The 51,900-nt window shown below is 68.6% G+C and carries 57 protein-coding genes and 1 pseudogene (2 of these 58 only partly in view); 35 read left to right on the forward strand and 23 right to left on the reverse strand.

Annotated elements, in window-relative coordinates; genetic code table 11:
* Positions 1-195: the 5' portion of a hypothetical protein gene (locus ASC70_RS03080; RefSeq protein ID WP_052196579.1), read on the reverse strand. It extends 45 nt beyond the left edge of the window; 195 of the gene's 240 nt are visible here — the first part of the coding sequence; its start codon is at positions 193-195; its stop codon lies beyond the left edge, outside the window.
* Between the two features lie 241 nt (positions 196-436).
* On the opposite strand from ASC70_RS03080, the gene ASC70_RS03085 reads away from it, so the two are divergent.
* The 3 genes from ASC70_RS03085 to ASC70_RS03095 all read left to right on the forward strand — a co-directional run bounded on the left by ASC70_RS03085 (position 437) and on the right by ASC70_RS03095 (position 1,283).
* Positions 437-679, forward strand: a complete 243-nt coding sequence (locus ASC70_RS03085; protein ID WP_056046392.1) for a hypothetical protein — start codon at positions 437-439, stop codon at positions 677-679.
* 137 nt (positions 680-816) lie between these two features.
* Positions 817-1,026 carry a hypothetical protein gene (locus tag ASC70_RS03090; RefSeq protein WP_047403516.1) on the forward strand — a complete coding sequence of 70 codons (210 nt, stop codon included), beginning with the start codon at positions 817-819 and terminating at the stop codon, positions 1,024-1,026.
* The gene (locus ASC70_RS03095; RefSeq protein WP_047403517.1) at positions 1,023-1,283 is read left to right on the forward strand and encodes a hypothetical protein; all 261 of its coding nucleotides are present in this window, start codon (positions 1,023-1,025) and stop codon (positions 1,281-1,283) included. Before ASC70_RS03090 ends, ASC70_RS03095 begins: the two co-directional genes overlap by 4 nt.
* A 692-nt stretch (positions 1,284-1,975) precedes the next feature.
* Here ASC70_RS03095 and ASC70_RS03100 read toward each other — a convergent pair.
* Together ASC70_RS03100 and ASC70_RS03105 are read right to left on the reverse strand one after the other, a co-directional pair.
* Positions 1,976-4,405 (reverse strand): M20/M25/M40 family metallo-hydrolase, encoded by a 2,430-nt coding sequence (locus tag ASC70_RS03100; RefSeq protein WP_056046394.1) that lies wholly within the window; start codon positions 4,403-4,405, stop codon positions 1,976-1,978.
* Positions 4,406-4,607: 202 nt separating this feature from the next.
* Positions 4,608-7,124, reverse strand: coding sequence for a TonB-dependent receptor (locus ASC70_RS03105; RefSeq protein ID WP_056046396.1), 2,517 nt, complete (start codon positions 7,122-7,124; stop codon positions 4,608-4,610).
* 244 nt (positions 7,125-7,368) lie between these two features.
* Between ASC70_RS03105 and ASC70_RS03110 the strand changes: the two genes are divergently transcribed.
* Positions 7,369-8,817 carry a protein adenylyltransferase SelO gene (locus tag ASC70_RS03110; protein WP_056046398.1) on the forward strand — a complete coding sequence of 483 codons (1,449 nt, stop codon included), beginning with the start codon at positions 7,369-7,371 and terminating at the stop codon, positions 8,815-8,817.
* 90 nt (positions 8,818-8,907) lie between these two features.
* A complete protein-coding gene (locus ASC70_RS24300; protein WP_082009038.1) occupies positions 8,908-9,033 on the forward strand; it encodes a hypothetical protein in 126 nt (41 codons plus the stop codon).
* 15 nt (positions 9,034-9,048) lie between these two features.
* Here the strand turns inward: ASC70_RS24300 and ASC70_RS03115 are convergent, their stop codons facing one another.
* The 5 genes from ASC70_RS03115 to ASC70_RS03135 all read right to left on the reverse strand — a co-directional run bounded on the left by ASC70_RS03115 (position 9,049) and on the right by ASC70_RS03135 (position 14,815).
* A complete protein-coding gene (locus ASC70_RS03115) occupies positions 9,049-9,825 on the reverse strand; it encodes a polysaccharide deacetylase family protein (protein WP_056046399.1) in 777 nt (258 codons plus the stop codon).
* A 7-nt stretch (positions 9,826-9,832) separates the two neighbouring features.
* A complete protein-coding gene (locus ASC70_RS03120; protein ID WP_056046401.1) occupies positions 9,833-10,672 on the reverse strand; it encodes a glycosyltransferase family 2 protein in 840 nt (279 codons plus the stop codon).
* A 131-nt stretch (positions 10,673-10,803) separates the two neighbouring features.
* Positions 10,804-13,227 (reverse strand): TonB-dependent receptor, encoded by a 2,424-nt coding sequence (locus tag ASC70_RS03125; protein WP_235519222.1) that lies wholly within the window; start codon positions 13,225-13,227, stop codon positions 10,804-10,806.
* A gap of 3 nt (positions 13,228-13,230) precedes the next feature.
* On the reverse strand, positions 13,231-14,208 hold the full coding sequence (locus ASC70_RS03130; RefSeq protein ID WP_056046403.1) for a FecR domain-containing protein: 978 nt from the start codon (positions 14,206-14,208) through the stop codon (positions 13,231-13,233).
* An 85-nt stretch (positions 14,209-14,293) separates the two neighbouring features.
* Positions 14,294-14,815, reverse strand: a complete 522-nt coding sequence (locus ASC70_RS03135; RefSeq protein ID WP_369815059.1) for an RNA polymerase sigma factor — start codon at positions 14,813-14,815, stop codon at positions 14,294-14,296.
* 451 nt (positions 14,816-15,266) lie between these two features.
* Between ASC70_RS03135 and ASC70_RS03140 the strand changes: the two genes are divergently transcribed.
* The 3 genes from ASC70_RS03140 to ASC70_RS03145 are packed head-to-tail and all read left to right on the forward strand — an operon-like array spanning position 15,267 to position 16,340.
* Positions 15,267-15,614, forward strand: coding sequence for a hypothetical protein (locus ASC70_RS03140; RefSeq protein WP_156396109.1), 348 nt, complete (start codon positions 15,267-15,269; stop codon positions 15,612-15,614).
* A complete protein-coding gene (locus ASC70_RS24770; RefSeq protein WP_156396110.1) occupies positions 15,611-15,763 on the forward strand; it encodes a hypothetical protein in 153 nt (50 codons plus the stop codon). The genes ASC70_RS03140 and ASC70_RS24770 overlap by 4 nt, the downstream gene beginning before the upstream one ends.
* A 58-nt stretch (positions 15,764-15,821) precedes the next feature.
* Positions 15,822-16,340 carry a hypothetical protein gene (locus ASC70_RS03145; protein WP_056046639.1) on the forward strand — a complete coding sequence of 173 codons (519 nt, stop codon included), beginning with the start codon at positions 15,822-15,824 and terminating at the stop codon, positions 16,338-16,340.
* 7 nt (positions 16,341-16,347) lie between these two features.
* Here the strand turns inward: ASC70_RS03145 and ASC70_RS03150 are convergent, their stop codons facing one another.
* The 4 genes from ASC70_RS03150 to ASC70_RS03165 form a co-directional block, all read right to left on the reverse strand.
* Positions 16,348-18,633, reverse strand: a complete 2,286-nt coding sequence (locus ASC70_RS03150; RefSeq protein WP_056046407.1) for a CHASE2 domain-containing protein — start codon at positions 18,631-18,633, stop codon at positions 16,348-16,350.
* Positions 18,630-19,982: a FecR domain-containing protein gene (locus ASC70_RS03155; protein WP_056046409.1), complete on the reverse strand. Its 1,353-nt coding sequence runs from the start codon at positions 19,980-19,982 to the stop codon at positions 18,630-18,632. The genes ASC70_RS03150 and ASC70_RS03155 overlap by 4 nt, the downstream gene beginning before the upstream one ends.
* 4 nt (positions 19,983-19,986) lie before the next feature.
* Entirely contained in the window at positions 19,987-20,811 is an 825-nt protein-coding gene (locus tag ASC70_RS03160) for a response regulator transcription factor (RefSeq protein ID WP_162247178.1), read from the reverse strand.
* A gap of 78 nt (positions 20,812-20,889) precedes the next feature.
* The gene (locus tag ASC70_RS03165; protein WP_056046411.1) at positions 20,890-22,098 is read right to left on the reverse strand and encodes a winged helix-turn-helix domain-containing protein; all 1,209 of its coding nucleotides are present in this window, start codon (positions 22,096-22,098) and stop codon (positions 20,890-20,892) included.
* Between the two features lie 123 nt (positions 22,099-22,221).
* Between ASC70_RS03165 and ASC70_RS03170 the strand changes: the two genes are divergently transcribed.
* On the forward strand, positions 22,222-23,067 hold the full coding sequence (locus ASC70_RS03170; protein WP_056046413.1) for an aldose 1-epimerase: 846 nt from the start codon (positions 22,222-22,224) through the stop codon (positions 23,065-23,067).
* Here the strand turns inward: ASC70_RS03170 and ASC70_RS03175 are convergent.
* Positions 23,057-24,355, reverse strand: a complete 1,299-nt coding sequence (locus ASC70_RS03175; RefSeq protein WP_056046414.1) for a lytic murein transglycosylase — start codon at positions 24,353-24,355, stop codon at positions 23,057-23,059. The two genes, ASC70_RS03170 and ASC70_RS03175, sit on opposite strands and share 11 nt — an antisense overlap.
* Before the next feature lie 210 nt (positions 24,356-24,565).
* Here ASC70_RS03175 and ykgO point away from each other — a divergent pair, with 210 nt between their 5' ends.
* The 7 genes from ykgO (at position 24,566) to ASC70_RS03210 (ending at position 28,223) form a co-directional block, all read left to right on the forward strand.
* Positions 24,566-24,691, forward strand: a complete 126-nt coding sequence (gene ykgO / locus ASC70_RS03180) for a type B 50S ribosomal protein L36 (protein ID WP_004616427.1) — start codon at positions 24,566-24,568, stop codon at positions 24,689-24,691.
* Entirely contained in the window at positions 24,691-25,308 is a 618-nt protein-coding gene (locus tag ASC70_RS03185; RefSeq protein WP_056046416.1) for an HAD family phosphatase, read from the forward strand. The genes ykgO and ASC70_RS03185 overlap by 1 nt, the downstream gene beginning before the upstream one ends.
* Before the next feature lie 23 nt (positions 25,309-25,331).
* Positions 25,332-26,207, forward strand: a complete 876-nt coding sequence (locus tag ASC70_RS03190) for an NAD(P)-dependent oxidoreductase (RefSeq protein ID WP_056046418.1) — start codon at positions 25,332-25,334, stop codon at positions 26,205-26,207.
* 75 nt (positions 26,208-26,282) lie between these two features.
* Positions 26,283-26,552: a DUF2312 domain-containing protein gene (locus ASC70_RS03195; protein WP_047403559.1), complete on the forward strand. Its 270-nt coding sequence runs from the start codon at positions 26,283-26,285 to the stop codon at positions 26,550-26,552.
* A 53-nt stretch (positions 26,553-26,605) separates the two neighbouring features.
* On the forward strand, positions 26,606-26,941 hold the full coding sequence (locus tag ASC70_RS03200; protein ID WP_047403561.1) for a hypothetical protein: 336 nt from the start codon (positions 26,606-26,608) through the stop codon (positions 26,939-26,941).
* Positions 26,942-27,016: 75 nt separating this feature from the next.
* Positions 27,017-27,505, forward strand: coding sequence for a hypothetical protein (locus ASC70_RS03205; RefSeq protein ID WP_056046420.1), 489 nt, complete (start codon positions 27,017-27,019; stop codon positions 27,503-27,505).
* Between the two features lie 223 nt (positions 27,506-27,728).
* Positions 27,729-28,223, forward strand: a complete 495-nt coding sequence (locus ASC70_RS03210) for a hypothetical protein (protein WP_056046422.1) — start codon at positions 27,729-27,731, stop codon at positions 28,221-28,223.
* 30 nt (positions 28,224-28,253) lie between these two features.
* Here the strand turns inward: ASC70_RS03210 and ASC70_RS25415 are convergent, their stop codons facing one another.
* Both ASC70_RS25415 and ASC70_RS03215 read right to left on the reverse strand, forming a co-directional pair.
* Positions 28,254-28,355: a hypothetical protein gene (locus ASC70_RS25415; protein WP_082009039.1), complete on the reverse strand. Its 102-nt coding sequence runs from the start codon at positions 28,353-28,355 to the stop codon at positions 28,254-28,256.
* The gene (locus tag ASC70_RS03215) at positions 28,355-29,821 is read right to left on the reverse strand and encodes a sigma-54 dependent transcriptional regulator (RefSeq protein WP_056046424.1); all 1,467 of its coding nucleotides are present in this window, start codon (positions 29,819-29,821) and stop codon (positions 28,355-28,357) included. Before ASC70_RS03215 ends, ASC70_RS25415 begins: the two co-directional genes overlap by 1 nt.
* Before the next feature lie 149 nt (positions 29,822-29,970).
* Here ASC70_RS03215 and ASC70_RS03220 point away from each other — a divergent pair, with 149 nt between their 5' ends.
* The 4 genes from ASC70_RS03220 to ASC70_RS03235 are packed head-to-tail and all read left to right on the forward strand — an operon-like array spanning position 29,971 to position 33,921.
* Complete coding sequence (locus ASC70_RS03220; RefSeq protein WP_056046427.1) at positions 29,971-30,345, forward strand: MmcQ/YjbR family DNA-binding protein; 375 nt, start codon at positions 29,971-29,973, stop codon at positions 30,343-30,345.
* A 41-nt stretch (positions 30,346-30,386) separates the two neighbouring features.
* Entirely contained in the window at positions 30,387-32,189 is a 1,803-nt protein-coding gene (locus ASC70_RS03225; RefSeq protein ID WP_056046428.1) for a M3 family oligoendopeptidase, read from the forward strand.
* 14 nt (positions 32,190-32,203) lie between these two features.
* Entirely contained in the window at positions 32,204-32,566 is a 363-nt protein-coding gene (locus ASC70_RS03230; RefSeq protein WP_056046432.1) for a nuclear transport factor 2 family protein, read from the forward strand.
* Entirely contained in the window at positions 32,566-33,921 is a 1,356-nt protein-coding gene (locus ASC70_RS03235) for an AarF/ABC1/UbiB kinase family protein (protein WP_056046436.1), read from the forward strand. The genes ASC70_RS03230 and ASC70_RS03235 overlap by 1 nt, the downstream gene beginning before the upstream one ends.
* Positions 33,922-34,062: 141 nt before the next feature.
* Here ASC70_RS03235 and ASC70_RS03240 read toward each other — a convergent pair whose 3' ends face one another.
* Together ASC70_RS03240 and ASC70_RS03245 are read right to left on the reverse strand one after the other, a co-directional pair.
* Positions 34,063-34,659: a hypothetical protein gene (locus ASC70_RS03240; protein WP_056046438.1), complete on the reverse strand. Its 597-nt coding sequence runs from the start codon at positions 34,657-34,659 to the stop codon at positions 34,063-34,065.
* Positions 34,649-35,179, reverse strand: coding sequence for an RNA polymerase sigma factor (locus ASC70_RS03245; protein WP_056046440.1), 531 nt, complete (start codon positions 35,177-35,179; stop codon positions 34,649-34,651). Before ASC70_RS03245 ends, ASC70_RS03240 begins: the two co-directional genes overlap by 11 nt.
* 93 nt (positions 35,180-35,272) lie before the next feature.
* Between ASC70_RS03245 and ASC70_RS03250 the strand changes: the two genes are divergently transcribed.
* The 7 genes from ASC70_RS03250 to ASC70_RS03280 all read left to right on the forward strand — a co-directional run bounded on the left by ASC70_RS03250 (position 35,273) and on the right by ASC70_RS03280 (position 41,032).
* Entirely contained in the window at positions 35,273-35,746 is a 474-nt protein-coding gene (locus ASC70_RS03250) for a PaaI family thioesterase (RefSeq protein ID WP_047403579.1), read from the forward strand.
* 3 nt (positions 35,747-35,749) lie between these two features.
* Positions 35,750-36,673 carry an alpha/beta fold hydrolase gene (locus ASC70_RS03255; protein ID WP_056046442.1) on the forward strand — a complete coding sequence of 308 codons (924 nt, stop codon included), beginning with the start codon at positions 35,750-35,752 and terminating at the stop codon, positions 36,671-36,673.
* Between the two features lie 55 nt (positions 36,674-36,728).
* Positions 36,729-37,664, forward strand: coding sequence for a glycosyltransferase family 9 protein (locus tag ASC70_RS03260; RefSeq protein WP_082539577.1), 936 nt, complete (start codon positions 36,729-36,731; stop codon positions 37,662-37,664).
* Between the two features lie 64 nt (positions 37,665-37,728).
* Positions 37,729-37,959 carry an aa3-type cytochrome c oxidase subunit IV gene (locus ASC70_RS03265; protein WP_056046445.1) on the forward strand — a complete coding sequence of 77 codons (231 nt, stop codon included), beginning with the start codon at positions 37,729-37,731 and terminating at the stop codon, positions 37,957-37,959.
* A 118-nt stretch (positions 37,960-38,077) separates the two neighbouring features.
* Entirely contained in the window at positions 38,078-39,220 is a 1,143-nt protein-coding gene (locus tag ASC70_RS03270) for a Re/Si-specific NAD(P)(+) transhydrogenase subunit alpha (RefSeq protein ID WP_162247179.1), read from the forward strand.
* A gap of 26 nt (positions 39,221-39,246) precedes the next feature.
* Positions 39,247-39,582 carry a proton-translocating transhydrogenase family protein gene (locus ASC70_RS03275; protein WP_047403586.1) on the forward strand — a complete coding sequence of 112 codons (336 nt, stop codon included), beginning with the start codon at positions 39,247-39,249 and terminating at the stop codon, positions 39,580-39,582.
* Between the two features lie 28 nt (positions 39,583-39,610).
* A complete protein-coding gene (locus ASC70_RS03280) occupies positions 39,611-41,032 on the forward strand; it encodes an NAD(P)(+) transhydrogenase (Re/Si-specific) subunit beta (RefSeq protein ID WP_056046447.1) in 1,422 nt (473 codons plus the stop codon).
* Positions 41,033-41,188: 156 nt separating this feature from the next.
* On the opposite strand, the gene ASC70_RS03285 is transcribed toward ASC70_RS03280, so the two are convergent.
* Positions 41,189-41,545 carry a UrcA family protein gene (locus ASC70_RS03285; RefSeq protein ID WP_056046449.1) on the reverse strand — a complete coding sequence of 119 codons (357 nt, stop codon included), beginning with the start codon at positions 41,543-41,545 and terminating at the stop codon, positions 41,189-41,191.
* Positions 41,546-41,880: 335 nt separating this feature from the next.
* Between ASC70_RS03285 and ASC70_RS03290 the strand changes: the two genes are divergently transcribed.
* Genes ASC70_RS03290 through ASC70_RS03305 form a run of 4 tightly spaced genes read left to right on the forward strand, consistent with a single transcriptional unit; the run spans position 41,881 to position 46,124 of the window.
* Positions 41,881-42,723 (forward strand): M23 family metallopeptidase, encoded by an 843-nt coding sequence (locus tag ASC70_RS03290; RefSeq protein ID WP_235519224.1) that lies wholly within the window; start codon positions 41,881-41,883, stop codon positions 42,721-42,723.
* Positions 42,724-42,783: 60 nt separating this feature from the next.
* Positions 42,784-43,740, forward strand: coding sequence for an alpha/beta fold hydrolase (locus ASC70_RS03295; protein ID WP_082539556.1), 957 nt, complete (start codon positions 42,784-42,786; stop codon positions 43,738-43,740).
* Between the two features lie 39 nt (positions 43,741-43,779).
* On the forward strand, positions 43,780-44,697 hold the full coding sequence (locus ASC70_RS03300) for an ABC transporter ATP-binding protein (RefSeq protein ID WP_056046453.1): 918 nt from the start codon (positions 43,780-43,782) through the stop codon (positions 44,695-44,697).
* Positions 44,694-46,124 (forward strand): ABC transporter permease, encoded by a 1,431-nt coding sequence (locus tag ASC70_RS03305; RefSeq protein WP_056046456.1) that lies wholly within the window; start codon positions 44,694-44,696, stop codon positions 46,122-46,124. The genes ASC70_RS03300 and ASC70_RS03305 overlap by 4 nt, the downstream gene beginning before the upstream one ends.
* A gap of 94 nt (positions 46,125-46,218) precedes the next feature.
* Here ASC70_RS03305 and rpsU read toward each other — a convergent pair whose 3' ends face one another.
* On the reverse strand, positions 46,219-46,452 hold the full coding sequence (rpsU, locus tag ASC70_RS03310) for a 30S ribosomal protein S21 (RefSeq protein ID WP_082009052.1): 234 nt from the start codon (positions 46,450-46,452) through the stop codon (positions 46,219-46,221).
* A 182-nt stretch (positions 46,453-46,634) separates the two neighbouring features.
* On the opposite strand from rpsU, the gene ASC70_RS03315 reads away from it, so the two are divergent.
* Positions 46,635-47,312 (forward strand): COQ9 family protein, encoded by a 678-nt coding sequence (locus tag ASC70_RS03315; RefSeq protein ID WP_056046457.1) that lies wholly within the window; start codon positions 46,635-46,637, stop codon positions 47,310-47,312.
* A 125-nt stretch (positions 47,313-47,437) separates the two neighbouring features.
* Here ASC70_RS03315 and ASC70_RS03320 read toward each other — a convergent pair whose 3' ends face one another.
* Positions 47,438-47,947, reverse strand: coding sequence for a DUF1465 family protein (locus ASC70_RS03320; protein ID WP_056046460.1), 510 nt, complete (start codon positions 47,945-47,947; stop codon positions 47,438-47,440).
* Positions 47,948-48,131: 184 nt separating this feature from the next.
* A complete protein-coding gene (locus ASC70_RS03325) occupies positions 48,132-48,338 on the reverse strand; it encodes a DUF1192 domain-containing protein (protein ID WP_047403599.1) in 207 nt (68 codons plus the stop codon).
* Between the two features lie 75 nt (positions 48,339-48,413).
* Here ASC70_RS03325 and ASC70_RS03330 point away from each other — a divergent pair, with 75 nt between their 5' ends.
* The gene (locus tag ASC70_RS03330; protein ID WP_056046462.1) at positions 48,414-49,388 is read left to right on the forward strand and encodes an NAD(P)H-quinone oxidoreductase; all 975 of its coding nucleotides are present in this window, start codon (positions 48,414-48,416) and stop codon (positions 49,386-49,388) included.
* Here the strand turns inward: ASC70_RS03330 and ASC70_RS03335 are convergent.
* Complete coding sequence (locus ASC70_RS03335) at positions 49,385-49,882, reverse strand: hypothetical protein (protein WP_235519226.1); 498 nt, start codon at positions 49,880-49,882, stop codon at positions 49,385-49,387. The genes ASC70_RS03330 and ASC70_RS03335 overlap by 4 nt on opposite strands.
* A gap of 246 nt (positions 49,883-50,128) precedes the next feature.
* Here ASC70_RS03335 and ASC70_RS03340 point away from each other — a divergent pair.
* Together ASC70_RS03340 and ASC70_RS03345 are read left to right on the forward strand one after the other, a co-directional pair.
* A pseudogene (locus ASC70_RS03340) lies at positions 50,129-50,854 on the forward strand (DUF72 domain-containing protein).
* 114 nt (positions 50,855-50,968) lie between these two features.
* Complete coding sequence (locus ASC70_RS03345) at positions 50,969-51,679, forward strand: DUF1013 domain-containing protein (protein ID WP_047403603.1); 711 nt, start codon at positions 50,969-50,971, stop codon at positions 51,677-51,679.
* A 181-nt stretch (positions 51,680-51,860) separates the two neighbouring features.
* Here ASC70_RS03345 and ASC70_RS03350 read toward each other — a convergent pair whose 3' ends face one another.
* Positions 51,861-51,900, reverse strand: partial view of a YdcH family protein gene (locus ASC70_RS03350; RefSeq protein WP_047403605.1) — the 3' end only. The gene runs 134 nt beyond the window's last position; the window shows 40 of its 174 coding nt (coding positions 135-174); its start codon lies beyond the right edge, outside the window — the gene reads right to left on this strand; its stop codon occupies positions 51,861-51,863.

Consider the following 51,900-nt stretch of genomic DNA (forward strand, 5'->3'; position numbering starts at 1 on the left):
GCGCAGCAGGTGGTTGCGGCCCAGGGGGGTGATCTCCCAGCCGCCGCCGCTGTGGCGCGCCAGGCCCAGCGAGGTCAGGGCTTGTGCGGCGGCGATGTTGACGAAGTTGGAATCCTGGCCCGGTTGGCGCTCGGCCAGGCTTTGCAGCGCGCGCAGGTGGCTTTCGGGCAGCGTCTCGGTAGGGGCCTGGGTCATGTCGCTCCGGTGAGTTTCGATCGAAGCCGCCGATCGGCGAGGGCGGACCCTCGGTAACGCCTGGGAAAGCCGCCAGGTCGACATGAACGCCGGCAAGGTAGCACATCGAGCCTCGGTTGGCGCGCCCTTGATCGAACGCCGCTCGCTTTGTCGGGGGGGAAGGCGCATGGTTCGCCGTCGCCGGCCCTCTCGACAAAGCGGGCGCCGAGAACGAGGCCGTCGCGTCCATGACCACCGCCTTATGACCACGTCCGAGAACAAGCTGTTCGGGCCGTACGACTACGAGATCGTCTATGGCTGGTCGGCGCGGGCGCTGGAGGTGACGATCTCGGCGCGGTCGGCCCACCCGCTGATCCGGGGCGACATCTGCACGATCGGCGGCGAGGCCGGGACGACCTGCAAGGACTTCGTCGTCATCGAGGTCAAGTGGCGCGGCGACCTGTGGTCCGCCCGCTGCGTCGGGGCCGGCGAAGAGTTCTTCTGAGCCGCGCGCCAAGTTCCGGGCGTGTTTTCGCTCTGAATTCAGCGGACGGCTTATTGGCTCTGATCAAGAAAAACGTGGGATCTCGGGCGGTCCGCTTTAATCGAGCGGCGCTTTTAATTTCGTGTTAATGGTGCGAAATGCGTGAAATCACCAATCGTACCGTTCTCACCGTTCTACGCCACGATGGTGGATGGAGCGTCGAGCAGGATGGCGACTTTTTCGGCCAGTCGGCCGACAAGGAAGTCGCCAAGGCCGCCGCCCACCGGCGGGCGCTCAGCCTGCACGAGTCGGGACAAGCCTGTCAGATCCGGATCTCCGGCGAGCACGGCTTCTGGGGGCGGTCATGATCAAGGCCCCCGCCAAGCCCAAGCCGCCCCAGTCTCCGGCCGTCACGTTCCGGAGCCAGATCGAGGCCGCGATCGCCGGCGGCGCGCCGGTCGCCGCGATGACCCTGCGCCTGACCCTCAATGACGGCCGCCGCCTGCGCCGCGACGAGACCGTGCCGCTGGACCAGATCAGCTATCTGGGCGGCGAGATGCACTATTTGGGCGTCAAGGTCGTCGAAGGCGGCGTCGACGCCAGCGTCCTGGACCAGGGCGCTTAAGCCGCCACCGCCGCAGGCCCCCACCTGACCACGCTCCGCGTGGTCGTCCGCCCCCGGAGGGGGCGGAAGGTTGGCGCGGCGTCCTTCTTCCCCCTCCGGGGGAGGAGCGCCGCAGGCGCGGAGGGGGCAAGTACGGGGATTGAGCGCGCTGTATCCCCGGCGTTCGCGAGATCGAAACCCCACGAAATCAACCGCTTCTCACTTTTACGCGCCTCTGAATGATCCGCGTTGAATCCCGCTGCACAATCATCGCTGTCCCCGTCGCAAGGGGAGGGCGCTTGGATCCGGCCCGAAGCGGCGATGGGGATAGGCTGAGCGGGGCCGCTGGCGGTTCCCGGCGGGCTCGCCAGGTCGCGCGGCTTACTCTTTAGGAGCGCGTGCGAGTGGCGGACTTGTCGGGACAAGGCCGAGCGGCGAAACGACAGGGCGGTGATCGTACAAGCCGCCTATCGTGGATCGCCGAGCTGGAGACGGAATAGCCGATCCAGTTGGTCCACGCCCGTCCGGGGGTAGCGGAGGCCCGAGCAGACAACGCTCACGCCCGCCGTCCTCACGGCAAAGAACAGCCTGGCGGAGCGGACGACGAACCGAAACACACAAACACTCACGGTCATCCGGGTTCGCCCGGCCGCTCCGTCGCCTCCCCACACACCTTCAGCGGTGAGCCGCGTGAAGCGGCGGAGCCGCGCCCCTCACCAGCTCAGCCCGCCGCGCACCAGCACCGCGGTCTTGTCCGACATGCCATAGGCCATCAGCTCGGCCGGCTTGGCGGGCGGGGCCTTGGCCAGGGCCGGCCAGCCGTCGTGATATTCCAGGGCCGCGACCTCGACCTTGCCCGTTCCGGCGGTCGTGAAGCTCAGGGTCACGCCGTTCGGGTCGGGGGCGTGATAGGTCAGGCTGGACCACTTGCCGGCCACGGTGTTCAGGGTGACGGGCCGGCCGTTCAGGCGCGGCTGGCTGAGCGCGGCGCTGGGGCGCAGGCGGATCGTCACCATCTCGGCGCCCGGCGCGGGGATCAGGCGGACCAGCAGCCGGTCGTCGGCGCGGTCGAGCGTCAGCTGCGGCGGCGCCACCGGCGCGGGGCGGGTTTCGGACATCCACACCGGCTCGCGCCAGAACGGGGCCAGGGTCTGCTTCTTCGGTTCGGAGCCGCCGTCGTCGGGCAGCACGGCCCGGGTCCAGGCGTCCAGGCGCGGCTGGTCGGCGATCCGCCAGGCCTTGCCGGTCGACAGGTCGGCCACCTGCAGGGCCTGGGTGATGGCCGGCCGGCCGGGCTCGCCGCCCAGCCGCGCGGCGCTGGCGATCAGGGCGATCCCGGCGACGGCCAGGATCCCGGCGGCGCGCCAGGCCCAGCGGGTGGCGGCGAAGTCGTGGGCCAGCGGCGACAGGGCCGGGGCGGCCAGCATGGCGAAGGCGGCCAGGATCGCCGGCTCCATCATGCCGACGCCGGCGAAGGTCCAGGCCCCCCAGGCCGCCAGCTGGGCGGTCGACAGCACGGCCAAGAGGCCGACAGCGAAGGTCAAGGCCAGCGCCACCCGCTTGTCCCGCGTGCCGCCGACGCCGATCACCAGGGCCGCGCCGACGGCGGCGACCAGCAGCGGCCAGGTCAGCATCACGGTCAGGCCCGGCGCCAGGGCCTGGGCGGCGGTGGCCAGGATCAGCACCACGACCATCCCGCCGATCCAGGCCCCCAGGGCGCCGGTCCGGAAGCCGAGCGCGGCGGCGGCGAACACGCAGGTGGCGACGCCGAGGCCAAGGCCGATCGGATCGAAGCCGCCGGCCAGGCTGCACGCCCCGCCCAGGGCCAGGGCGACGACGCAGGGAATGATCCGGCTGGCCCCTCGCGCCTGGGCCGTGGCCACGCCCAGGCCGGCGGCGACCGCGATGATCCCCGCGCCCCACAGCAGATGGTCGAAGCGGATCAGCAGGCCGTAGAAGCGCTGGATGTCCTGGATCATCAGCGCCCGGCCGGCCAGGTGCAGCACCAGGCCGGCGCTGGAGGCAATCAGCAGCAGGCCGGCCGCGCCGCGGGCGATCTCCCAGCCGCTGGCGCCCTGTCCGGCCAGGGTGCGCCAGGCGGTGAACAGGATCAGCGCGGCGGCCAGCCCCAGCAGGATCCAGCCGACGACCGGCGGATAGCTGACCAGGACGAGGCCCAGCACGTCGGAATAGATGGCGTTCTCGGTTCGAGCCGGCAGCTGGGCCGCGTCGGCCAGGGCGCGCACGGTCGGCAGGACCTGGTCGCCGATGTGCTGCAGGCTGCCGCGCTCCAGGTGATCGGGCCGGGCCAGCGGCGTGTGATAGGCCAGCTGGTCGTCGATGAAGGCCAGGTTCAGCCCGGGCAGGCCGCGCTTCACCGCGTGGGTGAAATCGGTGTCGTTCGGCATCTTCTCGTAGACGGTCGCGGCGACCGAATTGGCCGAGGGGGTCTTGGCGGCGCGAGCGAAGACGCCGATCAGCGCGCCGTTGCCGGAGCCGGTCTGGAACATGGCCGCCCGCCCAGCGTCGCCGCGCGCCTCCAGGTTCACGACCAGGCCGACGTGCTTCAGCATCGGGTCGCGGGCGAAGAAGGCGTCGGCGCCCAGCAGGCCCGGCTCCTCGGCGTCGGTGAACAGGAAGATCACGTCGCGGGCGTGGAGCCCATGGGCGCTCTCGTCCGCCTTCAGGGCGCGGGCCACCTCCAGGGCGGCGGCCACGCCGGCGGCGTCGTCGGCCGCGCCGGGCGAATTGTGGACCGAGTCATAATGGCTCATCACCAGGATCGCCGGCAGGTCGCGGTCCTGGCCCGGCAGCACGCCGACCAGGTTCTGCACCGCCGCGGCGCCCAGGGCGCGGCCGTCCTTCGAATAGGGCAGGAAGCCCTCGCCCGGATGGACCGAGACCTCGAGGCCCAGCGCGCTGATCCGGGCCAGCAGGTGGTCGCGGACCCTGGCGATCTCGGCCGAGCCGGTCGGGTGGGGCTTGCGGGCGATGGCGGCGACGTCGGCCATGGCCCGGTCGGCCGAGAAGGCGCTGGCCGGGGCGCTGGCCGGAACGGCGGCGGGCGGCCGCTGGCTCCAGGCGCCGAGGGCCAGGCCCAGGACCAGGCAGATCCAGAATCCGAGGAAGCGGATCGTCTTCATCGGCGTGCCTCCGGGTTCGAATCGATCCCCCACCCCGGGGCCATGCTGAGGTGATGCGCCGTGATCCGGAACCCCCGAAATGACCCAAGCCCTCGAAATGAAAAGGGCGACCCGGTGGCCCGGATCGCCCTTCCCCTTCCGAAAGCCGGCGACGCGCCTGGCGCCGCCGGTTCCCCCTCCCGGTTAGACTTTTTTGGGTCGGTTAGAACTTCGACCGCAGCGTCACGCCGTAGGTGCGCGGGGCGCCCAGGAACGCGTCGTAGGTGATCGTGTCCAGCGCCGGGCTGTAGGTCGCCTGGGTGGCGCTGAGGCCCGAGGAGCCCTGCAGGGTGCCGTTGAAGGCGACCTGCATGTACTTCTCGTTGAACAGGTTCTGGCCCCACAGCTCCATGGTCCAGCGATCGTCGGCCGAGCCCAGGCTCACGCGACCGTTCACGACCGTGAAAGCCTTCTGCATCTTCGGCGGGAACAGGTCCGAGCCCGTATTGTACGAGGACGAGTACTTGGCGCCGAGGTTGAAGCGGACCTTCAGATTGTCGCCGACCGGGGTCTCGTAGGTCATCGAGCCCGAGGCCGAGTACTTCGGAGCCAGCGACATGCGGCTGCCCGGCAGCAGGGCCAGGGCGTTGCCCGGGTCGTTCGGGATCGGCTGGCTGCCATACTCGGTCAGGGCGTAGGTGAAGCCGCTCTGGACCATCAGGCCGTGGACCGGGGTGAACCACAGGAAGTCTGCGTCGAAGCCCTTGGACTTCACCTCGGGGATCGAACGGACGACGAACGAGGTGCCCAGGAAGGTGTTCAGCTGGAAGTCGGTGAACTTCTGGTGGAAGGCGCTGACGTTGAAGAGCACCGTGCGGTTGAACAGGGTGTTCTTGACGCCGAGCTCGTAGCTGTCGACGAATTCCGCCGGGAACGAGGTGTCGTAGATCGGCGCCACGCCGCTGCCGCCCGAGGGCAGGCCGTTCGACGACTGGGTGCGGTCCAGGTTGAAGCCGCCGCCCTTGTAGCCGCGCGCGAACGAGGCGTAGGTGAAGACCTGCGGCGAGAAGCGGTACGAGGCCTTGAGCGTGCCGCTCCACTCCTTGTCCGACCGAGACTGCTTGGTGCCGCGGCCGTTGAACAGCGGGTTGGCCCAGGGCAGGCAGAGGTTGCCGATGACGGTCGGGGTGGCGGCCGCGCCGACGATGCCGGCGATGCGGGCCTGACCGGCGGGCGACAGGGCCGTACCGCAGCCGACGCCGCCGTCGCTGTTGGTCTGGAAGGTGTCGAGCTTCTTCTCTTCCGACGTATAGCGCAGGCCGCCGGTGATCTCGAACGCGTCGGTCACGTGCCAGGTGTCATTGGTGAACAGGGCGACCGTGGTGGCGCGCTGGTCGTAGCGGTCATAGAGGCCCTGGCCGCCGGCGAACGAGGTGTTCGGGGCGCGATTCAGCAGCAGGGCGATGAAATTGGCCACGCCCGCCGGATTGGCGGCCGAGCGCGACAGCAGCCGGCCCAGATACTGCTCGTAATCGTTGCCGTACAGGAAGTTGGTGCGGGTCTCCAGGCGCTCGTCCGCCAGGAAGGCGCCGAACAGCCAGTCGAACTTGTCGCTCTTGCCGGCCAGGCGCAGTTCCTGGGTGTAGGTCGTGAACTGCGAATGGTTGGTGCCGTCCTTGTTGCGATAGGCGAGGTCGGCGGTGCTGAAGTCGGCGTCCTGGCCGTTGTCGGTGCGCCATTGGCGGATGGCCGAGATGCTGGTCAGGCTGCCGAACGGCAGGTCGATGTCGCCCTGCAGCGACACGCCCTTGTCCTCGATGGTCGACGGAGCGCCGCGGTTCGAATAGGCCACGCGCTTGTATGGGTCGGCGGTCGTGGCCACCGGGGTCGCCTGGCCCGAGACCAGGGCCAGGATGCCGGCGGTCGGGCCGGTGCGGATCTGCACGGCGCCGCAGCAGTTCTCGTTACGCTTCGAATAGTCGGCGATGACGCGGAAAGTGGCCTGGTCGTCGGGCACGAACAGCAGCTGGCCGCGCACGGTGTAGAAGCCCTGGTCGGCGTCCTGCTTGCGCTTGGACGGGCCGTTGCCGACGATCACGTCGTTGTAGCCGTCGCGCTCGCGAGCCGCGACGTAGAGGCGGCCGGCCAGCTTGTCGCCGACCAGCGGGCCGGTGACCGAGGCCGAGACGCCACGGGCGTCGTAATTGCCCAGAGTGACCTCGGCGTTGGCGCCGAAGCCGAACTCGGGCTCCTTGGTCACCACGTTGATGACGCCGGCCGAGGTGTTCTTGCCGAACAGGGTGCCTTGCGGGCCCTTCAGCACCTCGATGCGCTCCATTTCGCCCAGGTCGCCGAAGCCGACGCCGTTGCGGGGACGATAGACGCCGTCGATGACCACGCCGACCGAGCTCTCCAGGCCCGGATTGTCGCCGACGGTGCCGATGCCGCGCACGCGAGCGGTGGTCGAGGCTTCCGACGAGGTCGAGGTGACGGTCAGGCCGGGGGTCAGGATCGTCAGATCCTTGATGTCCCTGACGCCGGTGTCCTGCAGCAGCTTGGCGCCGACGGCGGTGACCACCACGGGGACGTCCTGCAGGTTCTGTTCCCGCTTCTGGGCGGTGACGATAATGCTGTCGACAGTTTGGGTGTCGCTCGTTTGAGCCTGCGCGGCGCTCGAGGCGCCAAGACCGGCGAGGACAACAGCGGACGCAGTGCCGCAAAGCACCTGGGTGAAGCGCATTTCCTACCTCGGTTTGTTGGCCGAAAGCGCTTGCCCGCCCCCGGCTTGTTTTTCGTTGCTCCGTCGAACGATTGTTCGAATGGATGGCCAAGGGTTAGGCGCCACCCCCGGTCTCGGCAAGTGAAATCCCTTGCGGGGGAAAGGTTCTGGCGGTTTCTGTTGCCGGGAAGCGACAGCGTTCGCCGCCGTCATCGACCTTCGAAAGGGACTTGCGCGGGCGGCGGGTCAGGCTCATCTGGCGGCCATGAGCCTCTCGCCCGACTACCGCCCCGACCCGCGTTTCCAGGCGCTGGGACGCGACTTCGCCGATCCGGTCGAGGCGGCTGACTTTCCACAGACGATCCTGCGTTTTCGGAACGATCGCCCGGCGGCGAGCGTGGGCCTGGCGACACTGAGCGACGCGGACTGGGTCCGTCACTTCGGACGCTTCGAGCCGTTGCCGGACAACATGCCGCTGCCGCTGGCCATGCGCTATCACGGCCACCAGTTCCGCGTTTACAACCCCGACCTGGGCGACGGGCGCGGCTTTCTGTTCGCCCAGCTACGGGAGCAGGGAACAGGTCGCCTGCTGGACCTGGCCACGAAGGGCTCGGGCCAGACGCCATGGTCGCGCTCGGGCGACGGCCGGCTGACCCTGAAGGGCGGGGTGCGCGAGATCCTGGCCGCCAGCCAACTGGAAGCGCTTGGCGTTCCGACCTCGCGGGCCTTCTCGCTGGTCGAAACGGGCGAAGCCCTGGTGCGGGGCGACGAGCCCAGTCCGACCCGCTCGGCGGTGCTGACCCGGCTGTCGCACAGCCACATCCGGTTCGGCACGTTCCAGCGCCTGGCCTATTTCGATCGTCGCGACCTGATCACCCAGTTGGTCGATCATGTGGTCGAGACCTATTTCCCGCATCTGGCCGACGCGCCCGACCGCCCGGCGGCGCTGCTGGAGGCAACGGTGGCGGCCAGCGCCCATCTGCTGTCGCGCTGGATGGCGGCCGGCTTCGTGCACGGGGTGCTCAACACCGACAACATGGTCGTCACGGGCGAAAGCTTCGACTACGGCCCCTGGCGTTTCCTGCCACGCAACGACCCGAACTTCACGGCCGCCTATTTCGACCATTCCGGGCTCTACAGCTTTGGCCGTCAGCCCGAGGCGGTGTTCTGGAACCTGCAGCAGTTGGCCGCCTGCCTGACCCTGGTCGGCGACCAGGCGGGACTGCTGGCGGCGCTGAACGGCTTCTCCGACGCCTATCGCATCGCCCTGCGCGCGGCGATGCTGGATCGGCTGGGCGTCAAGAGCCGCGATCCCGACGCGGACGTGGAGCTGGTCAACGCCGCCTTCCGGGCCTTGGCCGAGGGCGGCGACGCCCTGCGCTGGGAGCCGTTCTTTTTCGACTGGTTCGGCGGCGAGGCTTCGGAGGCGCGCGCTCTGGCGGGGCCGCGCGCGGCGCTCTACGGCGCCGAGACCTTCCTGACCTTCCGCCGACAACTCGCGGCTTTCGAGCCGGATCGCCCCGAACGGCTCGAAAGCGCAGTCTTTCAGGCGTCCGAACCCGAGGAGCTGATCATCGAGGAGGTCGAGGCGCTGTGGGCGCCGATCGCCGAGCACGATGACTGGGGGGCGCTCCACGCCAAGCTGGGCCGGATCCAGGCGGCGCGGGCGGCTTATCAGCTTGGCCGCGACGGAGGCAAAAAAGCCGCGTTCTGAATTTTTTCGTTCGAGCGCGGAACAACCGTCAAGGTTCCGTCTTACAACTGCGGCACAGTACCGCCGACGAACGCCGTGTGGAGACACCCAATGCGCTTCTTCCAACCGATCCTGCTGGTCTGCGCCGTGGCCATGTCATTCGTGGGCGCCCTCGGTCTGCCGGGCTGCGCCCGCGCCATCGGCGAGTGCCTGCGCGATCGTCCCGAGCTGGCCTAGGGCCGTTCTGGGCGGCTAGGCGCTCAGCGCTTCCGGTCCCGCGACCGCGTCGCCAGTCAACTGGCGCCGCGCGGTCATGGGGAACGCGGCCAGGAACCGTTCCAGGAACAACCACGTCGCCTTGTCGTGATCCAGGTGGTGGGTCAGCAGGCCGATCGGCTCGTCCCATCGGCCGGCGAGGCGTCGCTGGGCCATCAGCCGGCGCATACGCGACAGGAATCTCCAGCTCCCCCGGAAGCGCCCGCCGCCTTTCCAGCGCAGCACGTCCAGGTGCGCGTCCAGCCGCGCGACGCCGCTCTCCGTGCCGCTGACCCGATCGAAGCCCGAAACGGCCAGGATCGAGGATTCCGGCAGGGCCGCGAGCAGCTGTGGCGTCAGATTGTTCCAGGGGGGCACGAACAGGGTGGGGGCGGCGCCGGCGCGGTGAAAGGCCATCACGGTCGATCGCAGTTGGGTGCTGACCCAATCGACGCCGTCGCCGTCGACGATCTCGCCGAAGCCCCGGCCTTCCGGTTGGCGATTGACGTGCTTGAACCCGTGGACAGCGATCTCGACGCCTGGCTCGGTCTCCACCCGGCGAACCAGCAGCGGCAGGTTCGGACCGGCGATCGACGCCAGGGTCAAGGCGGCGCCGTGACGACGGGCCAGGTTCAGCAGTTGCTCCAGCGCCCCGGTCGGGACGCGCGCATCGTCGTCGCGCCACCAAAGCACGGGCGTGCGGCCCGCTCTGGCCCAGAGCAGGAGCTCGGGACCGAGGACCAGGCGGAAGGCGAGGGGCAGGCGGGCCGACATCGGCGGCCTACTGCGCGGCGGCCTCGGCGCGACGCAACGGCAGCGGAGCCGGCGGGACGACCGGACGCTCCGCCTGCCCGTCGCGTGCGCGGTTGCGAAGGATCTCGCGCGCCCTCAGGTTCGACAGGATCGGATAGAGGCCGGCCATCAGTGAGATCAGGAAACCCAGGTCGCCTTCGCGGTGACCCTTGCGTGAGACGTAGCACTTGAAGAACCGGCGTACGCCCCGGAAGGCGTCGTCGGCGATGCTCTTGACCTTGCCGCTGTCGGCCAGATCTTGGGCCTTCAGGGCGGTGTAGCGGCCCAGGCGCGCGAACATGTCGGCGATGTCCTCGTCGACCATGTGGCGCAGGGGTTCGTTCAGGCGGCCGCCGAAGGCGCCGTCCAGCTTGGCGCCCGGATGGACCCGCTCGGCCTTCCAGGACTTCACGCCGCGGCGGAACAGGCGCGCGGCCGACGAGGTGCCGAACGAGCCGCCCCAGCCGTGGCGAACCAGCTGGTCGCCGACATAGTTGTCGATCGGGATCTGGTACCAGTCGGCGGCGTCGGCGCGCTCGATCGTGTCGCGGATTTCCCGGGCGAAGGCGGGGCTGACGCCCTCGTCGGCGTCCAGCTCCAGGATCCACTCGCCGGTGCAGCGAGCGATGCCGGCGTGCTTGCGCGGTCCCTCGATCGGGAAGATCCCCGAAACGACGCGAGCGCCGTACTGACGGGCCACGGCTTCGGTGCCGTCACTGCAGCGGTCGGCGACCACGACGATCTCGTCGCAGAACGACAGGGCCCCCAAACAGGCGTGCAGACGCTGCTCTTCGTTGTGCGCACAGATCAGCGCGGAAAGCTTGGCCATCACCAATTCCTCGATTGAACGACCACGCCCCCGCGATCGCCCTCGAATCGATGACGGCGCGGGCCAGCGCCGCCCCCCGTCCGCGCGGTAAGAATTGTGTAAGCTTTGCAACAAGCTTTCGGTTTTGACGCCTAGAAGTTGGCCGACAGGGCCAGGCTCCACGTGCGCGGTCGTTGCGGCGTCACCTGACGGACCTGGCCGAAGCTGAAGGGGTTGCCATAGGCGAAGGTGTCGCTGGAGCTGTTCCAGGGATTGCTGACGAACAGGGCCGCGCGCCAGCGGTCGGTCATCAATTGGGCCGACAGTTTGCCGGTATAGTAGCCGCCCATCGACGGCGAATAGCGCGGGTCGAAGGTCAGGCGGGATTCGCCGATGTAGCCGGTCTCGGCCGTCAGCATCAGGGTGGCGTCGGCCAGGATCGGGCGCTGGTAGGTGACCAGGCTGCCGAACGAGACATCGGGCACGCCCGGCAGGCTGGCGGTGTCGGCGATCCCGTAGCCGGGCTCGATACGCGTCAACTTGGGTTCGTTGAACAGGGCGTTGCCCGACAGGGTCAGGCGCGACGTGGCCCGCCAGGCGGCCTCGATCTCGAGGCCCCGATTGCGGCCGTCGCCGATATTGGCGGTGTAGGACAGGCCCGAGCCAAAGTACTGGTCCGTCTGGATGTTGCGCCAGTCGTCATAGAACAGGGCCGCCCGCAGGTTCATCCGCCCCCGGAACGGGTTGAGCGTCGCGCCCACCTCGTAGTTGCGCAGATGATCGGGGCGGAATACCCGACGGGCTTCGTTGGGCGTGGTCAGGCCGCCGGAGTTGAAGCCGCCGGCGCGGTAGCCCTCCGACGTCAGCGCATAGATCAACCCGCCGCCGGCCAGGTCGCGCTGCACCGAGAACTTTGGCGAGAAACCGCTGAACGAAGCCTTACGGTCAAGGTCGCGCGATTGCCCAGGATAGGGGGCCAGCACGTACGAACGCGTGTGGATGGTGGTCTCGAACGAGCGTCCGCCCAGGGCGACCTTCCAGCCGGCCCCGAGGTCATAGGTCGCCTCGCCATAGAGGGCGTACTCGTTCAGCCGATCCTTGCGATCCTCGTCATAGACGCTGCGGGTGACGCCGCTGGTGCGCGCCCGGAGGTCGGCGTCGCCTTCCTCGATGCTGGTGGCCGTGAACAGACCGACCATCCAGCGCAGGCGACCGCGTTCCGGTCCGGTGTAGAGCGCGTCCTCGACGACCATTCGAAGACGCGCGGATTCGTCATAGAGCCCCAGTTCCACGGCCTCGTCGGCGAACTCGGTCAAGGCCAGGGTGGCGTCGTAGCGGCTGGCGTACTTGTGGGTGACATAGCCGGTGACCGACTCGAAGCGGCCCCAGTCGCCCGAGCCGCTGATCTTCAGCGAGGTCTCGCCCAGGCGGTTGCGGTGGGTCTCACGCACCTGGTTGGCGCGTCTTGGCGCTCCGGCCACCAGGGTGACGTACTGGGTGTCCTTGGACGAGACGCTCTGGGCGGCGCTCCCCAGCTTGACCTGCCAGTCGCCCAGGTCGACGCGCCAAGCCAGGCGGCCGCCGAGGCGGGTGGTCTTGTCGACGTTGGACAGGCGCAGGTTGACGTCGTCCAGATAGCCGCCGTCGACATCGTGATAGACCGCCGCCCGCACGGCCGAGACCTGGCCAAGCGGCGCGTTGACCACGCCTTCCAACCGATAGGAGGGCGAGCCGGAGTCCGTCGCCGCGGTGGTTGCGCCCACCGACCCGTAAAAGGCGCCGAGCTCGGGCTGGCGGGTGACGATCCGATAGATGCCGCTGAGCGAACCGCCGCCGTAGAGCGCGCCCTGGGGACCGCGCAGCACCTCGACCCGATCGACGTCGATCAGGCGCAGATCGGGGTCGGGCGCATTGTAGTTGACCGGGACGTCGTCGAGATAGGTGCCGACCGTCGATTGGGTCCGTCCGGTGAAGGTCCCGTCCGACAAGCCGCGCAGCAGGATCTTATTGCGCGCCGCGCCCAGGTTCGTGGTGATGAAGCCGGCCGTCTGGCGGGCCACCGAACCAGTCTCGCCGACACCGGTGTCCTGCAGCTGCGGCGAGCCGATGACGCTGACGCCGCCGGGCAGGCTGCCCAGGCGCGGCGGCCGCTTGCCCGCGCTGATGACCAGGGGGGCCAGCGGAGCGACGGGCTCCACGGCGATCGTGGCGCGCGCGGCGACCGGCGGCCTGACTGGCGCGGCTGCCGGCGAGCGAGGGTGAGGCGAGAAGCGAATCGTCCGGGCGTCGACGAAGGCATAGCCGCAACCCTTGCCTTGGGTGGCTCGGTCGAGCGCCTGCTTGAGGTCGAAGATTCCGACCAGAGGGACGCCGGCCCCCTGGCACGCCTCGACGCCGCCGACCGATACGCCCATGCGGACGCCCAGTTCGATCAGGGTTTCCGCGGTGGTGGCCTTGTGGATATTGAGCGGCGTGCGGACGTCCGCGGCGACCGCGCCGTGTCCGCTGGCGCCTAGACCCAGTATGCTGGCGGCGAAAAGGATCGAGGCCCGTCTCAGGATCGGGCCCGCGCGCAAGCGTCAGTTCGGCGCTGAGGATTTCCCGCGCAGGACAATCGAATCATCGGTTGGCGTCGCCGATAGCGGCATGAGGCTGGTCAGGCGGCGAACCATCGCATCCTGACTATCCACGATCAATACGCCGGAAAACCGAAGGTTGGCCGCGGTTTCGCCCTCAAGGCGAAGCGGCCGGTCGAAATAGTGGTTCATGTCGCTGACGATCCGGCCCAGCGGCTGGTCGCGATAGATCAGTCGGCCCGAACGCCAGCCCACCTGATCCTCGGCGGCCACGGCGCGGACGACGACGCCAGAGGCGCCTTCGACATGCTCGAGCATCTGGCCGGGGCGCAGGCGCACGGGCGTGTCCTCGCCATCGGTCGAGACCTCGACCAGGCCGCGCAGCACGGTGACGCTGAGCTGGCCGTCACGGCGGCGGACGTCGAACTTGGTCCCGACCACGCGCACCGTCTCATCGCCGGCGGTGATCAGGAACGGGCGCTGGCTGTCGTGCGCCACGTCGAACAGGGCTTGGCCGTCATGCACGGTGACGCGGCGGGCTTCCTTGTCGAGGCGCACCGACACGTGCGAGTCGGTGTTCAGATCGATGTGGCTGCCGTCCGCCAGCTGGACGGCGCGGTGCTCGCCCTTGGCGGTGGCGTACAACGCGTCGGGCTGGGGCAGCAGTTCGCCCCAAGGCGCGACGACGATCGCGACGGCGGCCACGGCGGCGGCCGCGCCCAGACCACCCAGCCAACGCCAGTCGATCGTGAACGCCCGCTTCACCGTGGCGCGCCTGGGTTCGGCCAATTCCCCCCGGACGGCCGAACCTCGCTGGAAGATCTCCTCGTCGACGGCTTGGATAGCGTCATACGCCTCCAGCGCGCCAGGCTCGCTCAGCCAAGCGTCAAACGCCAGCCAGTCGGTCTCTTCGACCTCCGGCCGCTGCAGTCGGGTCAGCCAATCGGCCGCCTCTTGCAGATGTTGCGCTGACCGGCTCATCCGGCGTTGCTCCGACGAGGATCCATCATCCCCCTGAACGTAGACGGCGCCCCGAAGCGTCGTCCTCCATGCGTGCTTGCATAAATCACCGCAGACGCCGCGTCAGTGTCTTTAAAGCAGAGCTGATGTGCTTTTCCACCGTGCTGACGCTGATGCCCATGCGGCGGGCGGTCTCTATGTGGCTATGCCCGTCCAGCTTGTGCAGCTGAAAGGCCTGGCGGGTTTTCTCGGGCAGGTCCTCGACCGCCTCGACCAGCGCCTGCAGGCGCTGGCGGCCGGCGACGACCTCGTCGGCCGAGGGTTCGTCGGCGATCTCCTGGCCCGCGACGGCCGTGGTGTTGATGGCGCGCCAGTCGTTGTCGCGGGCGCCGGAGCGCTTCTGGCTGCGCAGGCGGTCCAGCATCAGGTTCGAGCCGATGCGATGCAGTAGGGCCGACGGGTTGTCGACTGGGCCGATCGCCTCCATGCCGCTGAGCCGCAGATAGAGGTCCTGAACCAGGTCCTCGGCCTCGGCGCGGGAGCCCAGGCGCGCCGCGAAGAAACGCACCAGGTTGGCGCGCTTTTCCTCGTACAAGCCCAGCAGCACGGCCTTGTCCGAGCCTGTCACGCTCAAAAGATCCCCCGCGTCCGCCAATCGCCGCCCCCTCAAGGCGCAGCACTATCCATCTTTTTGGCCGAAAGACGATCGTTAGTTCGACCGTTCGTCCGTCCTCGCCGAAGCAGATAGGGCGGCGACGGATCCGGAGAAAGCGCCGCGCATGTTGAATACCGATACTTTTCTTGGTTCCCGTTGAAATCGTTTCGTTTGACCCGATCGAGCGACACCACGAAGACCTGGATTTTGTGTGGCGAAATGTCGCGGAGGCCCTGTGGACCGCGCCGGCTTTCGCGGCGCCTGGGGCGCGATCCGATCATCTGACGTCCGATCGACGGGTTTCGTCCGGACCCGGCGGGGCTCGACATTGTAATCCATTGTAAAAACAGCGCCGCCACCTCTGGTGGCGCCGAGGATCTTGCTCTTTAACCTTCCGCGAACGCGGTTCGGGGAGCGCGGGATCATGAGTCAGTCCAGCGTGATGCAGCGACACGTTCCCCAGACGGCCGGCAAGACCGCCGCCGTCGCCCTTCTCAATCCGGTAGTGGGCGAAATCGCCAGCGCCCTGCTCGACCTGGGCGGCGCCGCCCACCGCGACGTCGTCGTCGCCTATGTCGCCAAGCAGCGTGGCTTGTATCGCCCCCCGGACTCCCTACGACGTGAACTGGGCGCGGCGTTCGACGCCTATTGTGACGGCGCCTGTGATCCGCGGGCGCCGGGCCTGCTGCACCTGCCCTACGGCCCCCAGAGCGCCCGTTGGGCCCTGACCGATCGCGGCTATCGCATGCTGCGGATGGGAGAGGCGCGATGAAGCCGGTCACGCCCCGCTGGACCGTCACAACCGAACGATCTCGAGAGCGCCGTCACTACACGCCGCTGGTCCTGGCCGCCGTCCTCGCGGCTCTGGTCTGGGCCGTCATCGCCTGGGGCGGCGTGGTGCTGGGCGCCTGGCTGGCGTGACCCGAGGCGCGGGTCGCGCTATCGTCGAGCGGTTGGGGATTTTCGGGGGCGAGTGATCATGCGCGGACGTAACCTGGGGCTGGCCGTCGCCGGCCTTCTGGCGCTGAACGCCTGCGCCTCGCCACGGGCCGTGGGCCAGGGCGACGTCGCCATCCTGAAGGGCGCGACGATCGCCGGCTATGCCAGTCAGGTCGACGGCGATGACGCCGCCTACGCCAAGGCCGTGCAGGCCCAGGCGATCACCCGTTTCGAGAGCCAGTTCGCGGCCAAGCCCGCCTATCTGGTCCAGGTCGGGGTGGCCTCGGCCCCGCCGACCGTCGGCGTCTCCACCGCCGCCGAGACCCTCGAGGCCAAGGCTTGGCGCAGCCAGCCGCCAGCCTCAGGGTCGTGGAGTGAGCTTTTCGGGGGCAAAGGCCCTGTCCGCATCGTGACCCTCGCCGTGCTGGACGCTCGCACGGGCAAGACGGTCGCCTGGTCGTCGATCCGGGTGCGCAAGGGCGAGCCGGCGGTGGTGGCCGACCTGCTGGTCCAGGCTCTGCAAGCGCCCGCCCCCCTCCCTCAGAAAAGAGGGGGCTGAGCCTTCGCTAGCTCATCCCGTGACGCGGCAGGCGCACGGTGAATTCCGCGCCGACGCCGGGTTCGCTGCGGCATGAGACCTCGCCGCCGTGGCGGGCGACGGCGGCCTGCACGAAGGCTAGGCCCAGGCCGACGCCGCCGGCGGCTTCCGATCCCGGACGCTCGAAACGCTGGAACGGCCGGAAGGCCGTGGCGGCCTCCTCGCGCGAGAAGCCCGGACCCTGGTCGGCGATGGCGACATTGGCCGTGGGGCCGTTGGCGGATGGTTGCTCGGACAGGGTGACGGTGATGGTCGAGCCCTCGGGGCTGTACTTCACCGCGTTGCCCAGCAAGTTGACCAGCGTGCGAGCCAGGACGCCGCGGTCGCCCAGCACCATCAGCGGGACGTCGCCGCCGACCTGTTCGATCTTCATTCGCCGCTGGACCGACTGCGGCCAGACCTCGTCGATGGCCTCGATGGCGATGTCCGCCAAGTCGACGGGCTCCAGGGACACCGGTGTCACCTCGGCACGGGCCAACTGCACGAAGCCATCGGCCAGGGCCAGGGTGCGCTTGGCGTAGGCGGTGACGCGCTCGGCCAGTTCGGGCGGTACGTCCGGGGTGGTGGCCAGCAGGGCCAGGATCGAGGTCTGCGGCGAGCGCATGTCGTGGGTCAGCAGCTGCAGGGCCTGCTCGCGCTGGCGCATGGCGGCGGTGAGGATCGAAATGTCGGCCAGGCGGACGATGAAGCCGGCTCCCGCCCCGGTCTCATCGCGTCGGAACACGGTCTGCAGCTGATAGGCCCGGCCGTCGGGCAGGTGCAGGTCGATCGGCTCATGGCGATCGGTCGCGTGCGGCCAGTCCAGCTCGAAGCGGCGGCCGAGCGGTTCCAGGGCGTTGATCAGGTCGGCCAGGGAAGCGTCGTTCAAGACACGCTGGGCCGGCCTGAACAGGGTCTGGGCGGCGGCGTTGGCGGCGATCACCCGGCCCTGCGCGTCGGCGACCAGGGTGGCGTCGGGCAGGCTGAACAGGGCGTCGGCCGAGAAGCGGCGCAGGTCGTCGATCCGGCTGATCGCCTCGCCCAGGTCCAGGGCCTGGCGGGCGACGACGTCGCTCTCGAATTCTTTGGACGAATTCCCGGACGAGGTATGGCGGCCGCGGACGATCGCGCGCACCCGCGCCAGTTCACGGCCCAGCAGGTCATTGACCCGGCCCAGCTGCCCCCAGCCCCAGACGAGGGCCACGACCTTCAGGCCGACCACGGTGGCGACGGGCGAGAGCCAGACATGGCCAAGCCAGAACATCGCCGCCGAATAGGTCAAACCCACCATGCAGAGGCCGATGGTCAGCACCAGGTTGGCGCGCGGCGGCAGCACCAGGAAGCCAGCCATCAGCAGCCACAGCAGGGCCAGGGTGAACGCTACCCGGCCCCAGGGGCCAGCCGGCTTGATCATCAGGCCGCTGCGCAAGCCATCCAGGATGCTGGCCTGGAGCTGCACGCCGGTCATGCTGGCGGCGTCCGGGGTCACGGGGGTGGGGAAGGCAGGCCCCAAGCCCGGGGCGGTCAGGCCCACGAACACGGTGCGGCCGGCGATCAGCGAAGGCGGAACCTCGCCGTCCAGCACGCTGGAGAAACTGACGTGGCGATAGATCGACGGCGGCCCGGCGAACGGGATCAGCAAGGTCTGGTCGGCGCCGCGCGTTGTGTCGTGCGCGCCCGGCGCTCGGGTTGCGCGATGAACCACGGTCATCAGGTCGGGGCTGAGGGTGGGGCCATTGGCCTCGAACGGCGCCATGCGGCGCACGACGCCGTCGTCGTCGAAGCGGACGTGAGCCAGGCCAATGCCGGCCGCGCCCCGGGCGATTTCCGAAATCGAACCGATGATCCGGGCCGGGGCGTCGTCGCCGCCATATTGCAGGAACTGGGGCAGATAGACCTTGCCCGAACGTGTGATGGCCTGGCCCAGGGTCTGATCCCGGGCCGGGTCGGACGAGGGCTGGCTGAACAGCACGTCGTAGACGATGGTGCTGGCGCCGGCCGCGCTCAGCCGGTCGATCATCTGGGCATGAACGTCGCGCGACCACGGCCAGGCGCCCAGCTGGGCCAGGCTACGGTCATCGATGTCGACGATCAGGATCGAGGCGTCGGCCGGCCGCCCGTTGGCGCGGGCCAGTACGTCGTAAAGCACGTCGTCCACCCGCTTGGGCGGCAGGATCGCGAACAGGACGAAGACCAGGCTGGAAAGCACGGCCAGCAGCAGCCACGACAGCAGCCGTCCCGGAGGGCGCTGGGGTTTTGAACTCAGGTCTGTCACTTGCCGATCTGCAGGGTCTGCAACGGACCGACCTTCTCGGTGACCGTCCCGTTCTTGAAGCGGACGGCCGTCACCCGCCAGGCATAGGCGCCGGCCGGCAGGTCGGTCAGGGTCAGTTGCGGCTCGGTCAGGCCGGGTTGATCGACCACCGGCGCCTTGCCTTCCCCGATCTTGTCGGCGGGGCCGGGGAATAGCTGAAAGCGGTAGTTGCGAACGCCATCGCCGGCCGAGCTCCAGCGGAACAGGAACTTGCGGTGCTCGCCTTCGCGGCTGTCGACGGGAGCGGCGGTTTCCAGCGTGTCGAGGTCGCGGTCGAAGCTGTAGTCGGCTGGAAAGCCCTCCAGCCCGTTGGCGTCCAGCACGGTCAGGCGGACGAAATAGGTGCCGTTGGCCAGCTCGCCGAAATCGGCGGCGGGCGCGGTCGTCGTCGCTTCCGCGAAGACGCCGATGAAGCCCGCGTCGCGCGACAGCTGCAGGCGATAGGCGCTGGCGCTTGCTGCCGACTCGACGGCGAAATGGACGGTCTTGTCGCTCTGGTTCTGGCCGCGGGTGTCCAGCTTCGGCGCGGGCGACAGCTTGACGGGGGCGGTGACCGCGCCCTGGGCGGCGCTGACGCCGAAGCCGGCGGGCACCGGCGGCGCGCGGGCGACGACCACGCCGGCGTCCACGGCGACCGCGCCCGCCAGCACCTCGGTGTGAGCCTGGCCTTGGCTGAAGCTGACCCGGAACTCGGTGCCCCGGACGGCCGAGACCGAGACCGGCGTGTGGACTTCGAACTTGGCGGCGGGGTTCTGGGTCGGGGTGGCCGAGATGGCGCTACGGCCCTGCTCCAGCTGAAAGATGCGCTGCGGGGCGTTGTTGATCAGCACCTGGCGCAGCTTGGCGATCCGCACGTGGGTGTTCGAGGGGAGGGTGATCCGAGACCCGTCCTCCATCTCGAAGGTGGCGAAGGCGTTGGGGCCGGTAATGACGCTCTGGCCTTCGCTCAGCGCCGCGCCGATCCGGGCGGGGACCTGCTGGCCGTTGGTCTCGATGAACACCGCGCCGCTCGACGCCGACAGGGTGGCGGCGATCGGCGTCGACTTCAGCAGGTTGGGATCGATGTTCAGCCGCGAACCGGCCTGCATTCGCCGGGGCTGTCTGACGCGGTTGGTCTTCTGCACCGCCCGATAGTCGCTGGTCCGGTTCAGATAGGCGCGGCCGAGGCCGATCAGGGTGTCGCCCGGCTTGACCGCGTAAACCACATGCGGCTCCGGCGCGGGAGCCGGGACACGGGTCTGCGCGCCGGCGCTCGCCGCACAGAGCACCGACGTCAGAAAGAAAAGGCCCGCCCCCGCAGCCTTGATCATGATGTCAGTCTCCCCCGCCCATGGCGGTCTCCGCGATCTCAGGTTCGCAGGCTTCGAGACGATAGCCGAAACCGTAGACCGTGCTCAGTCGGAAACCGTTGCTGGGCCGTAAGTGAAGCTTGGCCCTCAGGCGCGAGACGTGGGCGTCCAGGGTGCGGGTTTCCAGGTCCGGACGCTGGCCCCAGATCCGGCGCAGCAGATATTCGCGCGACAGGGGACGGGACAGGTTGTTGAACAGCAGGGACGCCAGCTGGAATTCCTTGGGCGTCAGGGCCTCGACATGGCCGCCCCAGCTGGCGGTCTGGGCGCCCGGATCCAGGCGGTACTGGCCGTGCTGCTCGGTCTGCGGCTGGACCGGCGGGCGGTGGATGCGGCGCACCACGGCGTTGACCCGGGCCAGCAGCACCTGCGGCTGCAGCGGCTTGACGATGTAGTCATCTGCCCCGGCGTTCAGGCCCGCGACCAGGTCGGCCTCGACCGAGCGACTGGTCAGCAGCAACACCGGCGGGGCGGTGGCCGGATCCTCGCGCAGCAGCTTCAGGGTCTCGACCCCGGATAGCTCCGGCATGTTCCAGTCGAGAATGATCAGGTCGAAGGTCTGCTTGCGCAGTTCCGCCAGCAGCCGCGAGGGCTGGGTGAAGCTGGTGCAGGTGAAGCCAGCGGGGTCCAGCACCGAGGCGACGAGCGCATTATGGCTTTGGTCGTCGTCGAGCAGGGCGACTTTCATTTGCTCACTTAGGCTGGCGGGTGGCGCGCCCCGCGGGGGAGCGGGGCGCGCAGCGGGAAGCTCACCGTCGGTGGGGCGACGAGCAGGCGACCAGCCATTCATCTCTACCTTGCCCCGACCCTGTTCGCTCGACTTTGGGCGGGGTTTTTACAATGCTTTACAGTCGAGCCGAACCACCAATCACGCCAGCATGCGGATGATTGGACTCAGACTGGGTGCGAGGTCGCCCGAGGGGCGAATTTCGACGGCGGACAACCCCAGCCACGAAGCCATGAGGGAGAGTTCCCGGGCGAGCCTGGCGGCGGTCTCGCCGTTGGCCTCCGGTTCGGCGTGGGCGGCCAGCACCAGCAGCTTGCCGGCCTTGCGGTCCGCCTTCAGGTCGACGCGGGCGGTGATCGCCTCGTCCTGCAGGAAGGGCAGGACATAGTAGCCGTGGGTGCGTTTGTGAGCCGGGGTGTAGATCTCCAGCCGCACCCGGACGCCAAACATCCGCTCGGTGCGTTCGCGGAACCAGATCAGGTTGTCGAACGGCGACAGCAGGGCGCTGGCCTTGATCGACCGGGGCCGACGAGCGTCGGGCCACAGATAGGCCGGCTGGTCCCAGCCCTTCACGGCGACCTTCTCGAGGATCCCGGCCTCGACCAGTTCGGCCACGCCCTGACGGGCGTCGGCGAGGCCCAGGCGGAAATAATCTCGCAGATCCCGCTCGGTCGCCACGCCCATGGCGCGGGCCGAGATCGTCAGCAGCTGGCGACAGGCGTCGGCGCGGTCCGGCGTCGGCGCTTCGTGGATCGCCTTGGGCAGCACCCGTTCGGGCAGGCCATAGACCCGCTCGAAGTTGCCCCGCCGCGTGGCGGTGGTCAGGCGGCCGGTCCAGAACAGGCACTCCATGGCCCGCTTGCCCTCGCTCCAGCCCCACCAGCCGCCTTCGCCCTTGGCGCCCAGCTCCAGCTCCGAGGCCGCCAGGGGGCCGCGCTCGGCCACGGTGTCGAGGGCCTTCTGGATGAAGTCGGCATGGCTGCGCAGGAAGGCGGCGACACCTTTCCAGACCCCGACTCCTTCGGCCGCGTCGGTCATGCGCCAGCGCAGCAGCGGAAGGGTGGACAGCGGCGTCAGCGACGCCTCGTGCGCCCAGTACTCGGCCAAGGCGGGCTTTCGGCCCCAGGCCAGATCCTCGAGCAGCGCCCGGTCGTAGCATCCCAGGCGCGAGAACAGCGGCAGGTAATGCGAGCGCGAGACGACATTGACCGAGTCGATCTGGACGACGCCCAGGGCCTCGATCGTCGAAAGGATATGGCGCCTGCCCGGCGCGGCCGGGCGCGGCCGCCCGAAGCCCTGGGCCGCCAGCGCGATGCGCCGCGCGTCCTTCGCGGAGAGGATCTCGACCATAGCCGCAATTGAGCTTGCGTCGCTCGTCCGCGCAAGGCGCTGAGACCGCTACCGCCGGGCTTGGCGTCGGCGTCGAATGATCCTACCGATGCGGCTCTTTGAGTATACTTCGGAGCCGCCCGCATGACCGCCATCGAGAAGGGTCCAGCCCGCCTGGCGCTCGCGCCCGAGGTCGGCGGAGCGATCGCCGCCTTCACCGTCGAGGGCCGCGACGTGCTGCGGCCGATGGCCGAGGGCGCGACCGACGCCCTGCAGACGGCGAGCTTCCCGCTTGTCCCGTTCTGCAACCGCATCCCCCATGGCCGCTTCGTCTTCGAAGGACGCGAGGTCGCCCTGCCGCCCAACCTCGGCGACCACCCGCATGCCCTACACGGCCAGGGCTGGCGGGCGGTTTGGGCAGTCGAGACGGCCGGCGAGGGCGAAGCGCTCCTGTCGTACGACCACGCGCCCGACGCCTGGCCGTGGGCTTATCGCGCCGAGCAACGGTTCGTGCTGAGCGAGACGGGGTTCCGGGCCGAGCTTACCGTGACCAACACCGGCGACGCGCCGATGCCGACGGGGCTGGGTTTCCACCCCTATTTCCCGCGCCGGCCGGGCGAGACCCTGACGGCGGCCAATGACGGCGTCTGGCTGATCGACACCGACGCCCTGCCCACGATCCATCATCCGGGGCCCTGGGACGCCGACTGGGCGGCGGGCGCGGCGGTCGAGGGGCATGGCCTGATCGACCACTGCTATACCGGCTGGGACCAGCGCGCGGTGCTGTCGGCGCCGAGCGCGCCGGATACGGTGATCACCGCCTCGGCCACGTGCCGATGGCTGCACGTCTATGTCCCGCCGGGCGAGGACTATCTCTGCGTGGAGCCCTGCGCCAGCCGCCCCAATCCGTTCGGGCAGGGCGAGACGGGGATGGTGACGCTGGCGCCGGGCGAGAGCCGGTCGGTGTGGATGGCCGTCGCTACGGCGTGATCCCCGCCTGGGCCTTCAGCCTGGCCACCATGTCGTTCGACAGATAGCCGTCGGCCGGCAGTTGCTGACTCTGCTGCCAGGCGCGCAGGGCCTTGCGGGTGCCGGCGCCGATGACGCCGTCGGCGGGCCCCGGATTGAAGCCGACGCGGGCCAGGGCGATCTGGGCGGCCATCCGGTCCGACATCGACAACGGGGTTTCCACCGGCCACGGCGTGACCGGCGGATCGCCGCCACCGAAGCGGTCGGCCAGCAGGCCGATGCCCAGGGCGTATGAGGTCGAGTTGTTGTAGGTGCGGATCGCGAAATGGTTTGGCAGGGCCAGGAAGGCCGGGCCGGCCGCGCCCGCGGGCAGGATCAGCATGGCCGGCGAGGCGGCGTCGGCGGCGGTCCAGGGCAGGCCATCGGCGCGGCGCACGCCCTTGGCTTCCCACCAGGCCGGGATCTCGCGCGGGCCCTCGGTCACCGAATAGTCGAAGCCGGCCGGCAGGATGACCTCCTTGGCCCAGCCCACGCCGGGCTTCCAGCCGCCCTTGGCCAGCAGGTTGGCGGCGGAGGCCAGGGAATCGGCGTCCGAACCCCAGATGTCGCGGCGGCCGTCGCCGTCGAAGTCGACGGCGGTGGCGCGGTAGCTGGACGGGATGAACTGGGTCTGGCCCATGGCCCCGGCCCATGAGCCTTTCAGCTGGGCGCGGGTCACCTCGCCCGAATCGATGATCTTCAGCGCGGCGATCAGCTCGCCCTCGGCCCAGGCCCGGCGGCGGCCGTCGGCGGCCAGGCTGACCATCGAGCGGACGACGTCGAAATTGCCCTGCAGCTGGCCGAAGGCCGATTCCATGGCCCAGACGGCCAGCAGGATGTCGCGCGGCACGCCGTAGCGCGCCTCGATGGTCGGCAGATAGGCCAGCTCTTCGCGCTTGCGCCGGCCCACGGCGACGCGGTCGTCGCTGATCACGCCCTTGATGTAGTCGCCGACCGGCTTGGAGAACTCCGGCTGGCGGCTGTCCAGGCTGATGACCTTGGGGTCGGGCGTGACGCCGGCCAGTTCGCGGTCCAGCAGCTCGGCCGAAAGCCCGGCGGCCAGGGCGCGGATGCGGAAGTCGGCCAGCCAGGTGTCGAAGGCCAGCTCGCCCGCCGGAACGGGCGTGGCCGGAACGGGGGGCGGCGCGCTGGGCGTCCGCGGCTGAGGCGCCGGCGGCGGGGGCGTGACGGCGGTCAGCGGCCCCTGCGGGGAAGTGTCCGCGCAGCCGGCGAGCAGAAGGACGAGAAAGACGCGACGATCCATGGCCATGGGGCGAAAGCTACCGGGGTTCGTGTGAAAGCTTCAACCACAAGCGCGTCAGGCGGGTGAAGTTCCCGCACCGCCTTGGCGAAAGGCCCCGGAACGCATTGACTCCGGCCCGCGTCCTGCTTATACGCACCGCCTCCGAAACACCCGGATGTTCTGGCCGTCATCTTGTGCGCGCCCGAACCTCTCCGCTGAGTACAGACAGAGACGGTCATGAAGGTTCGCAGCTCGCTGAAGTCGCTGAAGGGTCGCCACCGCGACTGCAAGATGGTGCGCCGCAAGGGCGTCATCTACATCATCAACAAGACCGACCCGCGCTTCAAAGCCAAGCAGGGCTGATGACGCCTGTGCGTCCCAGAGCCGTTCTCTGGGATGTCGGGAACGTCATCGTGCGCTGGGACCCCCGCGCACTGTATGCGAAGATCTTCAAGGAACCGGCCGATATCGACCGGTTCCTTTCGCATGTCTGCACCCTCGATTGGCACGTCGAGCACGACAAGGGCGTCGGCTTCGCGGAGAACGCCGCGCCGCTGATCGAACGCTTCCCCGAGCACGCGGACCAGATCCGCGCCTGGGACGAACGCTTTGGCGAGATGCTGTCCGGTCCGGTCCCCGAGACCGTCGCGGTGATCGAGGCGCTGGCCGCCCGCAACACACCACAGTTCGCGCTCACGAATATGCCCCAGAGCAAGTGGCCCGTGGTCCAGGCCATCTCGCCGGCCCATTTCGGCCTGTTCCGGGACGCGATCGTCTCGGGCGACGAGAAGGTGATCAAGCCGGCGCGACGAATCTACGAGATCGTGCTGGAGCGCACGGGCCTGCAAGCGTCCGACCTGCTGTTCATCGACGACAGCGCCGCCAATATCGAAGCGGCCATGGACATCGGCTTCCACACCCACCACTTCACCGATCCGGCGCTGCTTCGCGCCGCGATCGAGCGGCACGGCCTGCTCTAAGTCTCCTATTCGGAGGATCTTCCATGAACGTCGGCTTCATCGGACTAGGCGCCATGGGCGCGGCCATGGTTCGCAACCTGCTGGGCAAGGGCGTGTCGGTGACGGTGTGGAACCGCTCGCGGGCCATTGTCGATGACCTGGCCGCCGAGGGCGCGACGCCCGCCCAGACGATCGACGACGTCTTCGCCGCCGACATCGTCTTGAGCATGCTCGCCCACGACCAGGCCATGCGCGACGTGCTGGTCGACAGCGGCGCGCTGGGTCGCGCCCGCAAAGGCGTGGTCCACGTCAACCTCGCCACCATCTCCACCGCCCTGGCTGTTGAGCTCTCGGCTCTGCACACTGAACTGGGCCTCGGCTACGTCGCCTCGCCGGTGTTCGGCCGCCCGCCCGTGGCCCTGGCCGGAGGCTTGAACGTCCTGGCCGCCGGCGCGCCCGCCGCCGTCGAGGCCGCCATGCCGGTGCTGGGGAAGCTGGCCGCCAAGGTTTGGCCGCTGGGCGAGGATCCCGTCCGCGCCAACGCCCTGAAGCTGGCCGGCAACTTCATGATCGTCTCGGCCATCGAATCGATGGGCGAGGCCGTGGCGCTGGGCGAGGCTTACGGCGTCGAGGGGGCCGAGCTGCTGGACATGCTGACCAGCACTCTGTTCGCCGCGCCGATCTACAAGATCTATGGCGGCATGATCGCCGAGCGCCGCTACAGCCCGCCCGGCTTCGCCGCCGAACTGGGCCTGAAGGACGTGCGCCTGGTCCTGGACGCCGCCGAGGCCAAGGGCCTGTCCATGCCGCTGGCGGACCTGGCGGAGGCGAGCCTGGAATCGCTGCTGGGCGGACCGGACAAGGGCCTGGATCTGGCGGCGTTGGCCGAGGTCGCGCGAGGACGTGTGGAAGGTCGCTGAATCGCGCTTTCCATGGGCGCGGCTTCGAACTAGGTTCCGCGCCTCCCAATTCCAGCCTCTCGCGAGACTTTCCGCATGGCCGACGACGCCACTCCCCACGCAGACGTTCTGAACTCGACCGCCCAGGGTCAGCTGAAGTCGATCATCGACCGCGTCGAGCGGCTCGAGGTCGAAAAGACCGAGATCATGGAGCAGATGAAGGAAGTCTACGCCGAGGCCAAGGGTAACGGCTTCGACGTGAAGATCCTCAAGAAGGTGGTCCGCATCCGCAAGCAGGACCGCGCCAAGCGCCAGGAAGAGGACGCGATCCTGGACCTCTATCTGTCGGCGATCGGCGAGATCTAAGTCCGTCGTTTTTACGGGTGCGCTGGCGCGTTGGATCGCGCTAGCGTTCTCGCATGCGCGCCAAGCCGCCCGATCCGAAAGAACAGGCCAAGCGGGCCGCGCTGAATGCGCTCAAGCGCGCCCGGCGCGCGGCCGAGAAGACCGGCGTCGAGCTCTCCGAATGGGAGGGCGAGTTCCTGACCAGCGTCGCCCAGCGCGTCGAGACCTACGGCCGGGCCTTCGCCGACCCGGAGAAGGGCGCGCGCGGCCAGGCCCTTTCCGGTAATCAGGCCATCAAGCTCAAGGAAATCGCCCGCAAGGCGAAAGGCGAGGCCAAGCCGATGAAGCGCGGCAAGGGCTTCGGCCGCCGCGAACGGCCTCAAGCCGAGCCGGAAAGCGACGAAGGCTGATCCTGGCGCGACCGGGCCTGACGGCGAGATCGATGTTCTGCGGTTAACTCCCTTCACCAAACGGGGAGAGAACTCATGGAAATCGCCAAGTCTTGGCGCGGCGTCGCGCTGACCATCCTGCTAGCCACCGCGGTGGCCGGAACGCTCGATATCACCGACGCCTGCGTCTATTGGGCGATCACCAAGGGCGTCCCGCCCGAGCGGATCTTTCAGTCGATCGCCAGCGGCCTGCTGGGCAAGGCGGCGTACAAGGGCGGCGCCCAGACGGCGGCCCTGGGCCTGGTCCTGCACTTTGGCATCATGGCGGTGATGGTGGCGGTCTACGCCCTGGCCAGCCTTCGCCTGCCGGTTCTGACCAAGCGCCCGGTCGTCATGGGCCTCGGCTACGGGCTGGCGACCTATCTGGTGATGAACTACGTCGTCCTGCCGCTGTCGCGGGTGGGGCCGCGCGGCGCCTTCGTTCTGCCCAATTTCATCAATGGATTGATGGCGCACCTGGTGCTGGTCGGCCTCACGATCGCCATGATCGTGGCCTGGCGCGAGCGGCGAACGAATACACTCTAGGATTTCGTCTCAAAGGCTTACCAAAAACTGTCGTTCACCCGCCACTGTTAAGGTCTTGGTAACGCTCTCGGCTGAAAATGTGAATAATTGTAAAGAGTTAATGACTTTCCTGTTGTGAGGTTCTGGGTCGCGGCTGCTCACAGCGACCTCCGTCTCGATGCGCGCGGGCGAAAGCCTGGATCGGCCGCCGAGCGAACCCCACGGTTCAAACGGACTAAGGACAATGGCGACGACCTATCAATATCTGCTGCGCCGAAAGGCGGAGCTGGAAACCCGTATGATCGAAGCGCAACGGCGGGCTCAAGCCCCGTTCGAGAGTGAGCTGCGCGCGATCATCCTGGCGCTGGACGCGCTGAAACAGGCCGGCATGGCCGAGCGTCTGTCGGCCGGCGAGCCGGCGACGTTCGCGCCGCCGACGCCGGGCAAACGCGGCCGGCGAGGGCGCACCACGCGCGACATGATCCTGATGACCCTGGCCCAGGCGCCGGGCCTGAACGAGGCGGAGATCGCCCGTCAGCTCGACCACCGCTGGAGCCGCCCGGTCACGCCGGTGGCCGTCGGGCGCGAGCTCGAGGCGATGGAGATGGAGGGGCTCACCCGTCGCTCGGGACCGGGCTGGATCCGGCTCACGGAGCAGGCGGAAGAGCATGTCACCGAAGAGCACGTCGAAGACGCGGAGGAACGACCAAGCCTCAGCCTGGCGGTTCCGGGGCACTAGGTCGGCCCGAACACCAAATCGGTAAGAGACCTAAGCCCGCGCCGTCGGTTTGACGGCCGGGCGGGCCGGCTTCAGCAGCGTCTTCAGGCGCTGTTCGCGCGACACCGGCCGGAAAATCATCAAAGTCGCCATCAACCGGCCTCCTTCATGTCGACTTCGATGCCCTGCTCGCGGACCTTGCGATAGAGGGTCGAGCGGCCGATGCCGAGACGGCGGGCCACTTCGCTCATATGACCGGCATAGACGTCGATCGCGTGCTGAATGAGGTCGCGTTCGATGTCCTCCAGCGTCCGCAGATGGCCGCGGTCGTCGAGGATGCGCACGGGCGCGTCGGCGGCGGGAGCGGACATGGCGGCGTGGGCCGCCTGCAGCATGGCCGCGGGCGGCGGCGCGGGTGCGATCGAGACCGCTTCCATGGGCGCCGCCAGACCCGAAATGGCCGGGAAATCATAGGGCTGTAGATACGGCGCGTCGGCCAGCACGATGGCGCGATAGATCGTGTTTTCCAGCTGGCGAACGTTGCCGGGCCAGTCGAAGGCGGTCAGCAGCTGCAGGGTCTCGGGCGAGGCGCCGATGACGCGCTTACCCTCTTCCACGTTGAAGCGGCGGATGAACGCCTCGACCAGGGCCGGAATGTCCTCGCGGCGCTCGCGCAGGGACGGAGCCTCCAGCGGGAAGACGTTCAGGCGATAATAGAGGTCTTCGCGGAAACGGCCGGCCGAAACGGCCTGCTGCAGGTCGCGATTGGTGGCCGACACGATGCGGACGTCGACCTTCAGCGAGCGCTTGGAGCCGATCGGGTCGATCTCGCCCTCTTGCAGCGCGCGCAGCAGCTTGACCTGAACGTCCAGCGGCAGCTCGCCGACCTCGTCGAGGAACAGGGTGCCGCCGTCGGCTTCCTTGAACTTGCCCAGATGCTTGTCGCTGGCGCCGGTGAACGAGCCCTTCTCGTGGCCGAACAGGATCGACTCGACGAGGTTCTCGGGGATGGCGCCGCAGTTGACGGCCACGAACGGCTTGCCCGAGCGATCGGACGAGCCGTGCACGGCGCGGGCGATCAGCTCCTTGCCGACGCCGCTTTCGCCGGTGATCAGCACGGGGATGGCGCTCTTGGCCGCGCGTTCGCCCATGCGCTTGACCATGGTCATGACCGGCGACGTCCCGATCAGGTCCGCGAAGCTGGTCTTGCCGCCAGCCCGCTTGGTCAGACGCTCGACCTCGCCCTTCAGGTCGCCCATCGACAGGGCGTTGCGGATCGAGACGGTAATGCGTTCCGGGCTGGCCGGCTTGATGAAGAAGTCGCTGGCCCCGGCCTGCATGGCCTTGACCACGGTGTCGACGCCGCCGCTGGCGGTCAGCACGATCACCGGCTGGGTGAAGCCGCGCGCGCGCAGCTCCTTCAGCGTGTCCTGGCCGTTCAGGCCGGGCATGACGAGGTCGAGCAGGATCACGTCCGCGGGCGCGCCCGAGGTCAGGTGCGCGATGGCGGTGTCGCCGCCTTCGGCGTGAGCCACGGCGAAGCCGTCGCGCTCGAGCACCGCCTGGATCAACCGACGTTGTGTCGGGTCGTCATCGACGACAAGGACCGTTTTGGTCATTGGGCACATCCACCAGAACCGGCCACGCCCACATGGAGCAGGGCTCTTGTTGGTTCAGAGTGATACAGCGCCGGGGTAAACATCGGCTTTCGCAGACGTGTCGTGAACCTTAAGGTTTAGGCTTAACAAGGTCTTGCGCGGAGGGGCCCATGGTCGATGACGAACAGCTGAAGGCTCTTGCCCTGGCCTTGCCCGAGGTGACCGGCGGCGTCGGCGAGAGCGGCCAGTTCGGCTATGAGGTCGGCGGCAAGGGGATCGCCTGGGGCTATCTGGCGCGCCCGACGCCCAAGGCCAGGCGCGTGCTGGTCCCGGGCGTCGCCGCCATCCGCTGTCCGATGGAGACCAAGGCGATGCTGATCGAGGCCGCGCCCGAGCGGTTCTTCACCGACGACCACTATCGCGGCTATCCGGCGGTGCTGGTGCGGCTGTCCGAGATCGAGGCCGACGAACTGGCGGGGTTGCTCAAGCAGGCCTGGAAGATCGTGGCGCCCAAGGCGGTCCAGAAGCGTTATCCAGGCGTTTGACGCATTGCGCCATGCCGGCGCCGAGGCCTATCTGCTAGCCCATGAACGCCCCCTTCAAGCCCGACGCCCCGCCCGAATGGAACCTGGCCGACCTCTATGTCGGCCGCGACGACCCCCGGATCGAGACCGACCTCGCCGCCGCCAAGGCCGCCAACGACGAGCTGGCCTCGCTGGAGGGAATGTTCCTGGAGGCCCGCAAGGAGCCTCAGCGCCTGGGCGTGCTGCTGGATCGCGGCATCGGTCTCTACGAACAGGCCACAAACGGACTGTGGAGCGTCGGCGCCTATGCGGCCCTGGCCGCCTCGGTGGCGCGCGACGACCCGGCCTGGGCCAAGTTCGAGGGCGACCTGCGGGCCCGCTCGTCGCAGGTCGCCGCCGAGAGCCTGTTCTTCACGCTGGAGCTGAACCAGCTTGAGGACGGCGAGATCGCCGCCGCGCTTAAGGCCTACCCGGAGGCCGCCCGCTGGGCGCCGTGGCTGCGCCGCGTGCGCCTGTCGCGCCCGCACGAGCTGTCGCCCGAGTTGGAGCGCTTCATCGTCGACAAGGCTCCGGCCGTCGCCAACTGGGTGCGCCTCTATGACGAGACCCTGGCCAAGCTGACCGCCCAGGCCGAAGGCAAGGCCGGCGCCGAGACCCTGACCCTGCCCGAGGCCTTGAACCGACTTTCCGACCCCAGTGTCGAACGCCGCAAGGCCGCCGCCGACGGCCTGGCCAAGGCGCTGTCGGAGCGCGCCTCGACCCAGGCCTTGGTGCTGAACACCCTGGCCTTCGAGAAACAGGTCGAGGATCGCTGGCGCCGTTACGACCACCCGGCCCAGTCGCGGCACCTGGCCAACGAGGTCGACGCCGACGCCGTGGACGCCCTGGAGCAGGCGGTGGTCGAGGCCTATCCGCGCCTGTCGCACCGCTATTACGCGCTGAAGGCCAAGGTCATGGGCCGCGACAGCCTGGACTATTGGGACCGTAACGCTCCGCTGACCGCCGCCGCCCCGCGCGCCTATGCCTGGGACGAGGCCAAGGGCATGGTGCTGGAGAGCTTCCAGGACCTGGCGCCCAAGTTCGCCGACGCCGCCCGGGTGTTCTTCGACCGCCCGTGGATCGACGCCCGTCCGCGTCCCGGCAAGCAGTCCGGCGCCTTCGCCCATCCGGTCACCGCCGACCGCCATCCGTTCGTGTTCCTGAACTATATGGGCGAGCGGCGCGACGTGCTGACCCTGGCTCACGAGCTGGGCCATGCGGTCCACCAGACCCTGTGCGCGCCGCTGGGCACCCTGCTGGCCGACACGCCCCTGACCCTGGCCGAGACCGCCTCGATTTTCGGCGAAGGCCTGGTGTTCGACCGCCTGCTGGCCGAGGCGACGCCCGAGGACCGCAAGGGCCTGCTGGCCGGCAAGATCGAGGACGGCCTCAACACCGTGGTCCGTCAGATCGCCTTCCACCGCTTCGAGCGCCGCTTCCATGAGGCGCGGGCCGAGGGCGAGCTGTCGCCCGACCAGATTGGCGGCCTGTGGCTGGAGGTAATGGGCGAGAGCCTCGGTCCGGCCGTGAAGCTGAACGAGGGCTACGAGCGCTATTGGGCCTATGTCAGCCACTTCTGTCACGCGCCGTTCTACGTCTACGCCTACGCGTTCGGAGACCTGCTGGTGCGCGGCCTGATGGAGAAGCGCCGCGAGGATCCGGCGAAATTCGCTCCGCTTTACGAGGACCTCCTCGCGGCGGGCGGCACGCGCACCTATGTCGAGGCCCTGGCCCCCTTTGGCCTGAACCCCAGGGACAAGGCGTTCTGGGCCGCCGGCTGTTCGCAGTTGGAGCGGCTGGTGGACGAGTTCGAAGCCCTCGTCTGACGGAGCGACGCGATATGCCCACCCAGGAACGCCTGGCCGATTTCATCGCCACCGTGGTCCGCAACGAGCATGTCGAGGCAATCGAACGCTTCTACGCGCCCCACGCGACGATGCAGGAGAACAACGCCCCGCCGCGCGTGGGGCGTGACGTCCTGGTGGCGCACGAGGCGGCCGCCCTGGCGCGGCTTTCCAGGATGGAGACCGAGCCGGCCGGCGACGTGATCCACGACGGCGACCAGGTGGTGATCCGCTGGGTCTTCCACATGACCGGCAAGGACGGCAAGACGCGGCGCTTCGAGGAGCTGGCCCACCAGCACTGGGAGGGCGATTTCATCGTCCGCGAGCGGTTCTTCTACGACCCGGGGCAGTTCGCCTGATGGCCGACGATCGGCGTGATCCGGAACGTGACCGCTTCTCGGGCCGTCTGTCCCGCTTCGCCAAGGTGGGGGCGGGCCTCTCGGGCGCGGCGGTCTCTTACGGCGCCAACCGCGTGTTCGGCGGCGACGACGCCAACGCCCGCAACGCCAAGGCGCTGAAGGCGGCGCTGGGCGGGCTGAAGGGCCCGCTGATGAAGGCGGCGCAGATGTTCGCCACCGTGCCGGACCTGCTGTCGCCGGAATTCGCCAAGGAGCTTGGCGAGCTGCAGACCAACGCCCCGGCCATGGGCTGGCCGTTCGTGCGCCGGCGCATGGCGGCCGAGTTGGGGCCGGACTGGCAGGGCCGGTTCGCGAGCTTCGAACATGAAGCCGCCGCGGCCGCCTCGCTGGGCCAGGTGCATCGCGCCACGACCCATGACGGCCGCGCCCTGGCCGTGAAGCTGCAGTATCCGGACATGCAGAGCGCGGTCGAAAGCGACCTTGGCCAGCTGCGCACCCTGATCGGCCTGATGAAGCGTATGGATGGTTCGATCGACCCGTCCGAGGCCATCGTCGAGATCGGCGACCGCCTGCGCGAGGAGCTGGACTACGCCCGCGAGGCCAAGCTGATGACGCTGTACGGCAACTTCTTCGCCGGGCGTGAGGACATCCGCACGCCGACGCCCGTTCCGGAGTTATCCACAGGGCGCCTGCTGTCGATGACCTGGCTGGACGGCCAGGGCCTGCTGGCCTTCAAGGACGCCTCGCAGGAGACGCGCGACCATGTCGCCGCCCTGTTGTTCGACGCTTGGTGGAGCCCGATGACCCATCTGGGGATCATCCACGGCGATCCGCACCTGGGGAACTACACCTTTGGCGGAGAAGGCGCGGCGCACCTGAACCTGCTGGATTTCGGCTGCATCCGGATCTTCCCGCCGAAGTTCGTGGCGGGCGTGGTGCGGCTCTATCGGGCGCTGTCGAACGACGACCGGGCCGAGCAGATGGAGTCCTATCGCAGTTGGGGCTTCACCGGCCTGACGGACGATCTGGTCGACGCGCTGAACGTCTGGGCCCGTTTCATCTACGGCCCATTGCTGGATGACCGGATCCGCACCGTGGCCGACGACGTTCCACCCGGCGAGTATGGCCGCCGCGAGGCGTTCAGGGTCCGTCAGGCGCTGAAGGCGGTGGGCGGCGTGACCATTCCCCGCGAGTTCGTGTTCATGGACCGCGCGGCGATCGGTCTGGGCGCTGCGTTCCTGCACCTGGGGGCTCGGCACAATTGGCGGGCGTTGTTCGAGGCCTCGCTGGAAGGGTTCTCGGAAGAGGCCGTGGCCGAGCGGCAGGCCAAGGCGCTGGCGGCGGTGGGGCTTTAGAAGTTTCCGATCTTCCCGGCGAAGGCCGTGATCCAGCTCCCAGAACGCCTTGGCCGATTGGAGGGGCGCGGCGCACGTGGAGCCCGCCTCAGCGCTCTTCCATCTGGGCCCCGGCTTTCGCCGGGGAGGTCGGATTTTTGGTCACTCATACTCCGCCAGCAGCCCCTCCAGCTTCCGCTGCTCGGGCTTCATCACCCAGAAATAGCGGGCGGTGTTCCAGCCGACGCTGGCGATCAAGGCCACGCCGAACACGAACAGCATCTGCCAGGTGTCGCGTTCGGTGGCCTTGCCCACCTCGCGCAGCTGTCCGACGCTGACCAGCATCGGCGTTACGAAGACCGGCAACATCATCCAGAAGATCCTCACATTGGTTCGCGCCCGGCGGTTGGCCGCGAGCATCGCGGAAAGCGTGTCGCGCACCGGCGAGCCGTCCGGCTTGCCGCGATGGCGCAGCAGGATTCCGACGACCAGCACCGCGGCCAGCACCAGCCAGCACACCGCCAGCATGGCCAGCGAGCCCCACTCGCGGCCGACGTCCATCCGTCCGGCGGCGATCGTCCGCACCATGAGGGCCGTGAAAATGGTCATGGCGGTCACGGGGATCGCGAAGAACAGGAGTTCGCCACGGCGGCGAGCCTTCAGCGTCTGCATCAGTGTCTCCATCAGATAGGCCTGGGCCTTGTCGTCGGGCGTGTTGGCCGGCGAGCGCCAGGCGGCTTCGAGCTGTTCAAATTCCATCGTCGGCGCCCTCCACGAGGCTGGAGACGCGCTGGCGGATACGGGTCAGGCGCGCCCCGACATTGGTTTCGGAAAGGCCGTGCAGCTGGGCGATCTGGGCGTAGGCCACGCCGTCCAGCGACAGCAGGATCAGCGACCGCTCGACCGGCGGCAGCTGACGGATCGCCGCGTACAGGCGCTCCAGCAGCGCCGCCTGCGGATCCGACCCGGCGTCGCGCGTCAGCAGCTCGGCCTCGACCGTCACGCCGCGCAGCCGCCGGCGGTTTTCGCCGCGCCGCCAGGTCAGGGCGGCGTTGTGAGCGACGCGGTGGACGAACGTCCCGGCTGCACTTTCATCGCGGAACCTGGGTCGCGCCTTCCAGAGGGCGAGCGTCATCTCCTGCAGCAGGTCGTGCTGGTCGGCCGACTCGGCGAAGGCGCGGGCCGTCCGGTGCAGCATCGGCAGATGCGGCGTCAGCCAGGCGGCGAAGTCGCCGTCCCTGTCGATGTCGTGCCTACCGATGTCGTGGTCGCGGCCCATCCGTCTCCCCTGTTTCGAAAGGTTAGACGCCAGCTGGGGCGGCGTCCTTACGGAAGGCTTTCGTTTCTTTCAAACGCTCGTTAGCCTGACCGTATGTCCGACGATCTGACAGACGCCCAGACGACCGCCATCCCCGAAGGCTTCAGCCAGTTGAACTGGTCGCGCGGCTTCGGCCGCCAGATCGGGCCGCTGTTCGAGCATCGCGAGGGCCCTGGCCAGGCGCGCTTGGCCTTTCGGGTCGAGGAGCATCACACCAACGGCCTGGGCAATTGCCACGGCGGCATGCTGATGAGCTTCGCCGACATGGCCTGGGGCCGGATCATCTCGCTGCGACGGTCTTACAGCTGGGTCACGGTGCGGCTGATGTGCGACTTCCTCTCCGGCGCCAAGCTGGGCGACTGGGTGGAGGGCGAGGGCGAGCTGATCGGCGAGGAAGACCTGCTGTTCACCGTGCGCGGCCGCATCTGGACTGGCGACCGCGTCCTGATCACCGGCACCGGGATCTTCAAGGCCCTGGCCCCTCGCAAGCCGCGTCCCGGCGAGCTGGCCTACAAGGAAGAGGCTTGAGGCATGGCCGACGACCAGACCCGGCCCGTTTCCCTGCTCGCGCCGTTCAAGGGCCAGAAGCCACCCGCGCCGGCCTGGTTCGACGCCGCCATCGCCCAGGCGCCCGACCGTTCGCTGATCGAGGCCGACGGCGCCAGGATCGAGCTCCTGACCTGGGGCGAGGTCGGCAAGCCCGGCCTGTTGTTCCTGCACGGCAACGGCGCCCACGCCGACTGGTGGAGCTTCATCGCGCCGTTCTTCGCCAAAGACTGGCGGGTCGCGGCCATCTCGTGGGCCGGCATGGGCGACAGCGACTGGCGCGAGGCCTATTCGGGCGAGAGCTTCGCGGCCGAGATCTTTTCGGCTGTCGAGGCCGCCGGCCTCGAAGCCGGCGGGGTCAAGCCGATCCTGGTCGGCCACTCGTTCGGCGGCTTTCCCACGCTCTACTGCGCCGCCTTGCACGCCGACCGGCTGCGCGGCGTGGTGATGGCCGACAGCAGCATCCAGCCGCCGGAAAAGCGCTGGAAAGGCCCGCCGCCGCGCCCGGACGCGGCTAACCGCATCTATGAGACCCTGGAGGAGGCCCTGGGCCGCTTCCGCCTGGCCCCGCCGCAGCCGTGCGAGAACCTCTACATCGCCGACTTCGTCGCCAGGCGTTCGCTGAAGGAAGTCGACGGCGGCTGGACCTGGAAGTTCGACCCCGCCATCTGGCAACGCTTCAAGATGCCCGACCTGGGCGATCTGCTGACCAGGATCGCCTGCCCGGCCGCCCTGATGTGGGGCGAGCGGTCGAACCTGATGCACGCCGAGACCTTGGACTATATGATCGCCCAGATGCCCAAGGACGTGCTGCTCTTGCCCCTGCCCGACGCCGACCACCACGTGATGATCGATCAGCCCCTGGCCTTCGTGGCCGGGCTTCGCGGACTGCTGGCGGCCTGGGCCTGACGGCGTGAGCGGCCCCGTTCTCGTCTACGCGCCCGATCGCGGGATCGGCGACCTGATGTGGCACCTGCCGACTATCCGGGCGATCGCGGCGGCGACGCCGGAGGGCAAGGTGGTGCTGGTCGCGCGGCCCGCCAGCCGCGCCGCCGAGGTGCTGGCGGTGGAGCCGACCGTCGAACGCGTCCTCTACGCCCCGAACTACAAGGACAAACTCAAGGGCGTGCGCGAGGTCATCGACTTCTGGAAGATCTGCCGGGCCGAGAGGCCGCGCGCGGCATGGATCCTGGAGAAGATCGACCGTCCCGCCATCGCCGCCGCCCTGGCCGGCGTGCCCGAGCGGCGCGGCTTTGGCTTGGGGCATGGTCAGGAGACCTTCCTGACCACGGGGCCCTATCTCCCGAAATCCATGCGTCCGGCCCACCGGATCGACAAGCTGGAGGCCTTCGAAAAGGCCCATGGTCTGGTCGTGACGAGTCGCGAGCCGGCGCTGAAGCTGGATCCCAAGGCGTTGGAGGCGGTGAGGGCGCGCTACGCCGACAGGCCTGGCCCGTGGCTGACGCTCGGTATCGGCGCCAGCGAACCCGCCCGCACATGGCCCGCCGAGCGCTTCGCCGAGACGGCCACGCGGCTCGCGGACCTGTTCGGCACGATGTTCTGGATCGGCGGCCCGCACGAAGCCGATGGGGCCAAGGCGGCCATCGGCGACCTGCCGAACAATGTCGTCGCCTGCGACCTGAGCCTGGACCAGTCGGCGGCCCTGATCGCCCTGTCGGCCGGGTTCCTGGGCAACGATTCGGGGCCGCTGAACGTGGCCGCCGCGGTTGGTACGCCGTGCGTGGGCCTGATGGGCACCGCGCCGGTCCCGGCCTATTCCCGCTGGCTCTCGCGCCTGGACGGCGGGGAAGGGCGAATCGCGGACATCGCGGTCGACCAGGCTGTCGAAGCCGTACGCATCCGGTTCCTTAAGGAGGCGTGGGACAATTCGTACGCTTGAGACCTAGCGCCTCGCGTTGTATCGGGCGGGCTCGGTATCCTCCCTTTGCTTCCAAGGACGACACATGGCCGGCGACTATCAACGCGGTAAGATGGACATTTCGGAACAAGCCGCGACCTTCGCGGCGTTCAACGGCATGACCAAGTGGGGTTCGCTGGCTATCGCCACCCTGCTGCTGTTCATCACGCTGCTGTTCTGCACCCCGACCGGCTTCGTCGGTAGCGCTATCGCCGCCGTGGTGCTGCTGGCCGCCGGGATCTTCTTCCTCCGCGAAAAGCCTGCGACCGCCCACTGACACCGGTAGACATCGGCATTTTTTCTCCCTGAACTGCATGTCGAGCCTCGACAAGAGGCAAGACTATCCCCTACAGAGCGCCCCATGCTGGTGAGCAAACAGCGCTCTGGGGAGGGGTATGCCGATGGCCGTTATTGCCGTCACGAAAGAGACCCGCGCGAACGAGACGCGGGTCGCGGCCACGCCTGAAACCGTCAAGAAGCTCGGCGCCGCCGGCTTCTCGGTGGTGGTCCAGGCGGGGGCGGGGACGGCCGCGTCCTATCCGGACGCCGACTACGAGGCGGCGGGCGCCAAGCTGGTCAAGACCGCCAAGGACGCCCTGAAGGACGCCGACGTCCTGTTCAAGGTGCGCGCGCCCGAGGCGGCCGAGATCGCAGCGCTCAAGAAAGGCGCGATCGTCGCCGCGGCGCTCAATCCATATCAGGACAAGGAGACGCTGGACGCCCTGGCCAAGGCCGGTGCGACCGCGATCGCCATGGAGTTCATCCCGCGCATCACCCGCGCCCAGGTGATGGACATGCTCTCGTCTCAGGCCAACCTGGCCGGTTATCGCGCCGTGATCGAAGGCGCCGAGGCCTATGGCAAGGCCCTGCCGATGATGATGACCGCCGCCGGCACCGTCGCCGCGGCCAAGGTGTTCATCATGGGCGTCGGCGTCGCCGGCCTGCAGGCCATCGCCACGGCCCGTCGCCTGGGGGCGGTGGTCACCGCCACCGACGTGCGTCCGGCCACCAAGGAGCAGGTCGAGTCGCTGGGCGCCAAGTTCCTGGCCGTCGAGGACGAGGAGTTCAAGAACGCCCAGACCGCCGGCGGCTACGCCAAGGAGATGTCCAAGGAATACCAGGCCAAGCAGGCCGAACTGGTTTCCTCGCACATCGCCAAGCAGGACATCGTCATCACCACGGCCCTGATCCCGGGGCGTCCCGCGCCCAAGCTGGTCAGCGCCGCCCAGGTGGCCTCGATGCGGGCTGGCTCGATCCTGGTCGACCTGGCCATCGAGCAGGGCGGCAATGTCGAGGGCGCGAAACTGAACGAAACGGTCCTGACCGCCAACGGCGCCAAGATCCTCGGCCACGCCAATCTGCCGGGCCGCATCGCCACCGACGCCAGCGCGCTCTACGCCCGCAACCTGGTGGCGCTGGCGACCCTGTTCATGACGAAGGAGGGCGCGTTCGCGCCCAACTTCGAGGACGAGATCCTGCAGGCCGCCGTCGTCACCCGCGACGGCGCGATCGTGCACCCGAACCTGAAGACCGCCTAACCGAGCTCAAGAGAAGGGAGGCTCCCATGGAAGCCGTCGACCCCACCGTGTTCCGTCTGGCGATCTTCGTGCTCGCCATCTTCGTCGGCTACTACGTCGTCTGGAGCGTGACGCCCGCGCTGCACACGCCGCTGATGGCCGTGACCAACGCCATTTCGTCGGTGATCATCGTCGGCGCTCTGCTGGCCGCCGCGGCCCATGGCGCCAATTCCGACTTGGCCGGCGGCGCCGTCGCCGGCTCGACCTGGATCTCCAAGGGGGCCGGCGCGATCGCCGCGGCCTTCGCGGCGGTCAACATCTTCGGCGGCTTCTTGGTCACCCAGCGAATGCTGGCGATGTACAAGAAGAAAGAGAAGAAGTGAGCGGACGAGAGCAGGGGGAACCACAACAATGAACGCCAATCTCGCCGCCATTCTCTACATCGTCTCGGGGGTGCTGTTCATCCTCGCGCTGCGTGGCCTGTCCAGCCCGGTGACCAGCCAGGCGGGCAACCGTAACGGCATGATCGGCATGGCCATCGCCGTCGGCACCACCCTGGCCACCCTGTGGAGTCAGGGCGCGCTGGACGTCGTGACCCTGGGCCTGATCCTGGGCGGCGTCGCCGTCGGGGGCGCGGTCGGGGCCGTCATCGCCCGCAAGGTCGCCATGACCTCGATGCCGCAGCTGGTCGCCGCCTTCCACTCGTTGGTCGGCATGGCCGCCTGCCTGGTGGCCGTGGCCGCCATCTACACGCCCGCCGCCTACGGCATCGTGGGCCAGGACGGCGCCATCCACCTCAACAGCCTGATTGAGCTATCGCTCGGCTTGGCCATCGGAGCGATCACCTTCACCGGCTCGGTCATCGCCTTCGCCAAGCTGAACGGCAACATGGGCGGCGCGCCGATCCTGCTGCCGGGCCGCCATCTGCTGAACATCCTGATCGCGGCCGCCATCGTGGCCCTGGTCGTGGTGCTGGTGGTCAGCGGCGGCCACGCCATCTGGGCCTTCTGGGGCATCTTCGCCCTCAGCCTGCTGATCGGCGTCACCCTGATCATCCCGATCGGCGGCGCGGACATGCCGGTCGTGGTGTCGATGCTGAACAGCTATTCCGGCTGGGCGGCGGCGGCGCTGGGCTTCACGCTCGAGAACACCACCCTGATCATCACCGGCGCGCTCGTCGGCTCGTCGGGCGCGATCCTGTCCTACATCATGTGCAAGGGCATGAACCGCTCGTTCGTCTCGGTGATCCTGGGCGGCTTCGGCGCCGATGCCTCGGCGGCCGCCGGCCCCGGCGGCAAGGTCGAGAGCCGTCCGGTCAAGCAGGGCTCGGCCGACGACGCGGCCTTCATCATGAAGAACGCCAGCAAGGTGATCATCGTCCCCGGCTACGGCATGGCCGTCTCCCAGGCCCAGCACATCCTTCGCGAGATGTGCGACAAGCTGAAGGAAGAGGGCGTCGAGGTGAAGTACGCCATCCACCCCGTCGCCGGCCGCATGCCCGGCCACATGAACGTGCTGCTGGCCGAAGCCAACGTCCCCTATGACGAGGTGTTCGAGCTGGAGGACATCAACAGCGAGTTCTCGACGGCCGACGTGGCCTTCGTGATCGGGGCCAACGACGTCACCAACCCGGCGGCCAAGACCGACCCGACCAGCGCCATCTACGGCATGCCGATCCTGGATGTCGAAAAGGCCCGCACGGTCCTCTTCATCAAGCGCGGCATGGCCTCGGGCTATGCCGGCGTCGAGAACGAGCTGTTCTTCCGCGACAACACGATGATGCTGTTCGGCGACGCCAAGAAGATGGTCGAAGGCATCGTGAAGGGGCTCTAGGGCTCGCCTTCACGGGAAACGACGAAGGCCCCGGCGACAACGCCGGGGCCTTTTTCGTGGCCCCAGGCCGACCAAAACAAAGGCCCCAGGGTTACCTGGGGCCTCTGTCGCGGGGTGCGGGGAGGTGGGGTGTTTCGGGGGAGGCCTTGCCGAAGATCACTTGGCGGCGAACTCGGTCGACTTGGCGCGGGCGGCGATGGCCAGGTTGTCGCGCTGAGCGGTCGGCAGCTGGCGTTCGACTTCGCGCTGCACGGCGACGACGCAGCCACGGGGGGTCATGCCATCCAGGTTCCCGGCGCGCAGCTTGGCCAGGCACAGCTCTTCACCAGCGGTCTCGACGCGGGCCTTGAACAGCTTGGCTTGCGACGGATTGGCCAGGTTCAGGTCGCCGTAGGCGATGCTGATGGTCTGTTCGCGCTCGGCGGCGTTGGCGGCTTGGGTCAGGCCCAGGATCGGCACGGCGGCCAGGCTCAGGCTGGCGACGGTGGTCAGGCTCATGATGAACTTGCGCATTTGAAGTATCCCTCTGGTGTGGCGCTTCTTCGTGCGCCGATGAATACTGTGTATGTCGAAGAGTTCGCCAAGTCCCGTTACGTCTCCTTCATGACGTGTAATTTAAAGAGTGACGACCATTTAATGATGTGAACTTCATGTAATGTATGTCGAATACATGAAGGTCCGCGCGCCAAGCTGCGCCATAAGGTAAATGAACGGTTAAGCTGCGCCCTGTTTTCGCCCCATGCGACATTCATAGACCCCGCCAATTCACCAACCCGAAAGGTCGGTGTGAGAGCTAGATCGCCTGCGCGCGGTCCTCTCAGGCGACCGAACGTCGAAGAGGTAGCGGTTTGATCTCCAAGAGCCTGGCTGTTCCGCCCCAGCACCTGCGCGTCGCGTTCTTCACGATGCTGGGCGTCGCCGCGATGGCGGGAGCCCTGAACGGCGCCGTGGCCCTGGGCGAATGGGTGTCCCGCGCTGCGCCGACTTCCGAGCCGACCCCCGCCGCCGTCAAGGCCGAGCCCCAGGTCGAAGAGGAGGCCGAGCCCGCCCCGCCGCCGCCGGCCTTCCAATTCGACGCGCCGTTGCCGGGCCGGGTGATCAACTCGCCGTTCGGCCTGCGCCAGCTGCCGTGGGAAGAGAACGGCCGCCTGCACCAGGGCGTCGATATCGCGGCCCCCGGCGGCGCGGCGGTCAAGGTCGCCGCCGACGGCGTGGTCAAGGCCACCGGCGTCAGCCCCACCTACGGCCGCTATGTGCTGGTGATGCACAAGGGGGGGCTCACCACGATGTACGCCCACCTCGCCGGGGCGGCCAAGGGCGTCAAGCGTGGCGCCTATCTGCATCGCGGCGACACCGTCGCCTTCGTCGGCAATTCGGGCCGCTCGACCGGCTCGCACCTGCACTTCGAGATCCGCAAGGGCGACAAGCCGCTGAACCCCAGCTTCTTCCTGGGGCGCAGCTTCGCCGAGGCCAACGACCTGCCGATCAAGGCGGCGGGCAAGGTGTCGCGCAAGGTCCGCCTGGCTACCGTCTCGAAATGGCCCGATAGCGTGGCCAAGGCCGGCAAGACGGCGGGTGGGGTCAAGGTCGCGCGGCTGAAGAACGGCCGCGTTCGGGCCACCATTCCCGTCGTCGCGATCCAGGCGCCCGGCGCCGCATCGACGGCCAGCTCGACGGGTTCGTCCGTCTAAAGCTCAGTTCTCGAGCCAACGCGCCTCGACGCGTCACAAAGCCTCACTACATTGAACGTCATGATCCAGCTTCTCGGTCGTGGCGTCGCGGGCCTCGCGCTCCTCTTGGTTTCCTATATCGCCGTCGGGGGGCTGATGAGCGCCGCCGGTGCGCCCAAGCCCCGAGGGCAGATGGTCGAGATCGAGCCGGGGCGAACGCTGCGGCTGGTTTGCGAGGGCCCCAAAAGCGACCGGCCGATCGTCTGGCTGGAGGCCGGCGCCTTCGGTCTCGCGGCCGACTGGGGCGGAACCCAGGAAGCCCTGACCGCCGCCGGCTGGCGCTCGTGCGCCTACGACCGCGCTGGCATGGGCTACTCGCCGAAGGGGCCCAGCCCGCGCGACGGGATCGCCATCGTCACGGACTTCGAAAAGCTGGTCGCCGCCTCAGGCGAGCCGGGGCCCTACATCCTGGTCGGCCACTCGATGGCCGGCCTGCGGCTGCGTGAGTACGCCGGGCGTAACCCCGACAAGGTGGCGGGGATCGTCCTGGTCGACGCCGCCACGCCGGAAGCCGCCCAGAACCCGCAGATGCGGGGCTTCATCAAGACCTTCGCCAGCGCCTCGAAATGGGCCGCGCGCGGGGCCTCGATCGGGCTCTACAAGCCGCTGGTCCATACGCGCCTGGGCGACAAGATCGACCTGCCGCCGGCCGCCAAGGCCGAGAAGGGCTGGGCCTTCGCCAACGGCCGCCACAACCGGACGGCGGCCGAAGAGGTCGCGCTGTGGCCGGAGGCTTCGGCCCAGGCCGCCGCCCAGCCGCCGTTCGATCCCAAATGGCCGGTCGCGGTGGTCACCGCCGGACCGGTCGCCGGCCGCGAGCTGCGCAAGGAAATGCAGGCCGCGCCCGCTCGCAAATCCGAGCATGGCCTGGTCGACCACGTCGAGGCCGCCACCCACACCCTGCTGATCGGCCGCCGCTTCGCCGACCACATCGTTCGCGCCGTCGCCTTCGTGGCCGACGCCTCCAAAAAGGGCTGATACAACCGGAGGACAAGGTCGATTCGGGAGGTCGCCGCCATGGTCAACGCCGTCAGCCTGGAGGGCGTCAGCAAGACCTACGGCGACTTCCACGCCGTTCGAGACGTCGGTTTCGAGGTCCCTGCCGGCCGGATCACCGGATTCCTGGGTCCCAACGGCGCGGGCAAGACCTCGACCATCCGCATGATCCTGGGCCTGCTGCCGGCCAGCGCGGGCCGGATCACGGTGCTGGGCGCCGACGACGCCACGCGGGTCCGCGACCGGATCGGCTTCCTCCCCGAGGAGCGCGGCCTCTACAAGCGCATGACCCCGATCGACGCCATCGTCTTCTTCGCGGGCCTGAAGGGCGTGCCCGAGGCCGAGGGGCGCAGGCGAGCCAAGGCGATGCTGGAGGCCCAAGGCCTGGGCTTCGCCATGAAACGGCCGATCAAGGACCTGTCCAAGGGCATGGCCCAGAAGGTCCAGCTGATCTCGGCCCTGGCCCACGAACCCGAACTGGTGGTGCTGGACGAGCCGTTCTCGGGCCTGGATCCGGTCAACCAGCAGGCGCTGGAGGGCATGATCCGCGAGATCGCGGCGCGCGGGGCCACGGTGCTGTTCTCCACCCACGTGATGCAGCACGCCGAGCGGTTGTGCGACAAGGTCGTGCTGATGGCGCGGGGGAAAAAGGTGTTCGACGGCGACGTCGCCACCGCTCGCCGCGCCGCGCCGAGGGCTCTGGTGCTGGAGGGCGCGTTATCCGCCGCCGAGGTCGCGGCGCTGCCGGGCCTGGGGACGGTGGCCTCCGAGGCCCTGTCCGATGGCGACTGGCGACACGTGGCCGCCCTGCCGGAGGACAGCACGGGTCAGGACGCGCTGAAGACCGCCTTCGCCCGTGACCTGGCCTTGCGCCGGTTCGAGCTCAAGGAACCCAGCCTGCACGACGCCTTCATCGTCCTGACGGGAGGCCAGGCATGAGCCGGCTGCTCAAGATCGCCCGCCGCGAGTACCTGGCCTATGTCCGCACCGTCGGCTTTTGGCTGTCGATCATCGCCCTGCCGCTGGTGCTCGGGATCAGCACCCTGGCGCCGCTGCTGACGATGAAGTCGGCCCAGCCCGAGCGGCTGGCCATCGTCGACCTGACCGGCCAGAACCTGGGCCCCGCCATCGCCAAGACACTGGTCGAGGACCAGGGCCGCGCCACGGCCCGCGCCTTGCGCTCGGCCGCCCTGTCCGCCGCTGGCCCCAAGGCCCAGGAAGAGGTCCGCAAGGCCCAGGTCCGGGGCGGCGACGCGGCCGGGCGTGAGGTCCTGGCCCGCTACAATCCGGCCGCCGCCGCCCGTTTCAAGGCGCCCAAGGCCAAGACCATCGTCCTGCCCGCGCCGGCCGAGGCTCAGGCGGCCAAGACCGCCCGCGAAGCCGGGGTCGCCGCTCGCCGCGACGTCGCCGCCAAGCGTCTCGATTCGGTGCTGATTCTGAGCGGACGCGACGATGCGGTCGTCATGGACCTCTGGAGCCGCAATCTCGGCGCCCCGGTGCTGGAAAACGACCTGAAGCGCGCCGTCGGCGACTTGATGCGCGAACGGGCCCTGACCCGGGCCGGGGTCTCGCCCCAGACCCTGAAGGCCGCCGACGATCTCAAGCCCGTGTTCAACAGCCTTTCGCCCAAGGCCGCTTCGGGCGAGAAGGTGGCCCTGCGCGACCGGTTGCCGACCTTCGTGGGCGTGGTGGCCAGCCTTGTACTGTGGTCGATGGCCCTGACGGGGGCGAGCATCCTGCTCAACAGCGTTATCGAGGAGAAGTCGAGCAAGATCCTCGAAGTGCTGCTGTCCTCGGCTTCGGTTCCCGAGATCATGGGCGGCAAGATCCTGGGCGTCGCGGGCCTGACCCTGACCGTACTGTTCATCTGGGCCCTGGGCGGGGCGTTCGCCCTGATCAACTTCGCTCCCGGTCTGGCGGCGGACCTGTTGGCTGTGTTGCTGGGCAAGGGCCTGATCTTCTATTTCGGGATCTATCTGGTCCTGGGCTATCTGATGTACGCGGCGCTGTTCGCCGGTATCGGGGCCTTCTGCGAGACCCAGCGCGACGCCCAGACGCTGCTGGGGCCGATCATGATGGTTATGGCCGTCCCGATGATCTTCATGGGCCAGGCGCTGCGTTCGCCCGACGCGCCGATCGTCAGCGCCCTGTCGTGGTTCCCGCCGTTTACGCCGTTCCTGATGCCCGTGCGCATCGCCAGCGATCCGCCGGTAGCCCAGGTGGTCGGCACGACGGTGCTGATGGTCGTGACCACCGTGGCGATCGTCGCCTTCTCGACCCGCGCCTTCCACGTGGGGGCGCTCGCGACAGGCAAGGTGGATCTGAGAACGCTGCTGGGGCGCATCGCGCGCAAGCAGGCGGGGTAGGGGGCGGCCGCAACCCAGCCCCCAAATGCAACGAAGGCCGCGCGGATCACCGCGCGGCCTTCGAAATCTTCGGCGAAGCTGAAGAGGTCCGGTTTTACCGGGCGACCTTCTTCGGCATCGGCAGCAGGCCTTCGCGCTGGGCGCGCTTGCGGGCCAGCTTGCGAGCGCGACGGACGGCTTCGGCCTTTTGACGGGCGCGCTTTTCCGACGGCTTTTCATAATGCACGTGCCGCTTCATTTCGCGGAACGAGCCTTCGCGTTGCATCTTCTTCTTCAGAGCCTTCAGGGCCTGATCGACGTTGTTGTCGCGGACGAAAATCTGGACCAGGGGTATCTCTCCATTCGACAGCCCGACCAATGTTCCCAAGTCCCTCTTGAGGGGCCGGGCGGGCGAACAAAACTGGGTAACCTGGAAGGGGTTCTCCCAGGCGATGAGGCGGGGCTGATAGCAGGGGCGAGGCGCTTTGTCCATGCGCGACGCGACCGAAACACCGGTGTAGACTCGGATTCATGAGCCAAACCGCCGAACCCTCCAGCCAAGCTTCGGATCAACCGGGGTCGTCGTGGGCCGACTCGGCCGAGCAGCGCGTGCTGGATGAAGCCCTGCGCCTGGCGCCGAAAGCCGGCTGGAACGCCGGACTCGTCTCGCGCGCCCTGGCGGCGGCGGGCCTGTCCGAGGCCGAGGGCCAGCTGCTGTTGCCCGAAGGCGCGCGCGACCTGGCTGCCCTGCTGTCGCGGCGCCATGACGCGGCGGCGTTGGCTCGCCTGCGGACATTCGACGTCGCGGCGCTGAAGATTCGCCAACGGATTCGCGAGGGCGTCGTGGCCCGGCTGGACGCGGCCCAGGAGCATGCCGACGTGCTGCGCTCGCTGGCCGCCTTCCTAGCGTTTCCGACCAACCTGGCCCTGGCCGTGCGGCTGACCTGGGAATCGGCCGACGTCCTCTGGCGCTGGGCCGGTGATACGGCGACCGACGAGAACCATTATTCGAAGCGGGCGATCCTGTCGGGCATCCTGGTCTCGACCCTGGCCGTCGACATGGCCTCGGGCCGCGCCTCGGCGCTGTCGCACCTGGACGCGCGCATCGACAACGTCATGGCCTTCGAGAAATGGAAGGCGGGCCTGAAGCCGATGGACGTGGCGGGCGAGGTGGTCTCGGCCCTGGCGCGGATGCGTTACGGGAAGTAGGGGAATTTCTCCTCCCCTTTCGGGGGAGGTGGCCCGGAGGGCCGGAGGGGGCAGCGCGGCCTGCGCCCAGATGGCCCCCTCAGTCGCTCCGCGACAGCTCCCCCAGAGGGGGAGCAGCTTCAGGCTCAGCCCCCGAACGCCGCCGTGAGGCGGTCGAACTGGGCCTGCACCGGGCGCGGGGCCTCTTCGTTCGGCGATTCCACGTACATGCGGCGGTCCAGGTGGCGGACCCGCTCGTACAGGCGCTCGGAGCGCGTCAGCAGGTTGGTCAGGCCGAAGGGCAGCTCCTCGACGGCCGGCGGTTCGCCCGCGGCTTCCTCGCCCAGGCGATAGCTTTCCGCGCAGGCGGCTTCCGGCGGCATCTCGCCCTCGCGGACGGCGCGCTGGACCAGCAGCCACGAGGCGACCTGCATCAGGCGGGTGGTCAGGCGCATGCTCTCGGTGGCGTAGCCCAGGGCGGCGTTGCGCGAGAGGATCTTGCTGTCATGACGGCCGGCCCCGTCCAGATAGGCGGCGGTCTCCTCGACCAGCTGCATGCCTTCCTCGAACGTGCGGTCGAAGAGTTCCGATCGCGCGAAGTCCTGGATCACTCCAGCCCTCCAAGGCGTGTCCGCGAACGCGCTCACTTCGGTCATAGCTACTCAATGCCCCTCGAAAGGCCGCGAGGACGTCTCGCTTGACGAGGGGGAGTGCAACCCCCGTGCCACGCGCGCCGTCCCGTTGCGACCCACCCCTTCGAACCGACCGTACTCAAGATGCGTCCGAAAGCGGATGAACGCTTAAGACGCCAGTAACCTCACCGAAACCTTAAAAGAACCCTTAGTCGAGGCGACCAAACAGCGCATTGGCCGCGTCGCGACCGGCTTTTTTCTTGGCCAGGAAGGCCGTGGTGCGCTCGATTTCGGCCTGCAGGGCCTCGATCCGCTCCTCCAATTCCGCGACGCCATAGACTTCGAGGTCCTCGTGGGTCGTCTCGTTCAATGCACGTCCGCTGAAGGCGCGGGGTTCCGCAGGCTCTTCCAACATAGGCATTCTCCCTTTTCTGTCGGATATCTGACGCCTACCTAGCCCCCAAGGCAAGCGTAACGAGGAAGCCGGCTCATGACCGAAACGATGACCGCGATCGCGATCGAGGGCGGCAAAGGAGCCGCCGAGGCCCTGAAGCCGGTCAAGCTGGACCGTCCCGCTCCGGGACCCGGACAGGTGCTGATCAAGGTCGCCGCGGCCGGCGTGAACCGTCCCGACCTGCTGCAGCGCCTGGGCTACTACCCGCCGCCGCCGGGCGCGCCGGAGACCCTGGGCCTGGAGGTTGCGGGGGAAGTCGTTGTGGGGGCAGGACGCTGGAAGGCCGGCGACAAGGTCTGCGCCCTGCTGGGCGGCGGCGGCTATGCGGCATACGCCGTGGTCGACGCCCGTCACGCCCTGCCGATCCCCGCCGGCCTTGACCTGGTCCACGCCGCGGCCCTGCCCGAGACCGTCTTCACCGTCTTCGCCAACGTGTTCGAGCACGGGGCCCTGAAGGCCGGCGAGACGCTGCTGGTTCACGGTGGAACGTCCGGTATCGGGACAACGGCGATCGCCATGGCCAAGGCGGCCGGCGCCAGGGTCATCGCCACCGGGCGCGGTCCCGACAAGAAGGCCAAGGCCCTGGAACTGGGCGCCGACATCGCCGTCGACGCCAAGGCCGAGGACTTCGCCGAGGTGGTCAAGGCCGCCGGCGGCGCCGACGTGATCCTCGACATGGTCGGGGCCAGCTATTTCGAGAAGAACCTCGACGCGCTCAACACCGGCGGCCGCATCGTCTATATCGCCAGCCTGGGCGGGGCGGTGCTGGAGGTCCCGGTCATGCGGATCATGCAGAAGCGGGCGGTGATCACCGGCTCGACCCTGCGGCCCCGCTCGGCCGACGAGAAGGCCCGCCTGGCCGCCGAGATCGAGCGCATGGTCTGGCCGTGGGTGGCCGACGGCAAACTCAAGCCGATCGTCGACGCGACCTTCCCCCTCGGCGACGCCGCCAAGGCCCACGCGCACCTCGAGGCCGGGGAGCACGTGGGCAAGGTGGTGCTGACGGTCTAGTACTGGCTTCCGTTGGGTGCGCCGCTGCGGGCCGCCGCCGGGGCGACCGCGGGCTCCGATCCGCCCGCGGATCCCGGGGCGGCGCCCGGCGCCGCGATCGGTGTCGCGACGGTGGCGTCCTGATCGGCGAAGGCGGTCAAGCGCTGGCCGGCTTTGATCTCGACGTCCTTGCCGTGCTTGATCAGACCCAGGGGGCCGAACAGCACGGTCAGGGTGATGGTCGTGCCGTAGCGCGCGCTGCCCTCGGCGCCTTTCTGGCCGCGCAGGCGGATACGGGACGGACCCGCCTTCAGATAGTCGAAGCGGACGTTCAGCTCGCCCGGTTTGCCCATCATGCCTCTCTTCTTGGCGTGGGTGACCTCGCCGGCCCCGCGCAGGCCCGCGGGCAGGATCGTGCCATCGGCCAGGGTCACGTCCTCGGCCAGGCTGATCGAGAAGCGGTCACCTTCGTGGCTGGTCTCGGAGGACAGGCTGTCGTCGACTCGGATGGACATTTCAGTGCCCTCCGGGACTTGCACCGTCTTCTGAGCCAACGCCGGCGCGGCCACGAGCAACAGACCCGCGGCGCAAGCCGCGGTGAAAAGCGTCTTCATAGGTTTCCCCCCGTCGACCCCTCGCCGACGGCGACAGCTAAGCTCGTCGCGCCATGCTTGTGAACTGGTCATTTCTCGCCTTCGACGGCGGCGCTCCCCAAATCGCGCATTGGCGAACCCCAGGCCGCCGCCCGCGTTCCGCTCCGCATGAGCGAGATCCGCATCGGCTGTTCGGGGTGGACCTATGACGACTGGCGGGGACCGTTCTATCCCGAGACGGTCAAGCTGAAGGACCGCTTCGCCTACTACGCCACCCGGTTCGACACGACCGAGATCAACGGCAGCTTCTATCGCATCCCGTCCGAGAACGCGGTGAAGGGCTGGGCGGACAAGGCGCCCGACGGCTTCGTCTTCGCCTGGAAGGTCTCGCGCTACATCACCCACAACAAGAAGCTGAAGGACTGCCAGGACAGTGTCGACCTGGTCTTCGGCCGCATGGCGCCGCTCGGCGAACACCGGGGTCCCGCCCTGGTGCAGCTGCCGCCGATGCTGCATCGCGACGACGAGCGGCTGAAACGGTTCCTGTCCTGGCTGCCGAAGGGCTGGCGGGTGACGGTCGAGTTCCGGCACGACAGCTGGTACGACGAGGGCGTCTATTCGATCCTGCGCGACCATGGTGCGGCCTTCTGCATCTAGGACCATCATGACGCGCCGTCGCCGTGGCTGGTCACCGCCGACTTCGCCTATGTGCGCGGCCACGGGCCGGGCGGCCATTATCACGGCCGCTATCCGCGCCAGGATCTTGAGGCTTGGGCCGGCTGGATCGCCGAGCAGCGCGAAGCCGGACGCGACACCTACGGTTACTTCGACAATGACGTGAAGAGCGCCGCGCCGCAGGACGCCGACATCCTCAAGTCTCTGGTCGCTGAATAGAAGCGAGCAGGAACCCCGCCGTCCCCCGTTCCCTTTTCACAAGAACGGGATTATAGCGTTGACCAACATCCCGCCCGGCCGAAAGGCCGGGCGCCGTCATTTCTGGAGGACCGCATGTCCGACATCCTGATGCCCAAGGCGACCGCCGTCTGGTTGGTGGACAACACCTCGCTGAGCTTCGAACAGATCGCCGATTTCTGCGGTCTGCACCCGCTGGAAGTGCGCGGCATCGCCGACGGCGAAGTGGCGCGCGACATCCGCGGCGCCGACCCGATCGGCAACGGCCAGCTGAACCGCGAGGAGCTGGACAAGGCCCAGGCCAATCCCGACTACCGCATGAAGGCTCTGGTCAGCCGTCACGCCGAGCTGCTGAAGCCGCAGAAGAAGGCCCCGCGCTACACCCCGGTGTCGCGTCGCCAGGACCGTCCGGACGCCATCGCCTGGTTCCTGCGCCACCACCCCGAAGTGACCGACGCCCAGATCTCGAAGATCCTGGGCACCACCAAGGCCACGATCGAGCAGGTCCGCAACCGCACGCACTGGAATGCGGCCAACATCAAGCCGATCGATCCGGTGACCCTGGGCCTGATCGGCCAGCTGGAGCTGGACGCCCTGGTCAAGAAGGCCGCCGAGAAGAAGGCCAAGGACGACCTGAAGAAGGGTATCGTCCCGGAAGACCCGACCCTGCGCCCCGCCTCGGAAGCCGGCCAGTTCGAGCCCGAGGTCGAGGAAGAGGAAGATTTCCGCGCCAAGCGCGGCGACCTCAAGGCCGAGGACGTGTTCGGCAAGGCCGGCGCCTATGTCGACGAGGAAGACGAGGACTAAGCATTTAAAACTGTCATCCCGGCCAAGCGCGAAGCGCGCCGAGCCGGGACCGCGGCAAGCGCTGGCGTTTCCGGCGGTCCCGGGTCTCCGCTACGCTGCGCCCGGGATGACAGCTTACAAAGCAGAGGCCCCGCTCCTTTCGGAACGGGGCCTCTCGTTTTTCGGCCGCTATCGCGAGCGGCTAGTGAAGTCGCGCCCTCAGGCCCTCGATCTCCTCCTTC

Origin of the sequence: Caulobacter sp. Root343, assembly GCF_001425745.1 — a bacterium.
Classification (GTDB): domain Bacteria; phylum Pseudomonadota; class Alphaproteobacteria; order Caulobacterales; family Caulobacteraceae; genus Caulobacter.

Excerpts from the sequence above, each read along its gene's own strand:
- ASC70_RS03335 (WP_235519226.1), bottom strand. The coding sequence starts at position 49,882 with ATGTCCATCCGAGTCGACGACAGCCTGTCCTCCGAGACCAGCCACGAA.
- ASC70_RS03145 (WP_056046639.1), top strand. The coding sequence starts at position 15,822 with ATGCGCGGACGTAACCTGGGGCTGGCCGTCGCCGGCCTTCTGGCGCTG.
- ASC70_RS03185 (WP_056046416.1), top strand. The coding sequence starts at position 24,691 with ATGACGCCTGTGCGTCCCAGAGCCGTTCTCTGGGATGTCGGGAACGTC.
- ASC70_RS03165 (WP_056046411.1), bottom strand. The coding sequence starts at position 22,098 with ATGGTCGAGATCCTCTCCGCGAAGGACGCGCGGCGCATCGCGCTGGCG.
- ASC70_RS03270 (WP_162247179.1), top strand. The coding sequence starts at position 38,078 with ATGCCGATGGCCGTTATTGCCGTCACGAAAGAGACCCGCGCGAACGAG.
- ASC70_RS03210 (WP_056046422.1), top strand. The coding sequence starts at position 27,729 with ATGGCGACGACCTATCAATATCTGCTGCGCCGAAAGGCGGAGCTGGAA.
- ASC70_RS03155 (WP_056046409.1), bottom strand. The coding sequence starts at position 19,982 with ATGATCAAGGCTGCGGGGGCGGGCCTTTTCTTTCTGACGTCGGTGCTC.
- ASC70_RS03095 (WP_047403517.1), top strand. The coding sequence starts at position 1,023 with ATGATCAAGGCCCCCGCCAAGCCCAAGCCGCCCCAGTCTCCGGCCGTC.
- ASC70_RS03325 (WP_047403599.1), bottom strand. The coding sequence starts at position 48,338 with ATGTTGGAAGAGCCTGCGGAACCCCGCGCCTTCAGCGGACGTGCATTG.
- ASC70_RS03120 (WP_056046401.1), bottom strand. The coding sequence starts at position 10,672 with ATGGCCAAGCTTTCCGCGCTGATCTGTGCGCACAACGAAGAGCAGCGT.
- ASC70_RS03230 (WP_056046432.1), top strand. The coding sequence starts at position 32,204 with ATGCCCACCCAGGAACGCCTGGCCGATTTCATCGCCACCGTGGTCCGC.
- ASC70_RS03250 (WP_047403579.1), top strand. The coding sequence starts at position 35,273 with ATGTCCGACGATCTGACAGACGCCCAGACGACCGCCATCCCCGAAGGC.
- ASC70_RS03110 (WP_056046398.1), top strand. The coding sequence starts at position 7,369 with ATGAGCCTCTCGCCCGACTACCGCCCCGACCCGCGTTTCCAGGCGCTG.
- ASC70_RS03330 (WP_056046462.1), top strand. The coding sequence starts at position 48,414 with ATGACCGAAACGATGACCGCGATCGCGATCGAGGGCGGCAAAGGAGCC.
- ASC70_RS03220 (WP_056046427.1), top strand. The coding sequence starts at position 29,971 with ATGGTCGATGACGAACAGCTGAAGGCTCTTGCCCTGGCCTTGCCCGAG.
- ASC70_RS03130 (WP_056046403.1), bottom strand. The coding sequence starts at position 14,208 with ATGAGCCGGTCAGCGCAACATCTGCAAGAGGCGGCCGATTGGCTGACC.
- ASC70_RS03225 (WP_056046428.1), top strand. The coding sequence starts at position 30,387 with ATGAACGCCCCCTTCAAGCCCGACGCCCCGCCCGAATGGAACCTGGCC.
- ASC70_RS03175 (WP_056046414.1), bottom strand. The coding sequence starts at position 24,355 with ATGGCCATGGATCGTCGCGTCTTTCTCGTCCTTCTGCTCGCCGGCTGC.
- ASC70_RS03265 (WP_056046445.1), top strand. The coding sequence starts at position 37,729 with ATGGCCGGCGACTATCAACGCGGTAAGATGGACATTTCGGAACAAGCC.
- ASC70_RS03345 (WP_047403603.1), top strand. The coding sequence starts at position 50,969 with ATGTCCGACATCCTGATGCCCAAGGCGACCGCCGTCTGGTTGGTGGAC.
- ASC70_RS03170 (WP_056046413.1), top strand. The coding sequence starts at position 22,222 with ATGACCGCCATCGAGAAGGGTCCAGCCCGCCTGGCGCTCGCGCCCGAG.
- ASC70_RS03240 (WP_056046438.1), bottom strand. The coding sequence starts at position 34,659 with ATGGAATTTGAACAGCTCGAAGCCGCCTGGCGCTCGCCGGCCAACACG.
- ASC70_RS03085 (WP_056046392.1), top strand. The coding sequence starts at position 437 with ATGACCACGTCCGAGAACAAGCTGTTCGGGCCGTACGACTACGAGATC.
- ASC70_RS03115 (WP_056046399.1), bottom strand. The coding sequence starts at position 9,825 with ATGTCGGCCCGCCTGCCCCTCGCCTTCCGCCTGGTCCTCGGTCCCGAG.
- ASC70_RS03090 (WP_047403516.1), top strand. The coding sequence starts at position 817 with ATGCGTGAAATCACCAATCGTACCGTTCTCACCGTTCTACGCCACGAT.
- ASC70_RS03260 (WP_082539577.1), top strand. The coding sequence starts at position 36,729 with ATGTGGCACCTGCCGACTATCCGGGCGATCGCGGCGGCGACGCCGGAG.
- ASC70_RS03255 (WP_056046442.1), top strand. The coding sequence starts at position 35,750 with ATGGCCGACGACCAGACCCGGCCCGTTTCCCTGCTCGCGCCGTTCAAG.
- ASC70_RS03275 (WP_047403586.1), top strand. The coding sequence starts at position 39,247 with ATGGAAGCCGTCGACCCCACCGTGTTCCGTCTGGCGATCTTCGTGCTC.
- ASC70_RS03300 (WP_056046453.1), top strand. The coding sequence starts at position 43,780 with ATGGTCAACGCCGTCAGCCTGGAGGGCGTCAGCAAGACCTACGGCGAC.
- ASC70_RS03205 (WP_056046420.1), top strand. The coding sequence starts at position 27,017 with ATGGAAATCGCCAAGTCTTGGCGCGGCGTCGCGCTGACCATCCTGCTA.
- ASC70_RS03195 (WP_047403559.1), top strand. The coding sequence starts at position 26,283 with ATGGCCGACGACGCCACTCCCCACGCAGACGTTCTGAACTCGACCGCC.
- ASC70_RS24770 (WP_156396110.1), top strand. The coding sequence starts at position 15,611 with ATGAAGCCGGTCACGCCCCGCTGGACCGTCACAACCGAACGATCTCGA.
- ykgO (WP_004616427.1), top strand. The coding sequence starts at position 24,566 with ATGAAGGTTCGCAGCTCGCTGAAGTCGCTGAAGGGTCGCCACCGCGAC.
- ASC70_RS03215 (WP_056046424.1), bottom strand. The coding sequence starts at position 29,821 with ATGACCAAAACGGTCCTTGTCGTCGATGACGACCCGACACAACGTCGG.
- ASC70_RS03315 (WP_056046457.1), top strand. The coding sequence starts at position 46,635 with ATGAGCCAAACCGCCGAACCCTCCAGCCAAGCTTCGGATCAACCGGGG.
- ASC70_RS03235 (WP_056046436.1), top strand. The coding sequence starts at position 32,566 with ATGGCCGACGATCGGCGTGATCCGGAACGTGACCGCTTCTCGGGCCGT.
- ASC70_RS03295 (WP_082539556.1), top strand. The coding sequence starts at position 42,784 with ATGATCCAGCTTCTCGGTCGTGGCGTCGCGGGCCTCGCGCTCCTCTTG.
- ASC70_RS03105 (WP_056046396.1), bottom strand. The coding sequence starts at position 7,124 with ATGCGCTTCACCCAGGTGCTTTGCGGCACTGCGTCCGCTGTTGTCCTC.
- ASC70_RS03280 (WP_056046447.1), top strand. The coding sequence starts at position 39,611 with ATGAACGCCAATCTCGCCGCCATTCTCTACATCGTCTCGGGGGTGCTG.
- ASC70_RS25415 (WP_082009039.1), bottom strand. The coding sequence starts at position 28,355 with ATGGCGACTTTGATGATTTTCCGGCCGGTGTCGCGCGAACAGCGCCTG.
- ASC70_RS24300 (WP_082009038.1), top strand. The coding sequence starts at position 8,908 with ATGCGCTTCTTCCAACCGATCCTGCTGGTCTGCGCCGTGGCCATGTCA.
- ASC70_RS03190 (WP_056046418.1), top strand. The coding sequence starts at position 25,332 with ATGAACGTCGGCTTCATCGGACTAGGCGCCATGGGCGCGGCCATGGTT.
- ASC70_RS03285 (WP_056046449.1), bottom strand. The coding sequence starts at position 41,545 with ATGCGCAAGTTCATCATGAGCCTGACCACCGTCGCCAGCCTGAGCCTG.
- ASC70_RS03320 (WP_056046460.1), bottom strand. The coding sequence starts at position 47,947 with ATGACCGAAGTGAGCGCGTTCGCGGACACGCCTTGGAGGGCTGGAGTG.
- ASC70_RS03100 (WP_056046394.1), bottom strand. The coding sequence starts at position 4,405 with ATGAAGACGATCCGCTTCCTCGGATTCTGGATCTGCCTGGTCCTGGGC.
- ASC70_RS03305 (WP_056046456.1), top strand. The coding sequence starts at position 44,694 with ATGAGCCGGCTGCTCAAGATCGCCCGCCGCGAGTACCTGGCCTATGTC.
- ASC70_RS03245 (WP_056046440.1), bottom strand. The coding sequence starts at position 35,179 with ATGGGCCGCGACCACGACATCGGTAGGCACGACATCGACAGGGACGGC.
- ASC70_RS03140 (WP_156396109.1), top strand. The coding sequence starts at position 15,267 with ATGAGTCAGTCCAGCGTGATGCAGCGACACGTTCCCCAGACGGCCGGC.
- ASC70_RS03200 (WP_047403561.1), top strand. The coding sequence starts at position 26,606 with ATGCGCGCCAAGCCGCCCGATCCGAAAGAACAGGCCAAGCGGGCCGCG.
- ASC70_RS03160 (WP_162247178.1), bottom strand. The coding sequence starts at position 20,811 with ATGAATGGCTGGTCGCCTGCTCGTCGCCCCACCGACGGTGAGCTTCCC.